The 56468-nt window shown below is 68.1% G+C and carries 52 protein-coding genes and 2 tRNA genes (2 of these 54 running past the window's edge); 9 read left to right on the top strand and 45 right to left on the bottom strand.

The genetic code is table 11. The features are described 5' to 3' along the window. Positions 1-1614, top strand: partial view of a DUF3488 and transglutaminase-like domain-containing protein gene (locus QMA07_RS01100; RefSeq protein WP_290159319.1) — the 3' portion only. The gene continues 645 nt to the left of window position 1, outside the view; the window shows 1614 of its 2259 coding nt (coding positions 646-2259); the start codon falls outside the window, past its left edge; it ends in the stop codon at positions 1612-1614. A 39-nt stretch (positions 1615-1653) separates the two neighbouring features. On the opposite strand, the gene QMA07_RS01095 is transcribed toward QMA07_RS01100, so the two are convergent. The 13 genes from QMA07_RS01095 to QMA07_RS01035 form a co-directional block, all read right to left on the bottom strand. Beyond that, a complete protein-coding gene (locus tag QMA07_RS01095; RefSeq protein ID WP_290159317.1) occupies positions 1654-2544 on the bottom strand; it encodes a rhodanese-related sulfurtransferase in 891 nt (296 codons plus the stop codon). 58 nt (positions 2545-2602) lie between these two features. After that, a complete protein-coding gene (locus QMA07_RS01090) occupies positions 2603-3337 on the bottom strand; it encodes a hypothetical protein (RefSeq protein ID WP_290159315.1) in 735 nt (244 codons plus the stop codon). Further along, positions 3334-4062: an ABC transporter permease gene (locus tag QMA07_RS01085; protein WP_290159314.1), complete on the bottom strand. Its 729-nt coding sequence runs from the start codon at positions 4060-4062 to the stop codon at positions 3334-3336. The genes QMA07_RS01090 and QMA07_RS01085 overlap by 4 nt, the downstream gene beginning before the upstream one ends. After that, the gene (locus QMA07_RS01080; protein WP_290159313.1) at positions 4059-4775 is read right to left on the bottom strand and encodes an ATP-binding cassette domain-containing protein; all 717 of its coding nucleotides are present in this window, start codon (positions 4773-4775) and stop codon (positions 4059-4061) included. The genes QMA07_RS01085 and QMA07_RS01080 overlap by 4 nt, the downstream gene beginning before the upstream one ends. Before the next feature lie 2 nt (positions 4776-4777). After that, positions 4778-6475 (bottom strand): daptide biosynthesis intramembrane metalloprotease, encoded by a 1698-nt coding sequence (gene mpaP, locus QMA07_RS01075; RefSeq protein WP_290159311.1) that lies wholly within the window; start codon positions 6473-6475, stop codon positions 4778-4780. Continuing rightward, positions 6462-7289 carry a daptide-type RiPP biosynthesis methyltransferase gene (gene mpaM / locus QMA07_RS01070; protein WP_290159310.1) on the bottom strand — a complete coding sequence of 276 codons (828 nt, stop codon included), beginning with the start codon at positions 7287-7289 and terminating at the stop codon, positions 6462-6464. The genes mpaP and mpaM overlap by 14 nt, the downstream gene beginning before the upstream one ends. Positions 7290-7354: 65 nt before the next feature. Next, positions 7355-7474: an MpaA3 family daptide-type RiPP gene (mpaA3, locus tag QMA07_RS01065; protein ID WP_290159308.1), complete on the bottom strand. Its 120-nt coding sequence runs from the start codon at positions 7472-7474 to the stop codon at positions 7355-7357. A gap of 36 nt (positions 7475-7510) precedes the next feature. Further along, on the bottom strand, positions 7511-7624 hold the full coding sequence (gene mpaA2 / locus QMA07_RS01060; protein WP_290159307.1) for an MpaA2 family daptide-type RiPP: 114 nt from the start codon (positions 7622-7624) through the stop codon (positions 7511-7513). A 52-nt stretch (positions 7625-7676) separates the two neighbouring features. After that, positions 7677-7811 carry an MpaA1 family daptide-type RiPP gene (gene mpaA1 / locus QMA07_RS01055; protein WP_290159305.1) on the bottom strand — a complete coding sequence of 45 codons (135 nt, stop codon included), beginning with the start codon at positions 7809-7811 and terminating at the stop codon, positions 7677-7679. A 1-nt stretch (position 7812) separates the two neighbouring features. Next, positions 7813-8958 (bottom strand): daptide-type RiPP biosynthesis dehydogenase, encoded by a 1146-nt coding sequence (mpaC, locus tag QMA07_RS01050; RefSeq protein WP_290159303.1) that lies wholly within the window; start codon positions 8956-8958, stop codon positions 7813-7815. Continuing rightward, entirely contained in the window at positions 8948-10213 is a 1266-nt protein-coding gene (mpaD, locus tag QMA07_RS01045; protein WP_290159301.1) for a daptide-type RiPP biosynthesis aminotransferase, read from the bottom strand. Before mpaD ends, mpaC begins: the two co-directional genes overlap by 11 nt. Continuing rightward, positions 10210-11277, bottom strand: coding sequence for a daptide biosynthesis RiPP recognition protein (gene mpaB, locus QMA07_RS01040; RefSeq protein WP_290159299.1), 1068 nt, complete (start codon positions 11275-11277; stop codon positions 10210-10212). Before mpaB ends, mpaD begins: the two co-directional genes overlap by 4 nt. A gap of 141 nt (positions 11278-11418) precedes the next feature. After that, positions 11419-12294 (bottom strand): hypothetical protein, encoded by an 876-nt coding sequence (locus tag QMA07_RS01035; RefSeq protein ID WP_290159297.1) that lies wholly within the window; start codon positions 12292-12294, stop codon positions 11419-11421. Between the two features lie 221 nt (positions 12295-12515). Between QMA07_RS01035 and QMA07_RS01030 the strand changes: the two genes are divergently transcribed. Continuing rightward, positions 12516-12603, top strand: a tRNA-Ser gene (locus tag QMA07_RS01030). A gap of 180 nt (positions 12604-12783) precedes the next feature. Here QMA07_RS01030 and QMA07_RS01025 read toward each other — a convergent pair. The 8 genes from QMA07_RS01025 to QMA07_RS00990 form a co-directional block, all read right to left on the bottom strand. Continuing rightward, positions 12784-13383: a GNAT family N-acetyltransferase gene (locus tag QMA07_RS01025; RefSeq protein WP_290159296.1), complete on the bottom strand. Its 600-nt coding sequence runs from the start codon at positions 13381-13383 to the stop codon at positions 12784-12786. A 30-nt stretch (positions 13384-13413) separates the two neighbouring features. Next, entirely contained in the window at positions 13414-14052 is a 639-nt protein-coding gene (locus tag QMA07_RS01020; protein WP_290159295.1) for a phosphatase PAP2 family protein, read from the bottom strand. Positions 14053-14082: 30 nt separating this feature from the next. Then, complete coding sequence (locus QMA07_RS01015) at positions 14083-15312, bottom strand: multidrug effflux MFS transporter (protein ID WP_290159472.1); 1230 nt, start codon at positions 15310-15312, stop codon at positions 14083-14085. 373 nt (positions 15313-15685) lie between these two features. After that, the gene (locus QMA07_RS01010; RefSeq protein ID WP_290159293.1) at positions 15686-16837 is read right to left on the bottom strand and encodes a cystathionine gamma-synthase; all 1152 of its coding nucleotides are present in this window, start codon (positions 16835-16837) and stop codon (positions 15686-15688) included. Between the two features lie 54 nt (positions 16838-16891). Further along, entirely contained in the window at positions 16892-18286 is a 1395-nt protein-coding gene (locus tag QMA07_RS01005; RefSeq protein WP_290159292.1) for a cystathionine beta-synthase, read from the bottom strand. An 89-nt stretch (positions 18287-18375) separates the two neighbouring features. Beyond that, positions 18376-19335, bottom strand: coding sequence for a carbohydrate ABC transporter permease (locus tag QMA07_RS01000; RefSeq protein ID WP_290159290.1), 960 nt, complete (start codon positions 19333-19335; stop codon positions 18376-18378). Beyond that, positions 19332-20471: a sugar ABC transporter permease gene (locus tag QMA07_RS00995; RefSeq protein WP_290159289.1), complete on the bottom strand. Its 1140-nt coding sequence runs from the start codon at positions 20469-20471 to the stop codon at positions 19332-19334. The genes QMA07_RS01000 and QMA07_RS00995 overlap by 4 nt, the downstream gene beginning before the upstream one ends. Positions 20472-20574: 103 nt before the next feature. After that, entirely contained in the window at positions 20575-21894 is a 1320-nt protein-coding gene (locus QMA07_RS00990) for an ABC transporter substrate-binding protein (protein WP_290159287.1), read from the bottom strand. A 277-nt stretch (positions 21895-22171) separates the two neighbouring features. Here QMA07_RS00990 and QMA07_RS00985 point away from each other — a divergent pair, with 277 nt between their 5' ends. Further along, positions 22172-23176, top strand: a complete 1005-nt coding sequence (locus QMA07_RS00985; protein ID WP_290159286.1) for a LacI family DNA-binding transcriptional regulator — start codon at positions 22172-22174, stop codon at positions 23174-23176. Positions 23177-23289: 113 nt separating this feature from the next. Here the strand turns inward: QMA07_RS00985 and rplL are convergent, their stop codons facing one another. From rplL to QMA07_RS00970, 3 genes are all read right to left on the bottom strand, one after another. Continuing rightward, complete coding sequence (gene rplL / locus QMA07_RS00980; RefSeq protein ID WP_042539579.1) at positions 23290-23667, bottom strand: 50S ribosomal protein L7/L12; 378 nt, start codon at positions 23665-23667, stop codon at positions 23290-23292. Between the two features lie 50 nt (positions 23668-23717). Next, positions 23718-24206, bottom strand: coding sequence for a 50S ribosomal protein L10 (rplJ, locus tag QMA07_RS00975; protein ID WP_053097428.1), 489 nt, complete (start codon positions 24204-24206; stop codon positions 23718-23720). Positions 24207-24441: 235 nt separating this feature from the next. Next, positions 24442-26235, bottom strand: coding sequence for a glycoside hydrolase family 15 protein (locus tag QMA07_RS00970; RefSeq protein ID WP_290159284.1), 1794 nt, complete (start codon positions 26233-26235; stop codon positions 24442-24444). Between the two features lie 49 nt (positions 26236-26284). On the opposite strand from QMA07_RS00970, the gene QMA07_RS00965 reads away from it, so the two are divergent. Next, on the top strand, positions 26285-27649 hold the full coding sequence (locus QMA07_RS00965) for a glucose-6-phosphate dehydrogenase (RefSeq protein ID WP_290159283.1): 1365 nt from the start codon (positions 26285-26287) through the stop codon (positions 27647-27649). Positions 27650-27737: 88 nt separating this feature from the next. Then, the gene (locus QMA07_RS00960) at positions 27738-28430 is read left to right on the top strand and encodes a YqaJ viral recombinase family protein (protein WP_042539571.1); all 693 of its coding nucleotides are present in this window, start codon (positions 27738-27740) and stop codon (positions 28428-28430) included. Between the two features lie 516 nt (positions 28431-28946). Here the strand turns inward: QMA07_RS00960 and QMA07_RS00955 are convergent. The 5 genes from QMA07_RS00955 to QMA07_RS00935 all read right to left on the bottom strand — a co-directional run bounded on the left by QMA07_RS00955 (position 28947) and on the right by QMA07_RS00935 (position 32581). Further along, a complete protein-coding gene (locus QMA07_RS00955) occupies positions 28947-29588 on the bottom strand; it encodes a hypothetical protein (RefSeq protein ID WP_290159282.1) in 642 nt (213 codons plus the stop codon). Further along, entirely contained in the window at positions 29585-30217 is a 633-nt protein-coding gene (locus tag QMA07_RS00950; protein ID WP_290159281.1) for a signal peptidase I, read from the bottom strand. Before QMA07_RS00950 ends, QMA07_RS00955 begins: the two co-directional genes overlap by 4 nt. 37 nt (positions 30218-30254) lie before the next feature. Next, on the bottom strand, positions 30255-30872 hold the full coding sequence (locus tag QMA07_RS00945) for a SipW-dependent-type signal peptide-containing protein (RefSeq protein WP_290159280.1): 618 nt from the start codon (positions 30870-30872) through the stop codon (positions 30255-30257). Between the two features lie 2 nt (positions 30873-30874). Further along, entirely contained in the window at positions 30875-31498 is a 624-nt protein-coding gene (locus QMA07_RS00940) for a SipW-dependent-type signal peptide-containing protein (RefSeq protein WP_290159278.1), read from the bottom strand. 207 nt (positions 31499-31705) lie between these two features. Then, positions 31706-32581 (bottom strand): LysR family transcriptional regulator ArgP, encoded by an 876-nt coding sequence (locus QMA07_RS00935; protein ID WP_290159277.1) that lies wholly within the window; start codon positions 32579-32581, stop codon positions 31706-31708. 70 nt (positions 32582-32651) lie between these two features. On the opposite strand from QMA07_RS00935, the gene QMA07_RS00930 reads away from it, so the two are divergent. Then, positions 32652-33314, top strand: a complete 663-nt coding sequence (locus QMA07_RS00930; RefSeq protein ID WP_290159275.1) for a LysE/ArgO family amino acid transporter — start codon at positions 32652-32654, stop codon at positions 33312-33314. A gap of 42 nt (positions 33315-33356) precedes the next feature. On the opposite strand, the gene QMA07_RS00925 is transcribed toward QMA07_RS00930, so the two are convergent. The 8 genes from QMA07_RS00925 to QMA07_RS00890 form a co-directional block, all read right to left on the bottom strand. Continuing rightward, on the bottom strand, positions 33357-34178 hold the full coding sequence (locus QMA07_RS00925; RefSeq protein ID WP_290159273.1) for an amino acid ABC transporter ATP-binding protein: 822 nt from the start codon (positions 34176-34178) through the stop codon (positions 33357-33359). Beyond that, positions 34165-34830: an amino acid ABC transporter permease gene (locus QMA07_RS00920; RefSeq protein WP_290159271.1), complete on the bottom strand. Its 666-nt coding sequence runs from the start codon at positions 34828-34830 to the stop codon at positions 34165-34167. Before QMA07_RS00920 ends, QMA07_RS00925 begins: the two co-directional genes overlap by 14 nt. 3 nt (positions 34831-34833) lie before the next feature. Then, positions 34834-35646, bottom strand: a complete 813-nt coding sequence (locus QMA07_RS00915) for an amino acid ABC transporter substrate-binding protein (RefSeq protein WP_290159269.1) — start codon at positions 35644-35646, stop codon at positions 34834-34836. A 158-nt stretch (positions 35647-35804) separates the two neighbouring features. After that, positions 35805-36494: a 50S ribosomal protein L1 gene (gene rplA, locus QMA07_RS00910; RefSeq protein WP_290159267.1), complete on the bottom strand. Its 690-nt coding sequence runs from the start codon at positions 36492-36494 to the stop codon at positions 35805-35807. Between the two features lie 11 nt (positions 36495-36505). Further along, positions 36506-36937, bottom strand: coding sequence for a 50S ribosomal protein L11 (rplK, locus tag QMA07_RS00905; protein ID WP_053097443.1), 432 nt, complete (start codon positions 36935-36937; stop codon positions 36506-36508). A 193-nt stretch (positions 36938-37130) separates the two neighbouring features. Then, positions 37131-38162 (bottom strand): transcription termination/antitermination protein NusG, encoded by a 1032-nt coding sequence (nusG, locus tag QMA07_RS00900; protein ID WP_290159263.1) that lies wholly within the window; start codon positions 38160-38162, stop codon positions 37131-37133. A gap of 41 nt (positions 38163-38203) precedes the next feature. After that, on the bottom strand, positions 38204-38476 hold the full coding sequence (gene secE / locus QMA07_RS00895; protein WP_042539545.1) for a preprotein translocase subunit SecE: 273 nt from the start codon (positions 38474-38476) through the stop codon (positions 38204-38206). A 39-nt stretch (positions 38477-38515) separates the two neighbouring features. Next, positions 38516-38588 (bottom strand) — tRNA-Trp (locus QMA07_RS00890). A 192-nt stretch (positions 38589-38780) separates the two neighbouring features. On the opposite strand from QMA07_RS00890, the gene QMA07_RS00885 reads away from it, so the two are divergent. Both QMA07_RS00885 and QMA07_RS00880 read left to right on the top strand, forming a co-directional pair. Then, entirely contained in the window at positions 38781-40604 is a 1824-nt protein-coding gene (locus QMA07_RS00885; RefSeq protein WP_290159258.1) for an HSP90 family protein, read from the top strand. 38 nt (positions 40605-40642) lie between these two features. Beyond that, positions 40643-43441: a hypothetical protein gene (locus QMA07_RS00880; RefSeq protein WP_290159256.1), complete on the top strand. Its 2799-nt coding sequence runs from the start codon at positions 40643-40645 to the stop codon at positions 43439-43441. A 132-nt stretch (positions 43442-43573) separates the two neighbouring features. Here the strand turns inward: QMA07_RS00880 and poxB are convergent, their stop codons facing one another. From poxB to gabT, 7 genes are all read right to left on the bottom strand, one after another. Next, positions 43574-45298 carry a ubiquinone-dependent pyruvate dehydrogenase gene (gene poxB / locus QMA07_RS00875; protein WP_290159254.1) on the bottom strand — a complete coding sequence of 575 codons (1725 nt, stop codon included), beginning with the start codon at positions 45296-45298 and terminating at the stop codon, positions 43574-43576. A 107-nt stretch (positions 45299-45405) separates the two neighbouring features. Then, entirely contained in the window at positions 45406-46773 is a 1368-nt protein-coding gene (locus QMA07_RS00870) for an NAD-dependent succinate-semialdehyde dehydrogenase (protein WP_290159252.1), read from the bottom strand. A gap of 69 nt (positions 46774-46842) precedes the next feature. After that, positions 46843-48309: an NAD-dependent succinate-semialdehyde dehydrogenase gene (locus tag QMA07_RS00865; protein WP_290159250.1), complete on the bottom strand. Its 1467-nt coding sequence runs from the start codon at positions 48307-48309 to the stop codon at positions 46843-46845. Positions 48310-48356: 47 nt separating this feature from the next. After that, positions 48357-49901 (bottom strand): APC family permease, encoded by a 1545-nt coding sequence (locus QMA07_RS00860; protein WP_290159248.1) that lies wholly within the window; start codon positions 49899-49901, stop codon positions 48357-48359. Further along, entirely contained in the window at positions 49901-50785 is an 885-nt protein-coding gene (locus tag QMA07_RS00855) for a universal stress protein (protein WP_290159246.1), read from the bottom strand. Before QMA07_RS00855 ends, QMA07_RS00860 begins: the two co-directional genes overlap by 1 nt. Next, positions 50785-52188, bottom strand: coding sequence for an NAD(P)/FAD-dependent oxidoreductase (locus QMA07_RS00850; protein ID WP_290159244.1), 1404 nt, complete (start codon positions 52186-52188; stop codon positions 50785-50787). Before QMA07_RS00850 ends, QMA07_RS00855 begins: the two co-directional genes overlap by 1 nt. 111 nt (positions 52189-52299) lie before the next feature. Further along, positions 52300-53667: a 4-aminobutyrate--2-oxoglutarate transaminase gene (gabT, locus tag QMA07_RS00845; protein ID WP_290159242.1), complete on the bottom strand. Its 1368-nt coding sequence runs from the start codon at positions 53665-53667 to the stop codon at positions 52300-52302. 116 nt (positions 53668-53783) lie between these two features. On the opposite strand from gabT, the gene QMA07_RS00840 reads away from it, so the two are divergent. Next, positions 53784-55292, top strand: coding sequence for a PucR family transcriptional regulator (locus QMA07_RS00840; RefSeq protein WP_290159240.1), 1509 nt, complete (start codon positions 53784-53786; stop codon positions 55290-55292). A 152-nt stretch (positions 55293-55444) separates the two neighbouring features. On the opposite strand, the gene QMA07_RS00835 is transcribed toward QMA07_RS00840, so the two are convergent. Beyond that, positions 55445-56468: the 3' portion of a helix-turn-helix domain-containing protein gene (locus QMA07_RS00835; RefSeq protein ID WP_290159238.1), read on the bottom strand. The gene runs 428 nt beyond the window's last position; the window shows 1024 of its 1452 coding nt (coding positions 429-1452); the start codon falls outside the window, past its right edge; its stop codon occupies positions 55445-55447.

Genomic DNA, 56468 nt, shown 5'->3' with positions numbered 1-56468 from the left:
CCCGACTCGCCCCGCCGCACGTCCGTGGCGGTCGCCGCGGGCGTCGGCGTCGCGGCGCTGGCGACGACCGTGATCATCGCACCCGTCCTGCCCGTCTCGGCGAGCCTCGCCGGCACAGGGACCGGGGTCACGGTCGATGCGTCGCTGCGGCTCGGCGATGACCTGCGGCAGCCGAACCCGGTCGAGGTTCTCACGGTGGCGACGACGGCGGACACCGCGCCCTATCTGCGGCTCACGACGCTGTCGGCGTTCGACGGCCGCGTGTGGGAGCCTGATCGCGGCGACCTGCAGGCGCAGAGCGAGGGATTCGGCCCCGCCGAATGGACAGCCGACATCGAGACCGCCGAACAGAACACCTCCATCAGGGTGATCCGGATGTCGAGCTCCTGGCTTCCGGTGCCCTATCCCGCCACGAGTGTGCAGGGACTCCCCTCGACCTGGCGCGTGAGCCCCGAGAACCGCACTCTCGCATCTCGCAGCGCGGATGCGGTCGGCAACGACTACACCGTACGGTCGCTCGAGGTGTCGCCGACTCTCGAGCAGATCCGCGGGCTTCCCGCCGCCGAACCGATCGCCGATCCCGGTGCGGAGCCCGTCGAGCTGCCCGAGGTGATCGGCGAGACGGCCGCCGACGTCACTGCTGACGCCACGAACGACTACGACCGGCTGATCGCCCTGCAGTCGTGGTTCCGGAGTCAGTTCGCCTACTCGCTGGAGACCCCGGTCGACGAGGGTTTCGACGGCACCGGCGCTGACGCGGTCGCGCGGTTCCTCGATGTGCGGTCGGGATACTGCATCCATTTCGCCGGCGCGTTCGCGCTCATGGCGGAGAGCCTCGACATGGAAGTGCGCATCGTCGTCGGCTATCTGCCGGGTGCGCTGACTGAGACCACCCGCGGCGACGATGAAGCGGTGTATTCGGTCTCCAGCGACCAGCTGCACTCGTGGCCCGAGGTGCTCTTCCCCGGTGTCGGATGGGTGCCCTTCGAACCGACTGCATCGCTCGGGGTTCCGACGGCCTTCAGCGCTGCGGCGACCGCAGGTGGCGGTGCGGGCGGCGCTGCGACGCCGGCTCCGACGGCCGCCCCCAGCACCGAGCAGACCTCGGGGCCGGAGCTCGAGCGTGAAGACGCGGGCGACAACGCAGGGGCGACCACAGAGCTCCGGCGATTGGACCCCACCCCGGTCGTGCTGACGACGCTCGGCGTGCTGGTGCTGCTGCTGCTGCCCGCACTCGCCCGTCTCGCCCTGCGCGTGGCCCGACGCGGGCGCGCACGACGCGGCGACGCGGGGGCGGCCTGGACCGAGCTGCGGGCGACCATGCAGGATCTCCGCGTGCCGCTGTCTGATGCCGAGACGCCGCGCATGCGCGGCGACGATCTCGTCAGGGACAGCCATGTGGATGCCGACGCGATGCGGGTGCTCGTCGCCGCAGTCGAGCAGGCCAGCTATGCGCGCCCCTCCGCTGACGGCGCGCGAGATCTCGACGCCGCCCTCGTCGAGGTGACGGCTCAACTGCGCCGCAGCGTCGACACGTGGACGAGGCTGCACGCGTTCCTGCTTCCCCGATCACTCTTCGCGAGCCGGCGCACCGACGTGCTGCTGCTCACCTGAGGTAGTCGCGCGTCTTCGGGGACGACTCAGGCGGAGGGATCAGGCCGCGTGCTGCTCGCAGCGCACCGCGTCGCAGGATTCGCAGACGACGAACTGGGTGCGGCACGACAGATCGGGGCAGTTCGCGGTCCGCTTCGTCGCGCTGCCGCACCCCGCGCACTCGCCGATGACGGCCGCATAGTCGGTGAAGTCGACGGATCCGCGCTTGTCGAACACGTAGAGCGAGCCCTCCCACAGGCCGTCATCGCCGTACTGCTCGCCGTAGCGGACGATGCCGCCTTCGAGCTGGTACACCTCGCCGAACCCGCGCGCGGTCATCAGGCTCGAGAGCACCTCGCAGCGGATGCCGCCTGTGCAGTAGGTGACGACCGGCTTGCCTTTGAGATCGTCGTACGCCCCGGAGTCGAGCAGCTGCACGAAGTCGCGCGTGGTCTCGGTGTCGGGAACGACGGCTCCGCGGAAGCGGCCGATCTGCGCTTCGAGCGCGTTGCGGCCGTCGAAGAAGACGACGTCGTCGCCGCGCTCCCCCATCAGCTCGTGCAGTTGTTCGGGTGTCAGCCGGGTGCCGCCTCCGACGACGCCCTGCTCATCGACGCGCAGCTCACCCGGCGCTCCGAACGACACGATCTCGTCGCGCACTTTGACGCTGAGCTTCGGAAAGTCGACGCTGCGACCATCGGCGTCGACGCCGGTGCCCTCGCTCCATTTGATGTCCGCGTGAGCGAAGGGAGCGTACGATCGGAACGACCGCGCCCACTTCTTGAGCGCCGGCAGATCACCGCCGAGCGTGCCGTTGACTCCGTCCTTCGAGATCAGCAGCCGGCCGCGCAGCCCGAGGGCGTCACCGAGGTCACGCTGCCACACCCGGATCGCGTCCGGATCGGCGAGCGGGGTGAAGACGTAGAAGAGGACGATTTTGGGTGTTGCCACCCAGCGATTTTACGTCGGCCACCTGACCGCCCGCCCTCGCGGAGGCGGCTGGAGGCTGCTACGTCACATCGCGGTTCATGAACGACAGTCCCGCAGCGACGAGCGCCCCCAGCACCCAGGCGGCCGTCACCAGCACAGCCGTAGAACTGCCGGTCCCCTCGTTCGGCGGGATTCCCAGCGCGGAGACGTCGGACCCCAGCGCTTCGAGCATCGCGAGGAGGGGAAGGTACACAGCGCCGGATTCCCAGAAGATCGCCACGAGGACCGCCACGCTCATCGACATCGGAGCCACGAACAGAGCGACGAGATGCGTCTGCACGACGACGCCCACCCCCATTCCCCAGAGTCCTGCCAGCGCGCCGAGACTCAAGGTCGACCCGACAGACGCCCATTCCAGAGGGAGACCACCCATCACCACAGTCAACGCCGTGTGGCCGCCGACGGCTCCGGCGAGAGCGACGATCGCGCCGCCGATGCCTGAGGAGACGACCCTGACGAGAAGAGTCGCCCACCGAGGCTGCAGCATCAGACGCTGAGCGACGACACCGTCTCGCCGGTCCACGGTGTAGCGGAAGGAGCCGTAGGCGGCCGCGAGAACTGCTGCATACGTCGCGAGCACCGCTTCGTACGGCGCCGCGAACGCGGCTCGGACATCGGTCGGTGCCTCTGCGAGTTCCGGTGGGATGTTCGTCGCCACCGAAAGCGACAGCACGAAACCTGCCATCGCCACCCAGAACAGCACGACATCGCCCGCGAAGCCGCGGGCATGAGCTCGGACGGCCCGGCCGATCACGCGGCCTTCCTTCTCTCGATGCCCCACGCGGCGACGACCAGTGCGACAGCCCACGCGAGCGCGAGGCAGAGGGCGGGGCCGAACTCGAGCAGTCGGTCCTGGTATCCGGGAACGCCCAGCGCGGCCAGCACCAGTCCGGGCGAGAACCTCGCCAGCTCCGGCGCAGTGCGCAGCAGGGCGAACTCCACGACCATTGGAAGGACGAGGACGATCGCGGCGGTCGTGTAGTAGTTCCTGGTGATCCACCCGATGGCCCCACCGATGAATGCACCGAGAATCACCCCGACGAGCGCGCCCGCGTAGATGCGCCACGCACCCCCGGTGAGCGACAGCGTCAGTGCGTTCTGAGCCAGGAAGACGGCGACGCCCACCGTCCAGACGACGAAGATGCCGACCGACAGCGCGACCGCGACGACCGCACCCGCGACGAGCTTCCCCGAGAAGGCGCGAGGGAAGCCGACCCCGGTGAGTGTTCTGTCCATCGAGCCGTAGTAGCACTCGCGGGTGACGCCGTACGCGCCGACGAACGCCGCGGAGATGGCCGACCAGGCCAGCGGCTCCAGGAGAAGTGCGGTGGCCGCGGCAGAATCGATGCCGTCGAGGTCGAATCGTGAACCGTCGGAGAACAGCACGAAGACGGGCATCAGGACGGCCACGAGGTAGACCGCCAGGATGGACGACCCGCTCACCGAGCGCAGGACTTCGCTTCGGACGGTTTCCTTCATGCGGAGGCTCCTTCAACGAGATCGAAGTACTTGCTCTCGAGCGAGTCTGCGTCGCTCGTCACCAGGTCAGCGAGCCGCCCGGCGAAGAGCGCGCGCCGCTTGATGACGACCACCTCGTCCACGACCTGTTCCAGCTCGGCGAGCTGGTGGCTGGCGATCAGGACGGTGCCGCCGCGTTCCGAATAGCCGCGCAGGAACCTGCGAAGCCAGCGGATGCCGTCGGGATCGAGCCCGTTGGCCGGCTCGTCCAGGATGAGTGTCCGGGGCGAGCCGATGAGGGCTGCGGCCAGCCCGAGTCGCTGGGTCATCCCCGTCGAGAAGGTCTTCACTCGGCGACGGGCATCCGCTGCGAGCCCGACCTCCTCGAGCACCTCGTCGACTCGTCCCCGAGGGGCCCCCGCCGCGAGCCGGCAGATCTCCAGGTGACGCCGGGCGGTGATACCGCCCTCGAAGCCGAAGCCGTCCATGTGGACGCCGACGTGAGATGCCGGATCGGCGAGCGCGGAGAACGGCATGCCGTCGATGAGGCTGTCACCGCTCGTCGGCTTCAGCAGGCCGACGATCGTTCGCAGAGTCGTCGATTTGCCCGCGCCGTTGGGCCCCAGAAGGCCGACGATCGATCCGTACGGCACAGCGAACGACAGCTCTTCGACCGCGGCCCGATCTCCGTACCTCTTCGTGAGTCCTCGGACCTCGATCGCGTGACCGTTCATCTTCATTCCTTTCCCACCTCTCCGCTCTGAAGAGATGACAGTGGCATCTCCACTCCGGCCACCCAGAGCGTCTGCCACAGACTTCTCACACCGAGTTCGACTCGCGCCTGCCCCGTCGCAGGCAGGGAGCCGGTCTCCTCTGACACGTTCACCCCGGCGATGATCACCGCGGGGACCGTCACGCCGTCCGCCACGATCGGGAAGAGCGCCTCGAGCGGCACCCTCGTCCGGTGCGGCCGCTGCGACCAGACCACCCCTTCACCAACCTGCTCGTCGGCGAGGATGCCGTTGCTCATCAGGACCACCCGGGCACCTTCGGGCACGTCTGCCTCGGACGCGTCGCCGGTCTCGCCGGCCTGCAGAAGGACCACGCGGTCACCGTGCGCGGTGAAACCGAAGGTGGCTGTCACAGGCACGGGGATCACGGCGCCGGCGATCACGATGCTCGCGACGAGTGCGATGACGACCGACCCGAATCGGAGCCGCGGGACGCCGGACCGAAGCACACGGCGCAGCGCCTTGACGAGGATCACGACACCGGCGATCACGACGACGGCCTCGAGCGCCATGACGAGCGATCCGAGGATCGGTCCGCCTCCGGCGAGTGCGCGAGCGATGCGGGCGACGGCGAACACCACCAGCACGACCGGGGTGACGAGGCACGCGAGCCCGAACGGCACGCTCCACCACGTGTCCAGACGCTTGGTGCTGCGCTGCCCGCCGAACAGCAGACCGGCCAGTCTGCCCGAGGCGTCGTGGATCGCCCGCGCCCTCAGGTTCGGCTCGTCCAGAGCGCTCATGAGCGCGATGTACCCGTCGAACCGCACGAAGGGGATCAGATTGATGAGGGCGATGGCGCCGCACGAGACGGCGAGGAGCAGCGCGCTCTGGCGGATCACTGGCTGCGACAGCGTGAGCGCGACGATGAGTGCGATCGCGCCGACGACGGCGTGCACCGCGGGCCCCGCCAGCGCGATGGCGACGCGCTGCCGGCGTTCAGGAAGCCGCCACCCGTCCGTCACATCCACGAAGAATGCCGGACTGAGGTAGAAGAGCATGAAGCCCGCCCGGCGGGGTCTTCCGCCGAACCTCGTGAGCGTGATCCCGTGAGCACTCTCGTGGAGCAGGGTCATCAGCGAGAGCGTCACGACGAGGTACGCGAGGACGATGAGCGGCACCGGCGTGGTGAGGGCGGCCCACAGCTCTTCCGTCTGAGCTGTCGCGGCGACGAGTCCCAGGCAGAGCAGAATCGCGATCGACATCACGACTGCTCGGTGTGGGAGCGGGACGATCAGTCGGTCCAGACGACCGAAGATGGCGGGTGCGCGTAGCGTCGCGATCTGCAGAGTGAAAGGGGGCCGGTAGACGACTCGGCCGGGCGGCAGCTTCTCGTCGCCCTCGAGGAGTCCACAGGCGCGGAATCTCCCTGCCAGGCGCAGAAAGTGCTCCCACGACTCGGAAGGGGCGAAGCGCCGATGCAGATCATGAAGTGCGGTTTCGCCGTTCATCGCTCGCAGAAGCTCGACGACGGTACGCGAGACCCTCGATGAAGGCACTCCGTGCAGCGTCGCGATCCATGTCCCGTCGTCATCGGCCTGCTCGAAGTCGACGCCGGATGCGAGGAGGGGGCACGAGTCGGCGGCGAGCGCATCTTCCCCCGAGCGAGGCCGATGCCGTCGAGGGAAGCTACCGGGAGGCATCCGCATCCCTCTCCTCCGAGTGTCCCGCGCAGGTCGTGGTGAGCAGAACGATGTCCTCTCCACCGAGCGTCCGAACGGGAGAGATGGCCGGGACGGAGAATCCCGCTTCGACGAGCTCTCGCGAGAGCTCCGCGCGATCGAGCACTCTCAGACGGCTCGTGAGCACTGTCACTTCGCCGCCCTCCGTCAGGTCGGCGGCGCGAACCCAGTTGACCACCCGCGCTGCGCCATCTTCTTCCACCTGCTGCGAGAACAGATAGGTCTCGGCACCGTCGGGACCGGGGACCTCGATCTCGCGATCCGTCGACACCGAGAAGGTCTGCGCAGAGGCGTCTCCGGCGAGTGTGAAGGCGAAGACGCCGTGAGGCGCGAGGTGGCGTCGCACATTCGCGTACAGGAGCGACCGCGCCACGCGGTCGAGCAACGTGATGGAAGTCGCCCCGATGATCACGAGCCCGAACTGCTGCGGCAGCGAGAAGTCGCGCATGTCTGCGACGACGCACTCCAACATCGCGTGTTCCGGCAGCGCTCGACGCAAGCGGGCGAGCATGTCGTCGGAGAGATCGATCGCGGTCACCCGCTTGCCCGATCTCACCAGAGGGACGGTCAACCTCCCGGTCCCCGCCGCGAGATCGAGGATCGGCCCCTCTGTGTCTCTCGCAAGCGCGAGCATCTCCCTGATCTCCGCACGGTCGGGCCCGACCAGCCGATCGTAGAAATCGGTGCCGGCACCCGAATACAGATCCTGCTCCTTCGGCACCGCTCCGACCGTGCAGAGCCTCGCCACGACGGCTTCAGTAAGAGAACTGGACATTCACGCATCACCTCTCAGCGGGAAAATGGGGTGCGGGTGCGTCGAACCCACCCGCACCCCTTCGGTCAGGTCGCGATCGCTGCCGCACCGCCGATGATGGCGATGATGTAGCTCGCGTGCTCCCACCATTCGAGTGGCGCATCGATGTGTTCGAGCTCTACGAACTCGAGCGACTTCGTCTGCATGTGCTACCTCCTCGGTACGCCTTACGAAGGCGGTTCCTATGTCAGGGCGATGATCCCGATGATCACGCCGACGGCGAATCCGCGGGTCCAATCAAGGGCGTCATCCGGCGCCTCCATGGCCTCGAGTTCGGTGAACTCGAGGGTCGGCATTGTTGCGTGCATACTCACCTCCCTCCCATTTCGTCTTGTCTGGTCGACAGGGTCACGTCGCGGCGGCAGCGCCGATCCCTATCAGCACCAGCGCACTGATCGCGCCCTGATAGAAGCTCTCCCAGCTGGGGGCATCCATCCCCTCCAGCTCTTGGAACTGGATTCGCTGTTGCACACTTTCGTTCATCTCATTCACCTCCTTCGCTCCAGTAGGAATCACGGAGCAGATCGCAGAAGTCGTCTGCGAAAAGGCCCGCGAGCATCGGGTAGCGATTCCCCCACGCAGCTTCCGTGGCGGTGGAGATGCGGCGCATCTCCACCGCTGTCGGTCGTGGCGGAGTCGGGATGCCCCAGCGGTCGATGAGCGCGGCGATGCCCGCGGGTGGGTCGAGCGGCAGCGCGATCCGACCGACGACGCTCATCCAGAATTCCTCGAGGCTCTCGCGATCTCCCCACCGAGGGTCTCCCGAGCACACTCGACGCCAGACCGCAGCGATGACCGCGGCCGTGGCGACCATCTTGCGCACCTCCAGCACGAAGGCGACTTCGTTAGCCAGGTACCAGTGACGGGCGCTGTAGGGATCCTGCCCTCTCAGCGCCGCAGAGCGCTGGGTCGCCGCGCTCAGACGGGCGAGACGCAGGCGTGAAGCGGCGGTGTTCACGTCGCCGGAGGCCGTTTCGAGAAGAGCGCCTCCGAGCGCGGCCGCGTCGCGTCGTCCTCTGGCGCTTCGCCGCGAGCTCGTCGATGCGCCTGCGAGACGGAGGAACGCCTCGAGTGCTCCCTCCCTGACCGTGGCCGGCGTGAGGGTCATCAGGTTGCAGGGATCGATGATGGCGTGGCGGGGTCTCAGGGAGCGCCCCACGATGAGCCGATACCCGCTGTCGTTCTTGAGGATGCTGACGCTGTTCGTCTCCGATGAGGTGCCGAGCGTCGTGGGCACTGCGACGATGCTCACGGCCGGCGGAGCATCCGGCAGGAAGGTCAACGCCGACCTCGACGCGCGTTCGATGGCGAACTCGAAAATGTGCCCCGGAGCGAGTGCGAGCGATGCGATCTTCGTGGCATCGAGAACGCTTCCTCCACCCACCGCCACGATCACGCTCGGGGCCCGACGAACGATCTCATCCGCGATCGTGCCGACCGCCGTCGCGGTCATCGAGCGAGCGTCCACTTCGAGCGCTCGTGCCGAGCAGTCAGAGGCGCCCCGCGTGGCGAGCGACGAATCCACGATCATGAGGGTCTCTCGATCGGCGGTGAGCCGAGTGATCACCTGCCCCGCGATGTCGTGCCCGTACCAGAGAGTCGGGACCCGTGCAGCGAACTCAGAGCGCATGTCGACGCTCCTGCACCTGCGCGATGCCAGCGCGCACAGCCGAATCGACCTCGAGAAGTTCACTCGTACCGAATCCGTACGCGGGAATCAGTTCGATGGCGCTCGGGCCGGGCTGCACGAGGACGCCGTTCTCAGCGATGGCGTCGACGACGTCGAGAACCTCCGCTCCAGAGAGCCGGCTCGCGTCCGGATTGCGAAGGGCGAGCCCCACGAAGCAGCCTCGTCCTGTCACCTCCGTGACCACCCCGTCGGACTTCAGCCGAGTCGCCAGACTCCACAGATCGGCCGCGAGCGCCCGCGTGGTCGACTCGACGTCGATGCGGTGCACCTCTTCGATCACCGCGACGATGGCCGCAGAGCATGCGGGCGTCCCCGCCTGCGTCTCACCGTGCACGAACGTCCAGCCCCCGCGCGTGAACTCGGACGCGACGCGCGCTCCCACAAGCAGAGCTGCAGCGCCCGTCGCGCCGTTCGTCAACGCCTTCGAGAGGACGAGGACGTCCGGTGGGGCACCCCACTCGTCTGTGGCGAACATCGTGCCGGTACGTCCGAAGCCCGTTGCGACCTCATCGGCGACGATCAGGAACCCGTATGCCTCGCGCAGGTCGAGGAGCCGGGAGATGAATGCATCCGACAGTGCGTGCGCGCCGCTGCCCAGGACGGGCTCCACCACCACCGACGCGACTCGGGAACCTTCCCGCTTCAGAAGCATCTCCAGCTCCTCTCCGTCATCGCTGTGCGACACATGCCGCACCGACCTGCGGTCGACGGAGTAGACGGACTGCAGGAGGTCGTCTCCGCTCAGTGCGTGGCTGCCGTACATCGTGCCGTGATAGCTGCCCTGCAGACCGACGACGAGAGAACGCGACGCGGCTCCCTGCTGTGCCCAGTACTGCCGTGCGAGCTTCATCGCTGCGTCGTTCGCCGCCCCGCCAGACGTGCAGAAGACGACCCGGCTGTACCTGATGGGGTCGGCGAGGCCGATGAGCGCTTCGGCCGCGACCTCGGCGTACCGATGCGGTGCGCGGAACAGCGTCAGGTACGAGGCATCGTGCGTCGCGCTGCTCACGGCGTCGGCGACCGCCTGATTTCCGAAGCCGAGGGGAACGTTCCAGAGTCCGCTCGTCGCGCTGAGGCGTGTGGATCCGTCCGCGAACTCGATCCGGTTTCCGGCGGCCCCGACCGCGACCCGGTCCTGCGTGAAGGTGGCGTCTGCCGGGAGCATCGATGTCCACAATGCGTGCGGAACGTTCATCGTCCGCTGCCCGACGCCGGCCGGCGTGACGCGTGAGCACGCGTGCCGAAGTGGATGCCGAGCGCGGCGGCAGCGTCGCGGCATAGGGCGTTCGCGTCGGACTCGGACAGGCCGCACTCCCGAGCCAGTCGATCGACCGCGACCTCTGGCGCGCTGGAGGTCTGAGTGGCGGCGACGACCTTCGCAGTCATGGGCGACAGCAGCTGGCGACGCCTCGTCGTGGTGTCGGCGAGCACGAAGCCGTCTGAGGTCTCGAGCAGGAACGGATCCGCAGGCAGCGGTTCGGCGTCCGCCCGGTCATCGTCGATGAGCGACCAGCCGAATCCCGAGATCTTCTCGACGCCGTTCGCCCAGCGGAGCATCTTGATGAGGTCCGTCGCGTTCAGGTACCGCTCGATCCATCCGCGGCAGGTCAGATCCTCCATGAGTGCCTGACTCGGCACCATGCCTCCCCACGCCGCAGCCTGAGGCCAGCGGGATTCGATCACGGTCTGCAGCTCGTCGATCTCGCCGATGACCTCACCCTGCAGACCGACGCTGACCCGCCCGTCCGCACCCACCCTGATCGCGCTCGGAGTCGCGAGCTCCCTCGGTGCCGCAAGAGCGCTGCGGTTCGCGAGCAGCACCCGCGGGTCGATCAATGACGACGGGAAGACTCCGGTGCGACGAGCGAGCTCGGCATCGTCGAGAAACGCCTGCCAGCCGGTCTCATCGAAGAAGCCCACCGTCGTGGGTCCGATGATCTGCACGAACGCCGCAGCGACGTAATCCTGGAGCTCGACGCCGCGTTCGCCGAAGAATAACTCGTCACCGATCTCGCTCAGAGCGCCCGTGTAGCGAACGGTGTCGGCGGGTCCGTCATAGTGGCCGCTCTGCGCGTGCAGCAGAACCGCGTCCTCTTCGCGGGCCACCTGGGCGACAGCCTCCGCGGCGACACCGTTCTCGACGAGGAACACCCGCGAGTACTGCTTCTGCTCACCGGTGATCCATTCCCGGAGCGCTCGTGCTCCGATGAGCTCCGGTTCGTGGCTCTTCCGCGATGCCTCCGTCGTGCTGATATGCATTTCTCCCCAGAAATATCGAGGTGCCTCTGTGGCACCGGTGCGTCCTCACATGAGGTTATATATCCACCGAATGTGCTGCAATATTCTCTGCTCGTGACGACGAGACGACGCGAGAACCCAGTCCCTGCCCGCTGAGCGACGTCAGGTCGCGGCTGAGGGCCGACGCGCTACGGGGACCCTGGTGCCGAGAAGGCGCCCGACATGGCGGTGAAGCGCGGGGACGAGATGCTCGTGCTCCCCCGCGTCAGCGCGGGTCAGCAGTTTCGTCATCACGTAGAGCTGCGACACGATGCCGCCTTCCGACTCCAGATCTCGCCGGAAGCGTCGCGCGATCGGGTCGGCGACATGAGGCACGGCGAGCGAGTGGCCGAGCAGGAACGCGGCGTCGTACCCTCGAGGGGCAAGACCCCACGCCTCCCAGTCGGCGATCGCGAACGGATCGCGGTGGATGTTGTTCCAGTGCAGGTCGCCGTGACTCGGCCGCCAGCCGTCTGAGTCGATGTCCATCTCGAGGCCGAAGAAGACGCTGATCCGCCGGCGCATGATCTCGGGATCGAGCACCATCCGATCCGTCGTCACGACCGACAGGGCTTCGAGGTTGCGCTCCAACTCCCCCCACCACGGCTCGTCGAGACCGGGCACCCCTGCGAGCACCGCGTCCGTCGCGCACACTCGCCCGGGCAGCAGCGTCATGAGTTCGGCGCGGTACACGAGGGGTCCGTCCTCCCACGCCCGCACATCGAGCAGGCGCGGCTTCGCGACCCCATCGATACGCGAGGCGTCCTGGTTGCCGGTCCACCAGGCACCGCGCGCCCGATCTCTCGCGGACCAGACGACGCGCAGCCAGTACCGACCACCGGCGCGCTCTACGACCGAGCCGATGGACCGGTCGCGCCACCCGAATCGGGCACGCCCCACCCCGTTGAGACCGAGGTCCGCGAGCGAACGGGAGTGAGCGGTACGCAGGGCGATGCGCAGAGCGGTGCTCGTGGTGGCTACGGCGTCGACAGTCGTCATCAAGATCCTTTCGAGGTGCAGCGCCCGAACGACGCAGGAGTGCGTTCGTATGACGGCATTGCGGCGTCTCATGAGGCTAAGAAGCACGGTGCCGCGAGCGCAAGATGGCGACGCATCACATATCGGATCAACGGAATCCCGCTCAGCGGGCTATCACCGGCATCCGAGACGCCTGGTCGGGGTCGTCCGCGCGATCGGATAGACTGTTCAGGTTGTTCCCTGGTGACGTGTCCGAGCGGCCGAAGGAGCACGCTTGGAAAGCGTGTGTTGTGCAAGCAACCGCGGGTTCGAATCCCGCCGTCACCGCCAAAAAGATCAAGGGTCTCCGCGCCAGCGGGGGCCCTTGATCTTTTTATCGAGCACCGTGGGATTCGGGGAGAACCGAGCGCCAGCGAGGATCGGAGTCCCGCCGTCACCGCCAAAAAGATCAAGGGTCTCCGCGCCAGCGGGGGCCTTGATCCTTTTATCGAGCTCCGAGGATTCCGCCGGTCAGGCGAACGTCACGCCGTAGCTCTGCCCGCCCGGTTCTGCGGGCAGGGGGGTCATACCGAGCCGTTCGTAGAAGGCGGCGGCTCCGATGTTGTTCGGGTCCATGCCCAGGTGCAGACCGCGCACTCCCCGGCGGGTGAGCTCGGCGAACAGCGTCTCGATCAGCTGCCGCCCGAGCCCCTGTCCCTGCGTCTCGGGCAGCAGGTCGATGTGCAGATGGGCCGGGTAGTCCGCCGAGTTTGCGTTGCGGCCGGGTGCCTGTGCGTAACCGTGCTCGATCATCCGCTCCTCGCGGGTCGTCGGCTCCGCCGCCTGCGGATACCGGTCCTGCAGCGTCGGCCACCATTCGTCGCGGAACCAGGTGGCGAAGGCGTCCGTGTCGTCGGTCGCCACGATGTAGCCGATCACGCGCTCGTCATCGGTCTCGACGACCCAGGCGAGGTCGGGATGCCGTTCGGCATAGGGCACCGCGAAGAGGTCGCCCCAGAGCGAGTCGTCGGAGAACAGGCCGGTCGCGTCTGCACCGGCATCCGCAGTCCTCACGCACACCTCGTAGAGGGCATCGCGGTCGGACGGACGATAAGGACGGATGCGCGACACTGCTGCTCCTCGACGGGTGGGGGTGAGCTGTCAGCCTATCGGCGTGACCGCCGGGTCGTCTCGCCGCGTCGCCGACTGCACCCACGGCAGCAGCCACGCCCCGAGCACCAGCACGACACCGGCTCCGACCAGGGCGCCGCCGAGCGTGTCGGTGGCCCAGTGCACCGACAGCAGGGTGCGCGAGATCGCCATCGCGACCACCCACGCGATGCCGAGGATCGCGGTCCACACCCGCGGGAAGACGAGCCACAGCACCATCGCGATCGTCGCAGCGTTGGCTGCATGCCCCGAGGGGAATGAACCGAAGTCGCTCGCCACGATCATGTCCTCCGGGCGCGCACGGCCGAAGAGGTGCTTGAGCAGCTGCACCGCCCCGGCGCTCACGAGGAACGCGACGGCGGCGAACACGGCTGCCTGCCATCGTCGCGCGATCAGGAGAGCGACGATCACGAGCACGGGCACGAGCAGGATCGCGATCCAGCCTCCGCCGATGTGATCGAGCAGCAGAGCGAACGACAGCATCCAGTCGGAGCGCGACGCGCTGACCGTCTCATTCCACCAGGTGTCGAATCCCGGTGGCTCGGTGTACCCGAACACGATCGCTGCTCCGAGGAGCGTCGCCGCGACGAGCATCCCTGTTCCCGTCCACAGCAGCGTTCGTCTTCTCATCGCTCTATTCTGCCGGTCGGACGCTGAGAATCAGGGAGCCAGCATGCCGACGCTCCGCGGACGCACGATCAACCACAGCGAGAGGATGCCGATCGCGGCGCAGCCGACCATGACCGAGGCCATGCTCGTGGCGGTGATTCCGGTGCCGTGCGAGATCCATCCGACGACCGGGGAGACGAGTCCCGCGACGCCGAAGTTCGTGGCGCCGATGACCGATGCCGCGGTGCCCGCAGCCTTGCCGTGGCGGTCGAGGGCGAGCACCTGCACGTTCGGGAACGTGAATCCGCAGGCGGTCATGAAGAAGAACAGAGGGATCACCGTGCCCCAGAGCCCGAGGCCGAGCTGGTCGGTCACGATGATCGCGACCCCGGCCAACAGCAGCACCGCGGTCGAGTACGCCATGACCCACTGCGGGCCGAACCGAGCGGCGAGGCGGGAGGCCGTCTGGACACCCGCGACCACCCCGAGGGAGTTGACGGCGAACAGCAGGCCGTACTGCTGCGCGTCGAGTCCGTGGGTCTGCTGGAACAGGAACGGCGACGCCGACAGGTACGAGAACAGGCCCGAGAAGGTCATGCCGCCGATGATCAGCACACCGATGAAGACACGGTCGGAGAACACCGAGCGATACCGCTGCATGACAGTGGCGCCGCCCTTCTCCTGGCGCCGCGCGATCGGCAGCGTCTCGGGTATGAACACCACGGTCGAGATCAGCATCAGCACGCCGTAGAGGGCGAGCACGACGAAGATGCCGCGCCACGGCATCAGCGTGAGCAGCCATGAGCCGATCAGCGGGGCGATCACCGGGGCCACGCCCGAGACCAGCGCGAGCCTCGACAGCATCACGACCAGACGGCGTCCGCCGAAGAGGTCGCGCACGATGGCCATCGCGACGACGCCACCGGCAGCGGCGCCGACGCCCATGAGCACGCGAGCGCCACTGAGCAGCGGAAGGGTCGGTGCGTAGGCGGCGGCGACGCTGGCCAGCACATGCAGGGCCGTGACGATGATCAGCGGAACCCGCCGGCCCACCTTGTCGCTGAGCGGCCCCACCACGAGCTGACCGAGTGCGAAGCCGATCATCGTGCCGGTCAGGGTCAGCTGGATCGCGGCTGCGGTGGTCTCGAAATCCTGCTCCAGCACCGGGAACGCGGGTAGATAGAGGTCGATGGTGAACGGTCCGAGCGCAGTGAGAGCCCCGAGCAGCACGATGTACAGCGCGCGGCGACCGTTCGAGATCGAGTCGCCGGGGTGCAGCATGATCGGCGCTGTGGCCGGGTTCGACCCCAGGGTGCGGATCGCTCCGGTCGCCGACGGGATGCGGATGCTGCCGGTGGCCGTTCGCTCGGGGGCGGAGGTCGAGATGGAGTCAGTGCGTGGAGCGTCGGGCACGACGGTCCTTCCGAAGTTCGAGGGCGTGCAGGAAGAGTGAGAGATCGAGTCGCGAGAACGGTCGGATCGGCGACGAAAGTCGAATCGATTCGATCCGGGCGAAGTCTCCATGCTACAGCCCGCTCGCACGCACCTGTATGTCGCATCGACGCTGAATGGTCAGAAACGCATCCGTCCGGCCTTCCGGGGATGCGTTTCTGACCACCCAGCAGTGGACCACCAGACGTCAGCCGACGTGGTGTCAGCGCAGGCGCGCGAGTCCCTGCTCGAGGTCGGCGATCAGGTCGTCGACGCCCTCGATGCCCACCGACAGACGCACGACGTTCTCGGGCACGGCGAGCGCGGTGCCGCGCACCGAGGCGTGCGTCATGTCCGGCGGGTAGCCGATCAACGACTCGACGCCTCCGAGCGACTCGGCGAGCTGGAAGATCTCGGTCGATTCGGCGAACGCCTTCGCCGCATCCGCACCCGCCGAGAGGCCGAGCGACAGCATCCCGCCGAAGCCGCTCATCTGCCGTGCGGCGATGTCGTGCCCGGGGTGCGAGGCGAGCCCCGGGTAGTAGACGGTCGCGAACTCAGGGCGAGCCGCGGCCCATTCGGCGATGGCCTGCGCGTTCTCGGAGTGCTGGCGCACCCGCACCGCGAGCGTCTTGATGCCGCGGGTCGTGAGCCAGGCGTCGAGCGGCGCCGAGACGGCCCCCACGGCGAACTGCTGGAACTTGATCTGCTCGAAGTAGCGGTCGTCGCCGAAGACCACCGCGCCGCCGAGGACGTCGGAGTGTCCGCCCAGGTACTTCGTGGTGGAGTGCACGACGAGGTCTGCGCCCAGCGAGAGCGGCTGCTGCAGCGCCGGAGAGGCGAAGGTGTTGTCGACGACAGCGATGGCACCGGCCGTGTGCGCGATCTCGGCGATGAGCGCGATGTCGACGATCTTCAGCAGCGGGTTGCTGGGAGTCTCGACCCAGACGATCTTCGTCTCGGGGCGGATCGCCGCGCGCACCGCGTCGAGGTCGGACAGTTCGACCGTCGAGAACTCGATCCCCCACGGAGAGAGCACGCGGGCGAACAGACGGTAGGTGCCGCCGTAGACGTCGTTGCCGAGCACGACATGGTCGCCGGGCTTCAGGATGCCGCGCAGCAGCGCGTCTTCCGCGGCGAGACCCGAGGAGAACGACAGGGCGTTCGCGCCACCCTCGAGCGCCGCGAGCTGCGTCTCGAGCGATGAGCGTGTCGGATTGCCGGCACGGTTGTACTCGTAGCCGTCACGGAACCCGCCGATGCCGTCCTGCACATGGGTGGACGCCTGATAGATCGGCGGGATGATCGACCCCGTGGTCGGGTCGGGCGCCTGACCTGCGTGGATGGCTCGGGTGGCGAAAGCATGCTCGGACATGCCCTCAGCCTACGTCCGCCCCGGGGGCGACAGCCGCCCCTGTTACGCCGGGCGTCAGCGCGAGAGGTACGACAGCAGATCCTGCCTGGTCAGCACCGTGTGCGGCTTGCCGTCGAGCGTGACGAGCAGCGCGTCGGCGTCGGCGAGAGCGGCCCGCGCCTGAGCGAGAGGAGCATGGATGCCGATCAGCGGCAGCCGCTCGCCGACGTGCTCCCCCACGGCGTCCGCAGGCTTGGCGTCTCCGCGGAACAGCAGGTCGAGCAGCCCCTTCTCGTCGACCGTGCCGACGACCTCGCCCATCATCACGGGAGGCTCAGCACTCAGCACCACCAACTGTGAGACGTCGTACTCGGTCATCATGCCGATGGCCTCGAGCACCGTGTCGGTCGGGTGCGCATGCACCAGGTCGGGGATGCTCGTCGCTCCTCTGGGGCCCTGAGCCTGTCGAACCGTGCGGGCGGCCAGCACGTCGGACACGGTCTCGCCCTCCTCGACCTCGCTGAACCCGTAGGAGCGCATCCAGCCGTCGTTGAAGATCTTGCCGAGGTAGCCGCGTCCTCCGTCGGGGAGCAGCACCACCATCACGGCATCCGCCGGCAGATCACGCGCGACCCGCAGCGCGCCGACCACGGCCATGCCGCTGGAGCCGCCGACGAGGATTCCCTCCTCTCGCGCGAGCCGCCGGGTCATCGCGAACGACTCGGCGTCGTCGACCGCGACGATCTCGTGTGGGACCGTCGGGTCGTAGGCGCCCGGCCAGATGTCCTCGCCGACGCCCTCGACCAGATACGGGCGACCCGTGCCGCCGCTGTAGACGCTTCCTTCGGGGTCGATCCCCACGATGCGCACGCGATCCTCCGACACCTCGCGCAGATAGCGCCCGGTGCCCGTGATCGTGCCGCCCGTGCCGACACCGGCGACGAAGTGCGTGATCAGTCCGTCCGTATCCCGCCAGATCTCGGGACCGGTGGTCTCGTAGTGGCTCCGCGGGCCGTTCGGGTTCTCGTACTGATTGGGCTTGAACGCTCCGGGGATCTCACGGGCGAGCCGATCGCTCACGCTGTAATACGACTCCGGGCTGTCAGCGGCCACCGAGGTCGGCGTGACGACGACCTCGGCGCCGTAGGCTCGGAGCACGTCGATCTTGTCTTCGCCGACCTTGTCCGGCAGCACGAAGACGCACTTGTACCCGCGCTGCTGGGCGACCAGAACGAGGCCGACGCCGGTGTTGCCGCTCGTGGGCTCGACGATGGTGCCACCCGGCTGCAGGTCGCCCGATGCCTCGGCCGCCTCGATGATCCGCGACGCGATGCGGTCCTTCGCCGAGCCGCCGGGATTGAGGTATTCCAGTTTCACCAGCACGGTGCACGCGACGCCCTCGGTGACGTGCTGGAGCTTCACGAGGGGCGTGTCGCCGACGAGATCGACGATGGAGTCTGCGTACTTCATGTTCACAGAGTACGTGCGACGATGCCGCGACCGGGGCTGTGTTGCGCCCGATCGCGGCATCGTATGGTCCGCATCTCAGTGAGAGCCGATCAACCCTTCGTGGAACCCGCCAGGAGCCCTCGCACGAAGTACCGCTGGAGCGAGAAGAACACGATCAACGGAACGATGATCGAGACGAACGCCCCTGCGGTGAGGAGGTACCAGCCCTCCCCGCGTCCGGTGATCTCGGCGAGCACCTTCGTGATCGGCGAGGCGGCGCCGTCGGCGAACACGAGGGCGACGAGCAGGTCGTTCCAGACCCACAGGAACTGGAAGATCGCCACCGACGCGATCGCCGGCATGGTCAGCGGCAGCACGATCCGGAAGAAGATCTGACCACGGGATGCACCGTCGACGCGTGCGGCCTCGATGATCTCGCCGGGGATCTCCGACATGAAGTTGTGCAGCAGGTAGATCGCCAGCGGCAGAGCGAACATCGTGTGGGCGATCCACACCTGCGCATAGCCGCCGGATGCGCCGAGACCCTGAGTCACCTGCACGCCGAACAGGTTGATTCCTCGCGAGAACGACGACAGGAGTGGAACGAGTGCCATCTGGATCGGCACGATCTGCAGTGCGAACACGAAGATGAAGAGCGCGTTGCGGCCCTTGAAGTCGATCCACGAGAACGCGTACGCCGCCATCGCCGCGATCATCAGAGGGATGAGCGTGGCAGGGATCGTGATCACGATCGAGTTGAAGAACGACTCCAGGATGGTCAGCTGCGTGGTGCCGGACTGCAGCACTGCCACGTAGTTGTCGAAGGTGAACTGCGGGTCGGTGAAGAACGTCCACCACCCGGTGGTCTCGATCGCATCCCTCTGGCGGAACGACGAGATGAACAGTCCGAGCGTCGGAATGGTCCACACCACGGCGATGACGATCGAGGCGACCGTCGCCCATGGACGGCTGAGACGCTTGCGTGCACGGCCCGCCGACGCTTCGAAGCGTCCGCCTGTCGTGATTGCCCTCGTGCTCTGGCCGGTGTCTGAGTTCACGGTGTCGGTCATCGGATCTCCCGCTGCTTCTTGATCTGGCGCGCGTTGTAGATGACGATCGGGAGCACCAGGATGAACAGGATGACGGAGAGCGCAGCACTGCGACCCGCCTCGAACTTGGAGAACTGCGTGTACATCTCGTTCGCGAGCACCGACGTCCCGTAATTGCCACCGGTCATCGTGCGCACGATGTCGAACACCTTCAGCGAGGCGATCGAGATCGTGGTCAGAACGACGATCAGCGCGGGGCGGATCGACGGGATCGTCACCGAACGGAAACGCTCCCAGGCGTTCGCGCCGTCGAGTTCGGCCGCCTCGAGAAGCTCGGTGGGAACTCCCTTGATCGATGCCGAGAGCACGACCATCGCGAAACCGGTCTGCACCCAGATCAACACGACGATGAGCGCCAGGTTGTTCCACGGACCGTTCAGCAGGAACTGCTGCGGCTCCCCGCCGAACCAGACCAGGATCTGGTTGAGCAGACCGATCTGCTCGAACTCGGGGCCACGGTAGGCGTAGACGAAGCGCCAGATGATGCTCGCGCCGACGAACGAGATCGCCATCGGCATGAAGACCAGCAGCTTGTAGATCTTCTCGCCGCGGGTCTTGTCGATGAAGACCGCGTAGGCCAGACCGACCATGGTCGAGAGCGTCGGAACCAGCAGCACCCAGACGATGGTGTTGACGACCGAGGTCACACCGTCCGATTGCGTGAAGATCCAGAGGTAGTTCGAGAAGCCGACGAAGTCGCTGCCGGTCGAGTTCCAGAACGACGCGTACACCGTCTGGATCGACGGCAGGATCAGGCCTGCCAGAAGCAGCAGCATCGCCGGAGCCATGAAGGCGACGAGCTGGATCAGGTATCCGGCTCCGTCACGCGAGCGGTAGTCGAGGAAGAAGAACAGCGCTCCCACGGCGACTGCGACTCCCATCGCCCAGTAGTACGAGTTGAAGAACCACATAACCGCGAGCGGGATGAGGAGGCACATCGCGAGGCGGATGCCGGTGTAGAGCGCGCCCTTTCGCGGCGCGATGTCGACGAGAAGCAGGATGACGACGACGACCACCGCGAATGCGATGACCACGGCGAGAGCCTGGGCGATCGGGGGCAGAGACCCGATCCATTGGAAGAACACAGTCGCGTTCATGGATTCCCCTTCATGAGACGGAGCTGATCAGCGGTCCGCGCGACGATGCGCGGACCGGGTGCGAGAAGGTGGGCCACCCCCTCGGGTGGCCCACCTGGTCAGATCAGCTGGAAGGCCAGCCGGTCTCGATCTGCTCGAGCACCTCATCGGTCGAGGTTCCGTTGATCCAGGCGACCATGCCCTTCCAGAAGGTGCCGGAGCCCACGGCCCCGGGCATCTGGTCGGAGCCGTCGAAGCGGAAGGTGACCGAGTCGTCCTGGAGGAGCTTGATCGACTCCTGCAGGATCGGGTTCTCGACGGCCTCGATGTCGACGCCCTTGTTGGCGGACGTCACGCCGCCGAGTGCGAGACGGCTGTCGGCCCATTCGGGGCTCGAGAGGTACTCCAGCACCTTCTGCGTGGCCTCGTCGTCGCTGAACGCGCCGACGATCTCGCCACCACCGGTGATGAACGTCTCGTCCTCGCTCTGGCTCGGAAGCAGGAAGGCCCAGACGTCGCCCTCCTCGGAGATGTCCGTGCCCTCCGGGAAGAAGCCCGAGAGGAACGATGCCTGGTGGGTCAGCGCGCACTCGCCGCTGGCGACTGCCGGCGCGACATCACCGAACGCGGTCGAGTTGATCGAGCGCACGTCGCCGAAGCCGCCGTTGACGTAGGCCGGGTTGAGCAGCAGCTCACCCGTGGCGTCGAACGCCTCCTTGATCTGCGGGTCGGTGAACGGGATCTCGTTCTTGACCCACTGGTCGTAGACGTCGGCACCGGCGTTGCGGAGCACGAGGTCTTCGATCCAGTCGGTGCCCGGCCATCCGGTCGCGACGCCCGACTCGAAGCCGGCGCACCACGGGGCCTTGCCGCTCGTCTCCTGGATGGTCTGAGTGAGCGTGAGCAGCTCTTCCCAGCTGGTCGGCTCCTCGACGCCCCACTCGGCGAACTTCTTGGGCGAATACCAGACCCAGCCCTTGACGCTCGCCATGAGCGGTGCGCCGTAGAACTCGTCCTCGTAGGTGCCGAAGTCGACCCACCCCTGCGTCCAGTACTCCTTCGCGTTCGCCTCGACCGCTTCGGGTGCGGGCTTCAGGAAGTCGCGGGCCGCGTAATCCGCGAAGAGTCCGGGCTGCGGGAAGATCGCGATGTCGGGCGGGTTGCCGCCCTGCGCGCGGGTGCCGAGCTGCGTCTCGAAGTCCTGGCTGCCCTCGTACTTGATCTCGATGTCGTTCTCTTCTTCGAAGTCCGCCCAGGACTCTGCGAGCAGCTCCGCTTCGCCCTCGACGATCGTGCCGTAGATGGTGACGGAGTTGTCTCCGCCGCCGCCGCCCTCCGTACCGCCGTCGGTGCCGCCAGGGGCACCACAGCCGGCGAGCGCGATGCCCGCGACTCCCAGCAGTGCGATTGGCGCGTAACGCCGGGAACGCTGTGACAGACCCATGTGAATTCTCCTCTTCGAGTTTCACGGCTCCCACGTCATCCTGCGCCGCCCCTCGGCACAGAATCGGGAACCGATTCCAGGACAACCTACCGGGGTCTGTGAGCCCGGCACAATAAGCCAGGATCACAAGCTCGCAACCATTCGAGCTGTACGAGACCGTCGGATGGGAGCGCTCTCTCGCGGGTCGTATGGAACCGGTTCCTTTCCCGCCGCCGAGCGGCTACGCTGACATCGGCGCGGGGGCAGCAACGCGCCGGATCATGGTCGAGGAGGACCCATGAGCACGATCGCGGACGTCGCGGCGCGTGCAGGCGTATCGAAGGCGACCGCGAGCCGCGCGCTCAGCGGACGCGGATACGTCGCGGAAGGCACCCGCCAGCGGGTGACGGATGCCGCCGAGGAGCTGGCCTACGTGGCACACTCCTCTGCGACGAGCCTCGCGACGGGACGCACGCAGACCGTCGGGGTGATCATGCCTCCGGTCGATCGCTGGTTCTTCGCCGAGCTGCTGGCCGGCATCCAGGAATCTCTGTTCGCCCTCGACTACGAACTCGCCCTGTACGGCATCCGCGAGGGCAGCGAGACCCGAGAGCGCCTCTTCGACACGGTGCTGCCGGGCCGCCGGTTCGACGGGATCATCGCCGTCGGCATCCAGCCGAGCGCGCACGAGCTCGAGCGTCTGCATCGCTCGGAGCGACCCCTGGTCAGCGTCGGCCCCTACAGCGAAGGGTCGAGTGCCGTGTCGATCGACGACGTCGCCGCCGCCCGCATCGCCACCGAGCACCTCATCGAACTCGGCCACACCGACATCGCCTTCATCGGCGGATCCGCGGATCCTGACGACCTCAGTTTCGGCGACGCCCAACGCGTCGACGGATATCTCGAGGCACTCGCCGCGGCCGGCCTGGAGGCCATCGCAAGGATCGCCTATGCGCGTCCGACGATGCCCGGCGGCTACGCCGCTGCCGTCGAGCTTCTCGGCGACCGCAGAGGGCGGCCCACCGCGATCGTCGGCGTGTGCGATGAGGCGGCGATCGGAGCGATGATCGCGGCCCGTCGTCTGGGGATCGCCGTGCCGACAGAACTCAGCATCGTCGGCGTCGACGACCACCAGCACGCGGAGATGTTCGCGCTCACCACCATCAAGCAGTCGCCGCGAGAGCAGGGGCACGAGGCCGTCCGCCTGCTGCGGCAGCAGATAGACCGTCCTGGCTCACCACGAGAGCACACCGTGACGGCATCCGCCCTGGTCGTTCGCAGTTCCACCGCGGGTCGTCGCTGACCCCGACGTCATCGCCCGGCTCCGGACGCACGAAAGCCCCGGGCGAACCCGGGGCTTTCGTGAAGCGTTCAGACGCTTCCGGGTCGAGGCGTCACGCCGCGACCCGGAACGGATTACTTGAGGGTAACCGTGGCGCCTGCCTCTTCGAGAGCAGCCTTGGCCTTCTCGGCGGCTTCCTTGTTCGCGCCCTCGAGCACGGCCTTGGGAGCGCCGTCGACGACGGCCTTGGCCTCGCCGAGACCGAGCGAGGTGAGCTCGCGGACGGTCTTGATGACCTGGATCTTCTTGTCGCCCGCAGCCTCGAGGATGACGTCGAAGGAGTCCTTCTCCTCAACCTCTTCAGCAGCGCCGCCGCCTGCGCCGGCAACGGCGACGGGGGCAGCAGCGGTGACCTCGAACTTCTCCTCGAACGCCTTGACGAAGTCGTTGAGCTCGACGAGGGTCAGGCCGGCGAACTGCTCGAGCAGCTCCTCAGTGGTGAGCTTAGCCATGATGTATCTCCTAGATAGATGGGGTTTGTTGAACGAGAACGTCAGGTCGCTTACGCGGCCTCAGCGGTCTCCAGCTTTTCGCGAAGAGCATCGATGGTGGCGGCAGCCTTGCCCATCGTGGCCTTCATCATGCCCGCAGCCTTCGCCAGCAGAACCTCACGGCTCTCCAGCGCGGCGTACTTGTTGACCTCGTCGGCAGAGAGGGCGTTGCCCTCGAAGATGCCCGACTTGATCACGAGAAGCGGGTTGGCCTTGGCGAAGTCACGAAGAGCCTTGGCAGTGGCGACGAAGTCACCGTGCACGAACGCGACGGCCGACGGACCCTTGAGGTCGTCGTCCAGCGCGGTGATGCCAGCCTTGTTGGCGGCGATCTTGGTCAGCGTGTTCTTCACCACGGCGTACTCAGCGTCCTGACGGATGCTGTTGCGCAGCTCCTTGAGCTGGGCAACCGTCAGACCGCGGTACTCGGTCAGCAGAACGGCAGTCGAGTTCTCGAATGACTTCGTGAGCTCGGCGACCGATGCGTCCTTCTGCGCCATGGTCACTCCTTGGTGTGTACGAGGCGCCTCACGGCGGTGAGGCACCGACCCTTGACCGCATGCAACAGAAAAGCTCCGGCGCAAGCGCACGGAGCTTTGGAAGTTCGTGTCCTGCGCGGGCCCCTGCTGAGCAGAGCTTCGATCGTCTCGCGTTCGCACGCATGACGATGACCAGCGGTCTTCGGTTGCTATGACTCTACCTCACCGCATCCCGCGTTCCCAAATCGGCCAAGACTCACCGCCGGTGCGCTGCGCGCCCTCCGTGGCCGGCGAGCGCGTCTGCAGCGCGGATGAGGCTCAGGTGCGAGAGAGCCTGCGGGGTGTTGCCCGCCTGTCGCGCGTTCGCGACGTCGTACTCCTCCGACAGCAGGCCGAGGTCGTTCGCCATGTCGACCACGCGTGTCATCAGGTCGCGGGCCTCGTCGATGCGCCCGCTCGTCGCGTACTGCTCGACCAGCCAGAAGCTGCACGCGATGAAGGGATGCTCTCCCCCATCGAGTCCGTCGACACCCGACTCCGTCCGGTAGCGTCGGACGAATCCGTCCGTGAGCAGCGCGCGCTCGATCTGCTCCACGGTGCGGATCATCCGAGGGTCGTCGGGCGCGCAGTATCCGACCTGCGGAAGCACGAGCAACGAGGCGTCGACCTCGGTCGAGCCGTAATGCTGAGTGAAATACCCCTGTTCTGCCTCGATTCCACGACCGTCGATCTCGCGGCGCAGCCCGTCGCGGACCGCCGCCCATCGATCGGCGTCACCCGGGAGGCCGTGCTCCCGCACGGCGCGGACACCGCGGTCGAGCGCCGCCCACATCATGACCCGGGAGTGGGTGAACCACTGCGGCTCCCCCCGGATCTCCCAGATGCCGTTGTCGGGGCGCTCGATCGAGGCGATCACCTGTTCGATGAGCGCGCGCTGCAGCGGCCACGAGAAGTCGCCCTCCTCGAGGCCGGCGATCCGGGCGCACTCGAGCGCGACCAGCACCTCGCCGATCACGTCGCCCTGGTATTGGTCGACCGCGCCGTTGCCGATCCGCACCGGTGCGGCGCCTCCGTAGCCGGGCAGGCTCGTGAGCTCGCGTTCGATGAGATCGCGCTCTCCGGCGATCCCGTACATGATCTGCACCTCCTTCGGCTCACCGGCGACGGCCCGCAGCAGCCAGCGTCGCCAGTGGTGCGCCTCGGTGAGGAACCCGTGCGCGATGAGGGCCTCGAGCGTCAGCGCGGCATCCCGCAGCCAGACGAAGCGGTAGTCCCAGTTGCGCGAGCCGCCGAACTCCTCCGGCAGCGATGTCGTCGCCGCAGCCACGATTCCGCCCGTGTCCTTGTTCGTGAGTGCCCGCAGCACGAGCAACGAGCGCACGACCACATCGCGGTGATCTCCGTCGTGCCTGATCCCGCTCGCCCACCCCTGCCACCAGGATCGCGTCCCGGCGATCGCAGCGTCGACATCGAGCGGCGACGGCGCATGCTCGTGCGAGGGGAACCAGCTGAGCGTCAGGTCGCGGACCTCGTCTGCCGACACGGTGAAGGTCGCCCGGTGCCGATGATCCTCCGCGATGAGCCGCACTCCCCGCACGATCACGGCCTCGGGTCCGGCCGTCGCGCGCAGTGCCGGCTCCTCGCTCGTGCCCACCTGCCGCACCCAGGGGAGCCTGCGTGAGTAGTCGAAGTGCAGCCGCAGCTCGGTGACGAACTCGACCTGACCTTCGATGCCGACGATCCGGCGCACCACATCGCTGCGCGAAGGATGCAGGGGCATGAACTCCTGCACTTCGGCGACGCCGTCGGCCGTCTCCCAGCGTGTGACGAGGATGAACGTGTCCGACACGTAGTGCCGCTGCGAGGTCGCCGTCGCGTCGAGCGGGCGCAGACTCCAGCATCCGTTGCTCGCCTCGCCCAGCAGCGCCCCGAACAGCGAGGGAGCATCGAAGCGAGGGAGACAGAGCCAGTCGATGCTGCCCTCCTTCGAGACGAGCGCGCCGGTGCGGCAGTCGCTGAGCAGGGCGTAGTCCTCGATCGGTGCGGGCATCGATCGAGTCTGACATGTTCGCCCGGGGTCGGAGCGATACGGTGAGAACATGACCGACGCGACGACGCTGGTGATCCTCGGAGCGGGTGGCGACCTCACCTCTCGCCTCCTCCTGCCCGCTCTGGGCCAGCTGCTGACGAGGGAGCCCACGCGCTCGGTGCGGATCATCGGCACCGACCGTGAGGAATGGACGGATGCCGAGCTGCAGACGGTCGTCGAGACGGCCTTCGCCTCGATGGGCGCCGAGGCCGCGGCAGCTCGCGTCGATGCCACGTATCTGCGCACCGACATCACGCGCGCCGATGACCTGCGCTCGCTGCTGGGTGGGCTCACCGGTCAGGTCGCCGTCTACTTCGCAGTGCCTCCCTCGGTCGCGGCAGCGTGCATCGCGACGCTCACTCCCGACATGCTGCCCTCGGGCGCGATGCTCGTCATGGAGAAGCCCTTCGGCACGGACGAGGCGGGGGCTCGAGAGCTGAACCGCGCGCTGACCGCGCTCGTGCCGGAGAGCCAGGTCTTCCGCGTCGACCACTTCCTGGGCCGCTCGACCACACTGAATCTGCTCGGGGCGCGGTTCGCGAACCGCATCCTCGAACCGCTCTGGTCGGCCGAGAGCATCGAATCCGTCGACATCGTCTACGACGAGTCACTGGCGCTGGAGGGACGAGCGGGCTACTACGACAAGGCGGGCGCGCTGGTCGACATGATCCAGAGCCACTTGCTCCAAGTGCTCGCCGTGCTCGCGATGGAAGAGCCCGCCACTCTCGACGAGATCGAGTTCCGTGCCGCGACCGGCGCGGTGCTGCGCGCGACCACCGTGTGGGGCGACGATCCTGTGGCGTCGTCTCGCCGCGCCCGATACACCGCCGGAGAGGTCGACGGCACAGCGAAGCCGTCGTACGTCGACGAGCCCGGGGTCGATCCGGACCGCCAGACCGAGACTCTCGCCGAGGCGACGTTCGAGGTGCGCAACGCCCGGTGGGCGGGGATCCCGTTCCGACTGCGCTCCGGCAAAGCCCTCGGCACGCCCGCCAGAGAGATCGTCGTGCGCTTCCGCCCGGTCCGCCACCTGCCTCGGGGACTCACCGGCACGTCGGACGGCGCCGTCCTGCGGTTCTCGCTCGGCCCGGACCGGATGTCGCTCGAGCTGAACCTCAACGCGTCGGAAGACCCGTTCGAGCTGGAGCGGGCGACCCTGTCGGCCGAGCTCGGCGAAGGCGCGCTCAAGGCCTACGCCGAGGTGCTGTCCGGAGTCCTGGACGGCGATCCGATGCTGGCGGTGCGCGGCGACGCCGCCGAACAGTCCTGGCGCATCGTGGCCCCGGTCCTCGAGGCGTGGCGGCGGGGCGATGTGCCGCTCGACGACTACGTCGCCGGTTCCTCCGGCCCGCAGGGGTGGCCGACGCTCGACTGACCAGTCGCCGACGCGGAGAGTGTGCGATGGATGCCGCAGGGCGGCGTGTGCGGGAGTGAGAGTCGGCGACCGGGGTTACCCTCGATAGGTGACCCCCGAACTCCAAGCTCGCATCGTCGCGGACTCCCGTGACCGCGTGGCCTGGATGAGGGCACGTTCGCGCGGGATCACCGCCACGGACGTCGCCGGACTCACGAGCGAGAGGTCGATCGCGCGCGCGGCCGACTCGAAGCTCGGCGGTGGCCCCCGCTTCGGGGGCAACGCGTACACCGATCACGGACGGCGCCGCGAGCCCGAGATCGCCGCCTGGGTGGCGGCGACCCACGGCATCCTGCCCTCGTCCGCCCTGTTCCGCGCCGAGGTCGAGCATCGCCACCTCGCGACCCCCGACGGCATCGCCGTCGACGCAGACGGCCGCGTCAAGCTCGCCGAGATCAAGACCACGAACAAGGCTTTCCGCGGCATCCCCCGCACCTACCTCCGCCAGATCTGGTGGCAGCAGCACGTGCTCGGGGCCGAGCGCACCCTGTTCGTCTGGGAGGAGCACGTCGACTTCGCTCCGATCCACGATGAGCCCCGCTGCGTCTGGATCGACCGCGACGACCGCGAGATCGCGAAGCTCGTCGGCCTGGCCACCGACCTCATCGACGAGCTGTACCGACGGACCACCGGCATGCAGGTGCCGACACGGATCGCGGATGCCGCGGCCGCCGCCGCGGCCAGCCGCCGCGAGCACCTTCGCGAGCGCGACGCCTTCCGCGCGCTCGCGCTCGCAGACTAGGCACCGTTCGCCGGAGTGCAGGTCGGCGCGCCCGCGAGCAGTGGAGCGTTGTACGTCGCCGTCGTGACTCCGGGCGAGGTCCACCCCGAATAGGTCGTCCGCATCTCGAGGACGACGTCGGCGCCCAGCAACGACCCGAGCACCCCGAGAGCAATCCCGTCGTGATGTCCGCCGTGTACCTGCCCTGCGCATCCGGCCCGGTGACTGTGGGGACGATCACCGTCGTGCCGACGCGCCACTGCACGTTCGACGATGTCATGGTGGAGTACGGCGCCGAGGCGTTGGGCCACTGGAAGACGATCTTCATGAACGAACCACCGATCAGCGGAGGGCGGATGCACGAGGAGAAGCCGGTGACCTGGGGCGGTGCGAGACGCAGCGCGGTGATGGTCGTCCTCGCGTGGTCGGTGTCACCGAACGCCGCCTCGGTCATGCGAACCGTCGGTGCCATGCCGACTCCCAGGAGGAGCGCCGCCCCCGCGACGCCGGCGAGGATCCGCCGGCCGCGTCGGCCGGTCACGACTCGCCCTCCCTCGGACGGGCCGCGCCACGACGCCGGGCCGCGCTCAGCCCGGCCCCGCTCGCGATCAGGGCCAGCGCCCCGCCGATCAGCCAGGGCTCGAACGGTGCCGCGCCCGTCGTCGCCAGCCCTCCGTCCGGCCCGATCCTCGCCGACTCACCGGCCCCCCGCGCGTGGACGCGCACCTGCGTCGTGCCGTCATCTTCTCCGTCGAGAGCGATCACGAGCCTGAGGTGCGCGACCTCTGTGTCCGCCATCTCGACGAGCGGCACTTCGACGCCGTCCCGCGGCATCGACCAGCCGGACTCGAGAGCGGCCTCTCCCTCGGAGCAGCCGCCCTCGCCCCACTCCTGCGCGCAGCGGAGCACGTCGATCACGAGCGCCGCACCCCCTCTCGCGCTGATCCCGACCACCACGGTCCCCGGGTCCGGCGCCTCGGCGCTCACCGTCACGTCCCACTGCACCGACTGTCCTGGCGACAGCCTCGACGCAGCGTCCCAATCGGCGACCGAGACCAGCCGCAGGACCTCCCCCTGCACGACCTGGGTCGACGGGGCCGCCGACGCGGGCCCCGCCCCGACCAGCGCTCCGGCGAGGATCGCCGAGACGCCCACCCCGCACGCCGCCCGCCGGTTCATCGGCCGGCCTCGCGCGGTTCGCGCCGCGCCCGCGGGCTCGCCGTCGAGCGCGGCCAGAACGCCCAGGCGACCAGAGCGGTCGCGACGACCGTGAGACCGCCGAGCACAGAGGGGTTGCCCATCGCGACGACCACGGTCGCGATGCCCGGAACCGAGAGCAGCACGACGCGCACCGTCTGCACGGTGTAGGGGTGCGGATCGTCGGCCGCGTTGGCGTCTCCTCTCATCGTGATGATCCGCTCGTCCTCGCTCGCACCGGGGGCGATCGAGGTGACGCGGTGAGTGACCGGCAGATCGCCCTCTCGATCGACGGTGACCACATCACCGACCTGCACCTGTGAGGCTGCGACGCTCTGCACGACCGCGACGGACCCCGCCGGAATCGTCGGCGCCATGGATCCGGTGCGGAACATGATGAGAGTGATGTTCGCCGTGAGTGCGACGATCACCAGCACCATGCAGGCGAGTCCGGCGAGGGCCGCGACCCAGAGGAGGGCATCGGCGAGGGCGCTGCCGAGGCCTCGCCGCGCCGAACGGGGCGGCACGGATGCCGAACCCGGGGGCGCCGACGGCGACTCGCCGATCGTGGCCGCCTGCTCACGCAGACTCCGCCTCGTCGGTGCGCTCATCATCTCCTCCGAGTTCATCCGCGGCTCTGCGCGCGCATCAGCTCGACACTCCGGCGACCTGCCACGTCTGGATCGCCGTCAGGCCCTGGGCGGCGTTGTCGGTCGCAGCCGGCAGCGTCACCGCGAAGCAGTAGTTCACGGCTGCCCCGCCGTTCGCCGCGGCAGCCTGGGTCCCGGTGCCTCCGACCGACATCTGCGAATTGTCGGGAACGACCGCGGTGCCGGCCGCATACGTCGTGCTGTTGCAGGACGTGCCCGCGATCGCCCGCACCCCGTATCGCAGGTACGTCCCGAGCCCGGTTCCCGCCGTCGAGGTCACGCTGAGTTGCAGAGTTCCCGCCACCGACGGATTCGCGGTGCGCACGCTGAACAGCGCGTAGGTCGTGTTCCCGGGGGCCATCGCCGAGAACGGTGCGCTGAACGACAGCGCCGCCGGAGTGCCCGCGGGGTGGCTCGAGAACGTGGCGCCGTCGGTCGCACCCACGATGTCGAACCTCCCGGCGGTGAAGGTCGCATTGCCGTATTCGGAATCGTTCCAGGCGGCAAGGGTCATCGTCGCGCCGACGCCGAACACCAGTCCGCCCGCGAGCACGGCGCGTATCCGACGGGAGAGCAATCGCTTCCCCTCCCGCATGCCTCTGCGGGTGTCGGCCATGATCAGTCCGCAGTCGAGGTGGCCGTGAACTCCCAGGTCGCGGTCGCGGTGGCGCCCTGAGTGAGACCGGCACCCGCGGTCACCGCGAAGCACAGCTGCATCGGCACCCCCGCCGTTCCGGCCGGAGTGCCCGCGGCCAGCGGGAGCGACGTCGCCCCGGTCTGATCGCTCAGGGTCGCGCCTGTCGCCACGACTGTTCCCGTGGCCGCCTCATCGCAGGTGTCGGCGGCTTCGATCGCGGTCACGGTGTACGACAGGTTGGCCTCGTTGCCCCCGGTTCCCGCCGTGATTCCGGACGGCAGCAGCGTGGCGCCGTTCGTGGTCGTGCTGTCGAGGCGCACCCAGAAGGGCGCGTGGACGACATCGCCCGGTGACATCGACGACGCGACAGCGGGCAGCTCGAAGACGAGCGACGCCGCGAAGTCTCCCAGATCGACGTTGTGGTCGTCGTACCCGTCGCTCGCGCTGGTCGTCGAGCCCTCCAGGTTGAACGCCCCTGCGGTGAAGGTGCCGGTCGCGAACTCCGAATCGTTCCAGGCTGCGAGCGTCACCCCGATTCCTACGCCGAGCACCAGCCCACCGGCCAGCACTGCCAGAACCTTGCGTTGCGTGTTCTTCTCAGCCATGACATTCCCCCTCAGGAATCACGAACCGCAGATGCCTGGGGATGGTCGCCCTTCTGCGGCCCGCATCCGAGTGTTCATGTCGTTGTCGACAGTTTTGTCCAAGTACTCTGCGATTAAAAGGGGAGGAACGTCACGAACAGCTATCCTGGGGCCTCCTAAGCGACACAATGTCTGGCCCGAGAGGTGACCGATCGGCTGGTCGACGGTTCAGCGAGACAGCACTCGCCGCGCTTCGGACGCGATGTCGGCGGCGATCGTGTCGAGCAGCCCTGACCGCAGATTCCACTGCTGCCAGTAGAGACTCACCCGCAACGGGGGCCCCCCGAGCGGCACCAGCTCGTGATCGGTCTGCAGAAGCGGCACCATCCCCCAACCGAGTCCCAGCCGGACGGCGAGGGCATAATCATGCGACGCCGGAACGTAGTGTCTGGGAACCCCCTGCTGCGCGACACCCATGGCACCCAGCCACTCGTGCTGCAGCGTGTCCCGACGGTCGAAGTCCACGAACGGCGCGACCGCGAGGGCTTCGGCCGTGATGCCGTCGCCGAACCACCGTCGGGCGAACGCCGGTGCAGCCATCGCGTGGTACTCCAACACGCCGAGCGGCGAGACGGAGCATCCGGCCACGGGCTCCGCCTCGCTGGTGACCGCAGCCATGACAGTGCCCGACTCGAGCAGACGGGCCGTGAAGTTCTGGTCGTCCCGGTGCAGGTCGAAGTCGAGCTCGTGTGCTGCGGAGAGCCTCGCGAGCGGGCCGAGGAACCACGTCGCCATCGAGTCCGCATTGACGGCGAGAGGGATGCGGGTGCGGGGTGCGTCGACATCGTCGAGACCGAGCCCGGCCAGCGCGTCGTGTTCGAGCAACGCGATCTGGCGCGCCAGGCGCACCACCGACTCACCGGCTTCCGTGAGGCGCGCCGGCTTGGTTCGCACCACGAGCACGCGTCCCAGCTGCTCTTCGAGGCTCTTCAGCCGCTGACTCACGGCAGACGGCGTCACCCTCAACACGCGGGACGCCGCGTCGAAGGTTCCCTCATCAGCGACGGCGGCGAGAGTGGCGGCAAGTTCGGGGTCGATCTTCACATTAGTGATGCTAATGGTTCACAACTTCTGCGAACTGGTGCTCATGTTTCAGGACACCTAGCGTGGAAGGATGCTCCCCGTGCTCTCCGGTCTCGGCCTCGGCCTCTCGCTGATCATCGCCATCGGTGCCCAGAACGTCTTCGTCCTTCGGCAGGGCATCCGCAGCGAGCATGTACTGCCCGTGGTCATCATCTGCGCCGTGTCGGACGCTCTGCTGATCGCTGCAGGCGTCGCTGGACTCGGTTTCGTGATCTCCGCGGCTCCCTGGCTCGTCGTCGTCGCTCGCTGGGCGGGCGCATTGTTCCTGCTGGCCTACGGGATCCTCGCCGCGCGCCGTGCGTGGCGAGGTGGCGAGCAGCTGCGCGTCGATCAGACCGACGGCGAGAGCCCGATCGCGCGTTCGAGCGGGAGCGGCACGTCCACGGCGACTCGCACGGCGCTCGCCCCGGTGATCGCGACAGCACTGGCGCTGACCTGGCTGAACCCCCATGTCTATCTCGACACGGTGCTGATGCTCGGGTCGATCGCGGCCACCCACGGCGAGGACCGGTGGCTGTTCGCGGCCGGAGCGATCACCGCCAGCATCCTGTGGTTCACCGCGCTGGGGTTCGGCGCCCGCTACCTCGGCCGCTGGCTGCGCACCGAACGTTCCTGGCGCATCCTCGACGCGCTCATCGCCCTCGTCATGATCACGCTGGCCGTCAGCCTGGTGCTTCCGGTGCTGCACGTGTGAGGCGGTTCGGTGGATTCGACCGGGGCTGCTCGGGATGCTCTGTCAGTCGCCGTCGAGCGGCCGCAGGATGCGGGTGAGGAACTTCTTCGTGCGCTCGTGCTGGGGGGCGCCGAAGAGCTCGGCCGGGGCACCCTCCTCGACCACGACGCCCGCATCCATGAACAGCACATGGTCTGCCGCCTCGCGCGCGAAGCTCAGCTCATGCGTGACGACCACCATGCTCCACCCCTCGTCGGCGAGCTCCTTGATGACCAGCAGCACCTCACCCACGAGTTCGGGGTCGAGCGCGCTGGTCGGCTCATCGAACAGCAGGAGGTCAGGGCGCAACGCGAGTGCGCGAACGATGCCGACCCGCTGCTGCTGACCGCCGGAGAGCTCATGCGGACGAGCGTCCTCCTTGTCGGCGAGCCCGACTCGGGCGAGCAGCACCCGCGCCTCGGCGACCACCTCGGCCTTCGGCCTGCCCTGCACCCGCCACGGGCCCTCGATGACGTTCTCGAGCACGGAGAGATGCGGGAAGAGGTTGTGATGCTGGAACACCATCGCCGAGCGGTCGCGCAACGCGAGCCGCTTCTGCGCGCGAGTGCGTTTCGGCAGCGCAGCCTCCGGAGCGAAGTCGATGTCGGGCCCGCCCGCGACGACGATCGTGCCGGCGTCCGGCGTCTCGAGGCCGTTGAGCGCGCGGAGCACCGTCGTCTTGCCCGATCCGCTCGGACCGATCAGCACGACGACTTCCCCGCGATGCAGCGTCAGGTCGATGCCTCGGAGCACCTCGTTGTCGCCGAAGCGCTTGTGCAGGCCGCGCGCGGTGAGCAGCGCGTCTGCGGTGGACTGGGGCGCGCGCGCCGGATCAGTGAGCGACATTGCGATCGAGTCTCCTCTCGAGAGCGCTCTGGCCGAACGACAGCACGAGGCAGATCACCCAGTACACGAGCGCGGCAGCCAGATAGACGACCATGAACTCCAAAGTCGCCGCCGCGATCTGCTGCGCGACCTTGAAGAGCTCCGTCACGAGGATCAGCGAGGCGAGCGAGGTGTCCTTCACCAGCGAGATGAACGTGTTCGACAGCGGCGGCACCGAGACCCGCGCGGCCTGCGGCAGGATCACGCGCGTGAGTGTGCGCGTGCGATTCATGCCGACCGTGTATGCCGCCTCCCACTGCCCCTTCGGAACGGAGAGGATGGCGGCGCGCACCACCTCGGCTCCGTAGCCGCCGACGTTCAGCGACAGCGCGATGATCGCGCTGGTCCACGGATCCAGCTTGAGCCCGATCGACCCGAGGCCGTAGAAGATCACGAACAGCTGAACGATCATCGGCGTGCCACGGATGACCGAGATGTAGAACCTGGCGATGCCCGCCAACACAGGATTGACCGAGATCCGCATGAGTGCCGCGCCGACGGCGAGCACGAGACCCAGCGCGAACGAGATCAGCGCGAGTGGAACCGTCACCGTCACGCCCGCGAGGGCGATCGGGCCGAGCGAATCGAAGAACAGCTGCCAGGGATTCTCCATGGGCTACTGCGTCACGTCGTCGCCGAAGTACTTGTCACTGATCTCGGCCAGGGTACCGTCCGCACGCAGCTCCTCGAGTGCGCCGTCGATCGCCTCGACCAGGTCGGTCTTGTCCTTGGTGAACACGAACGCCTGCTCACCGGCCTCATCGGTCTCGGCGGCGATCTTCAGACCGGACGGGCTGTTCGTCTTCTCGTAGTCGAGGAAGGTCAGCTTGTCGTTGACCGTCGCGTCGACGCGACCCTGACGCAGCAGCTCGACGGCCTGCGCCCAGCCTTCGACACCCTCGACCGTGGCACCGGACTCGGTGGCGAGCTCGTACCAGTTGCTGGTGAGCGACTGCGCCGTCGTCTTGCCCTCGAGGTCGTCGAACGATGAGATCGAGTCGTCGTCCTCGGCGACCACGATGACTCCCGGCGAGACAGTGTACGGAGCGCTGAACAGGTACTTCTCCTGGCGCTGCTCGTTGATGCTGACCTGGTTCGCGATCACGTCGAAGCGGCCCGCGTCGAGCCCGGCGAAGATCGCGTCCCACTGGGTCTCCTGGAACTCGACCTCGAGGTCGAGCTTCTCGGCGACCGCCTCGATGATCTCGACGTCGAAGCCGGTCAGGTCGCCGGTTCCGCCGTCATCGTGGAAGCTGAACGGGCGGTACGTACCCTCGGTGGCGACCGTCAGAACGCCGTCCGTGACGAGGCCGAAGTCGGATCCGCCCTCGCTCGAGCTGCTCTCGGCAGGTGCGGTGCTCCCGCTGCAGGCGGTGAGCGCTCCTGCGGCGACGACCAATGCGGTGACGGCGATGAGGCGACGAGACATGTGACCCTCCTGGGGTGCGGTGAGGCGCGAGTGCTGTGGCGCGGAACTCATTCACAGTACGCGGCATCCGACCTGCATCCCAACATCCGATGACGCTCGATGTCGCGCGGGACGCAGAAAGGCCCCCGCAGAATGCGGGGGCCTCTCTGGAATCACACTCAGATGGAGTTGACGTCCAGCGGGATGCCGGGGCCGAACGTGGTCGACACGGCGCCCTTCTGGATGTAACGGCCCTTCGAGCTCGACGGCTTGAGGCGAACGATCTCCTCGAGCGCTGCGCCGATGTTCTCGTTGAGCTGGTCAGCCGAGAACGACGACTTGCCCACGACGAAGTGCACGTTGGCGTGCTTGTCGACGCGGAACTCGATCTTTCCGCCCTTGATCTCCTCGACGGCCTTGGCCGTGTTGGGGGTCACGGTGCCGGTCTTCGGGTTCGGCATGAGTCCACGCGGACCCAGGACCTTTCCGAGACGACCGACCTGGCCCATGAGCTCCGGGGTCGAGACGGCCGCGTCGAACGCGGTCCAGCCTGCGGCGACCTTCTCGATGAGCTCGGCGCCGCCGACCTCATCCGCGCCTGCGGCGATCGCTGCCTCGGCCGCGGGGCCGGTGGCGAAGACGATGACGCGGGCGGTCTTGCCGGTGCCGTGGGGCAGGATGACGGTGCCGCGCACCATCTGGTCTGCCTTGCGGGGGTCGACTGCGAGCTTCAGCGCGACCTCGACGGTCGAGTCGAACTTCGTCGAGCCGGTCTCCTTGGCGAGGGCGACTGCCTCGCTGGGAGTGTAGAAACGGTCTGCCTCGATCTTCTCGGCGGCAGCCTTGTAAGCCTTGGACTTCGTAGCCATGATTATTCTCCTCAGCCCTCGACCGTGATGCCCATGGAACGGGCGGTGCCGGCGATGATCTTCGAGGCAGCCTCGATGTCGTTCGCGTTCAGGTCGGCCTGCTTGGTCTCGGCGATCTGACGGACCTGGTCCTTGGTGATCTTCGCGACCTTGACCGTGTGAGGCGTCGACGAGCCCTTGGGCACGCCAGCGGCCTTCTTGATGAGCTCCGCAGCCGGCGGGGTCTTCAGGATGAACGTGAAGCTGCGGTCCTCGTAGACGGTGATCTCGACGGGGATGACGTTGCCGCGCTGCGACTCGGTCGCGGCGTTGTACGCCTTGCAGAACTCCATGATGTTGACGCCATGCTGACCGAGCGCGGGGCCGATCGGCGGCGCCGGGTTGGCTGCACCGGCGTTGATCTGAAGCTTGATCAGGCCGGTCACCTTCTTCTTCGGTGCCATATCCTCTTCCTTTCATCGAACGGGTGCGGGTGCATCCGCTCTCCCGCGAACCCGGCATCTCCGGGCTGCGGTCGTCTGCGCGCACGACGAAGCGGCACGCAAACCACACAAGTCTACCTGATGCGAGAGCACCCCGGGAACGCGAGAACGGCCGCCCCGATCGGGGCGGCCGTTCTCGCTGAGCGTGTGTGGGTCAGACCATCTTCGTGACCTGGTCGAACGACAGCTCGACCGGGGTCTCGCGTTCGAAGAGCGACACGAGCACCGTGAGCTTGCCACTCTCGGGCTTGATCTCGCTGATCGAACCGGGAAGACCCGCGAACGAGCCCTCCTTGATGGTGATGGTCTCGCCGACCTCGAAGTCGACCTCGGCCGGGAGCGGACGAGCGACGGCGAGGCCGCCCTTCGACGCGATGTTCTTGGCGGTCGGGACGTCCTTGACCTCGACGAGCGACTTCAGCATGTTGAAGGCCTCTTCGAAGCGCAGTGGCGTCGGGTTGTGGGCGTTGCCCACGAAGCCGGTGACGCCCGGAGTGTGGCGCACGACCGACCAGGTGTCTTCCGTCAGCTCCATGCGCACGAGCACGTAGCCCGGGATGCGCACGCGGGTGACCATCTTGCGCTGGCCGTTCTTGATCTCGACCACGTCTTCCATCGGGACCTCGATCTGGTAGATCTCGTCCTCGACCTCGAGCGTCGACTTGCGCTGCTCGATGTTGGCCTTGACCTTGCGCTCGAACCCGGCGTAGGAGTGGATGACGTACCACTTGCCCGGAAGCATCCGAAGGTCCATGCGGAACGCCTCGTACGGGTCTTCCTCGGCGTCCTCGTCCTCGTCGGACTCGGCGTCTTCGTCGCCGTTGACGTCCGGACCGTCGTACGGGGCGACCTCGTCGGCCTCGGCGGCCTCGAGCTCAGCGGTCTCTTCCGCCACGGATTCGTTGAGGACCTCAGCGGCAGCTTCAGTCTCAGCCGCTTCGTCCAGGTTGAGAGCGTCGTTCACGATCGCGTCCGCCTCCGGGTCGTTGATGTCGATGTCGGTGTCGTCCTGCACATCTGCGTCGTCGTCTCCGTCGACGTCCTCGATGTGGATGGCGACATGTTCGGCCGAGGTGACCGACTGCTCTTCCGCAGCGAGCACGTTGCCCTCCTGGGCTTCGTCCTCTTCGCTGGACTGCTCGGCAGCCGTCGCCCAGTCGGCGTCGTCGGAATATCGTTCAGACACGTTGTTTCTTTCCAATCACTGCGGCCAGGGCCGCGAGGGCGTCAGGCGCCCGGGACCCCGAAGACGATGTGCGTCACCCAGGCGAACAGGGTGTCCAGTCCGTAGACGATGCCCATGACGATGAGAACGAAGACGAGCACTACTGCGGTGAACTTGACCAGCTCTTTGCGAGTCGGCGTGACGACCTTGCGCAGCTCTGCGATGACCTGACGGAAGAACAGGGCGATGCCTGCGAAGAAGCCCGCGATGCCACGCTTCTTCTCGCGGGTGGCGCCGGCCGCGACGACCTCGCCGCGCGGTTCGTCCTGATCCATCCTGAATGTACCTTTCGTGTGTCAGCGTGTGCTGACGCGCAGGGCGGACAGGAATCGAACCTGCAACCTGCGGTTTTGGAGACCGCTGCTCTGCCAATTGAGCTACCGCCCTAGAGACCGGGAGGTCTCGGGGTGTCGTCTTCATCCTGCCACCGCTGTCGGACCGGAAGGACCGGGGCACGGCGAAAGAATGCAGACAACAACTGCTCGACAAGCATACGGCATCCGTCGGTCGGTGCAGAACCGGGCCCGCTCTCGTCGTTGTTGTTAGGCTCGGCGAGCGGACGAAACGGGAGGGGGCGCAGTGAGCGCTGACGTGCAGCAGTTCCAGGTGGACCTGCGCGGTGTCGTCGACCTTCTGAGCCGCCACATCTACTCGAGTCCACGCGTGTATCTGCGTGAGCTGCTGCAGAACGCACGCGACGCCATCACGGCTCGACGCGAGGTCGACGGCAAGGGTGGGAGCATCCGCATCACGGCGCTGACGGACACCTCCGGCGAGTTCGTGCTGCGAGACGACGGGGTCGGCCTGAGCGCCGCCGAGGTGGGTGACCTGCTCGCGACGGTCGGACGCAGCTCGAAGCGCGACATCTTCGACCTTCCTCGCAGCGACTACCTGGGGCAGTTCGGCATCGGTCTGCTCAGCTGCTTCATGGTCGCCGATTCGATCGTGATCCGCTCGCGCAGCGCACGAGGCGGTTCGGCCGTCGAGTGGACGGGCAGCGCCGACGGCACCTTCCGCGTCGTCGAGATCGACGACGATCTGCCCATCGGCACGAGCGTGCACCTGACGCCCCGATTCGACGCCGACGAGCTGCTGCGCCCCGCGGCCGTGCGCGAGCTGGCCACCGTGTTCGCCGAGTTCCTCCCCGTGCAGGTGACGCTCGTGTCCGCGAGCGGCGACATCGACATCACCAGGCGCGCACCCTTCCTCGATGCCGTCGACGACATCGACGGCGCTGTGCAGTACGGGCGCGATCTCGTCGGCGCCACGCCGTTCGACGCGATCGAGCTCAGCGAACCCGCCACGGGCACCAGAGGCCTGGCCTACGTGCTTCCTTACGCTCCCCCACCCGGTGCTCGTCAGGCGACCCGCATGTATCTCGGCAGGATGCTCCTGGGCGAGCGGGTCGACGATGTACTGCCCGAGTGGGCGTTCTTCGTGCGGGCGGTCGTCGATTCGACGGGCCTCGCCCCGACGGCGAGTCGCGAGTCGCTCGTCGACGACGCGGCGCTCGAGCACGTGCGAGAGCAGCTGGGCGCGAGCATCCGTCGCTGGGTGCTCGAGCTGGGCCTGCGTGAGCCGCACAGACTGGCCCAGTTCGTGGCGGTCCACGAGGTCGGACTGAAGTCGCTGGTGCGCCACGACGACGAGCTGGCGATGTTCATCACACGATGGCTGACTCTCGAGACGACGCACGGCACGATGCGCATCGGCGATCTCGTGGAGCGGTATCCGCACGTGCGCTTCGCGCAGTCGGTCGACGAGTTCCGCCAGGTCGCCGGGATCTCGCCCGCCTCAGAGGTGCTGGTCAACGGCGGGTACCTGTATGACGCGGACCTCGTGCGGATGCTGCCGGAGCTCTACCCCCACGTCACGATCGAGCTCGTCGACGTCGCCGGTGAGCTCGACCGCCTCGATCCCCCGCCCCTCGACGACCGGGACGCCGCGATGGCACTGGAGGACAGAGCAGGCGGCGTGCTCACGGCATCCGGATGCTCCGTCACGGTGCGCTCGATCGACCAGCCGGGGCTCGCAGCGCTCTACGTCGCCGACCCCGATGTGCTGCGCAGGATCGATCGCAGTCGCACGAAGGGCATCACCGGATCGCTGTGGGGCGGCGTGCTCGACCGCATCGACTCGACCGTGTCGGCCCGCCGCGACGACGATCTGAGCGCGCGCCTGTGCCTGAACTGGTCGAACCGCGTCGTGCGGGCGCTGGTGCGCGTGCACGACGACTCGGTGTTCGCACGCACCGTGCAGCTGCTCTACATCCAGGCTCTGCTGGCGGGTCACCACCCGCTCTCCGACTCCGATCGTGCGCTCATGACGACCGCGCTCTCAGACCTCGTCTCGCTCTCGGCCGGCATCGAAGAGGACTCGATCCCCTTCGACGACGCCGTCTGACCGCGCTGTCCGACACTCGCTCCGTTCGAAGGATCCCCATGACACGTCCGCAGAAGCGCTTCAGACAGCTCATCGAGGAGATCGACCGCACCCCGTGGGGCCCGGCGGAGCAGGCGCTGGTGGCGGATGCCGTCTCACTCGCGGTCGAGCTCGGTGACGAGCGACTCGAGTATGAGGCGCGCATGCGACAGACCGCATCCGCGAACATGAACGGCGCGACCGACGTGATGCTGAACTCCTTCGCGTGGTGCCTCGCCCGACACGACGCCGACCCGCAGCGGTTCCCCGCCGACCTCGAATACGGCGGCGCCGACCTGATGTGGCAGTTCAAATGGATGGCGTCGTCTCTGCGTTCGTCTCCCGCGTTCTCGACCGAGCAGATCTCGGCGGTGCTCGACGACATGGAGACGCACTACCGCGCTGGCGGGCTCGGCATGAGCGGAGTGCTCACGGCGCGATTCGAGGATGCGTGGGATGCCGGGCGCATCGACGACGCTGAGGCGCTGCGCGTGCAGCTGGAGGCCACGCCCCGCGACGACCACAGCCACTGCGACGCGTGCGGGCGCAGCCAGTTCGCCGGATTCTTCGCAGAGACCTATCGAGACGCCGAAGCCATCCGACTCGTCGAGGAGATGCTCGAGGGCGGATTCTCGTGCGGCGAGGAGCCGGAGCACGCACTGTCGCGCGTTCTCGTGCCGTACCTCCGCGCCGGGCGCCTCGACGAGGCGAAGAGCGCGCATCTTCGCAGTTACCGTCTCGCCAAGGACAACCCCGACAACCTGCGGATCGTGGCCAACAACATCGTGTTCGCCGCTCTCACGGGCAACGAGGCCAGGGCGCTCGCGCAGGTCGAGCGCCACATCCCGTGGCTTTCGCACGACGGGCTCAACGTCGACGCGCATTTCGCGGCGCTGGCCGCATTCGCATTCGCCCTCGACCGCGTCGCCGCGGCGGGCCACGGCGACGCCCCGGTGCGCGGCGCCGACTCCCCCGCACTCACCGCGTTCTTCGGCGAGCACGATGGCGCCTGGGGCGCCGCCGAGCTCGCCGCCACCGCGTGGGCTGCCGCCGAACGCATCGGCTCGGAGTTCGATCACCGCGACGGCACTGACGGCCACGCACGCAGCCTCACCCGCCTGCGCGCCCTCGCCGACGAGCACTACGACGTGCCCATCAGGTCGGACGCGTTCGCCACCGTTCCGGACTCGGCCACGCCCGCCGACCCCGAGGCGTGGTTCGACAGGGTCATGGATCTCGCCCAGTTCGGGGCAGAGCACGAGACGCTGCAGGCTCTGCCGCACGCCCTGGGGGTCGAGGATCCCTCGAAGCTCGCTCAGCTCATGTCGATGCGCCTCGGCATCCTCATCGCCCTCGACCGCGCCGATGAGGCCGCCGACCTGCTGCCCGCGCGGATCGATGCCCTGCGCGCCGCCGGGCTCGACACACAGGCCGACCTCGAGCAGCGTCTGGGTCTCGCGACCTTCGGGCTGAACACCGCCGATGCCGCAGCGGCGCTCGAGGACGAGCTCGCGACGGCGGCTTCCCTCCCGGCCTGGTCCCGAGGAGATGTGGCGATCAGCCGGGCATCGCTGCACATGCAGGCCGACGAACCGGATGCGGCGCTCGACATGGCGGAGATCGCGGCCCGAGCGTTCGCCGACGCAGACGATGTGCGCCTGTCGAACACCACGACGCTCGTCGCCATCGCGGCGGTGCTGCAGAAGGGCGATATCGAGGCGGCATCCGCTCTGCTCGACCGCTTCCTGGCTCAGGACGATCTCAGCGTCGGCCACCGCGCACAGGCGCTGCAGACCCGTGCCAGGGTTCGTGGCGGCAGTGAGCACTACGCGGAGGGCGCGGCGGATGCCGATGAGGCGTCGCGTCTCCTGGCCGGGCTCGGCGCCACGACCGCCCTGGCGACCGCGCATCTGCTCGCCGGCGCACTCTGGGAGGACGCCGGCGACCCCGAGAAGGCCGTCGCGCGCTACCGCGTCACCTCGCGTCTCGTCGCCCAGGAGGGTGGCGATCAGGCGGGGGCTGACTTCCGCCTGGCGCGGGCGATGCTCGCTGCGGGTGATGCCGAGGTGGCCGCCGAGCTGTTCGGTCAGGTCCTCGAGAGCGAGGAGAAGGCCGGAGTTCCTGCCGCCTCTCGCGGGATGACGGCATCGCTGCTCGCCCGCGCCCTCGGCTCGGCCGGTGAGTTCGGTCAGGCGGTCGGTGCGTTCGGCTATGCGGCCGATCTCTTCGGCGAGGCGGAGGAGCACGCCGATCAGGCCATGGCGCTGACCGAGCGTGCGAAGATCCTCGCGCGTTTCGACGAGCACGACGAGGCGATCGACGCGCTCGAAACCGCATCCGAGATCGTGCGAAAGGCCCCCGAGGCGGTCGGCGCCCTCGCCGACGTGCTGCACAGCCTCGGACAGGCCTACAGCGCGAAGCAGGATGACCGCGCCTTCGCGCTGTTCGACGAGGTCGCCGCACTGGCGCGGGAGCACGAGGCCGGGTGGCTGCTGGCCGATGTCACCGACTCGCGAGGTCGAGCGCTCGCTCAGTTCGGCCGCATCGATGAGGCCGTGGCCGCGGCACTGACCGCAGCCGACGGATTCGCGGGGATCGGCGATGCCGGTTCGGCCGGAGGCTCAGAGCTCTTCGCCGCCCGCCTGCTCGCCGGCGACGACCGCGCCGCCGACGCTGTGCCGATCTACCGCAGCGCACTCGAGCACGCTGTGGACCACGCGCCACTGCGCCAGGTGTCGGCGCTCGAGCTCGGCACCGTGCTCGAGTCGCTCGGACGTCAGGTCGAGGCTGCCGAGGTGCGAGGGCTCATCGAGAGCTAGGCGCGAGTTCGGGGGCGGGTCCGGGTCCGGGTCCCGGGCAGCACCTCGTCGGGAGGAGATCTCCCGTGGGGAGGAGCGATCGGGCGGATTGCTCCTCCCCAAGAGGTGTTCTCCTCCCCAGGGGTGCGCGGCTCAGAGGAACTGACGCCAGTTCGCGCGCGCGAGGTCGAGCAGTTCGTCGCCCTTGCCAGACATGACCGTGCGGATCGCGTACAGCGCGAAGCCCTTGACCTGTGCGGCCTCGATCGCGGGCGGCATCGACAGCTCCTGCCTTTCGGTGACGACGTCGAGCAGCGCGGGACCGTCGTGCGCGAGCACCTCGCGGACGGCATCCGGCAGATCCTCGCTGTTCTCGACGCGGCGGGCGAAGATGCCCATGGCCTCGGCGATCGCCGCGAAGCTCGGGTTGTCGAGCGCGGTGCCGTAGGTCACGAAGCCGGCCGCCTTCATCTCGAGTTCGACGAAGTTCAGAGACGAGTTGTTCACGACGATCGTCTTCACCGGAAGCCTGTTCTGCGTGAGAGTGAGCAGCTCGCCCAGCATCATCGCGAGCCCGCCGTCGCCGGCGAGGGCGATCACCTGCCGATCGGGATGCGAGACCTGCGCCCCGATGCCGTGCAGCAGGGCGTTGGCCATCGACCCGTGCGTGAAGGAGCCGATCAGTCGTCTGTTCTCGGTCATCGACAGATAGCGGGCGGCCCAGACGGTGGGCGAGCCGACATCGGCGGTGAACACCGCGTCATCCGCCGCGTGCTCGTCGAGCAGTCGCGCGAGATACTGCGGATGGATCGGCCGCCCGGCCTTCGTGGGCGTCGCGAGGTCGTCGAGCTTCGCCCTGGTCTTGCGGTAGTGCGCGGTCGAGTCGTCGAGGTGATCGCGATCGCTCTTCTCGGCGAGGCGCGGCAGCAGTGCCTCGGCGGTCGCACGGACATCGCCGACCAGACCGAGATCGAGCGGATGCCGCTTGCCGAGCTGCGAGCCGCGGATGTCGACCTGGATCGTCGTGGCGTGCTCGGGATAGAACTGTTCGTAAGGGAAGTCGCTGCCCAGAACCAGCAGCGTATCGGCCGCCTCCATCGCCCGATACCCGGAGGCGAAGCCGAGAAGCCCCGTCATGCCGACGTCGAACGGATTGTCGTACTCGATGAACTCCTTGCCTCGCAGAGCGTGCACGATCGGCGCGCCGAGTCGGTCGGCGAGCGCGATGACCTCGTCGTGCGCCCCCTCGACGCCTGCGCCGGCGAGGATCGTGGTCTTCTTCGAGGCGTTGAGCAGCGTCGCCGCCCTGGCGAGCTCGTCACCGCTCGGCACGATCACCGGGTGCGAGCGCTCTATGACCACGGCGCGGTCGTCGGCGATCTCCGCCAGGGCGACGTCGCCGGGGATCACGAGCACCGCGACCCCGCGCTGCTCGATCGCGGCGCGCATCGCGATCTCGAGCAGGCGGGGCATCTGCTTCGGGTCTGCGACGTACTCGACGTAGACGCTGCACTCGCGGAAGAGCTCCTGCGGGTGGGTCTCCTGGAAGTACCCCGTGCCGATCTCGGTCGTGGGGATGTGCGCCGCGATCGCGAGCACCGGGACTCGCGATCGGTTGGCGTCGTAGAGGCCGTTGATCAGGTGCAGGTTGCCCGGCCCGCACGAGCCGGCGACGACGGCGAGGTCGCCCGTGAGCGCAGCATCCGCCGCCGCCGCGAAGGCCGCGGACTCCTCGTGCCGCACGTGCACCCATCGGATGCCGCCGTCCTTCCGGAGGGCGTCGGTGAACCCGTTGAGGGAGTCACCCGGAAGGCCGTAGACACGGTCGATCCCGTTGGCGCGGAGGGTCTTGACGATGTTCGCTGCGACGGTTCCCATGCGTCCAACCTACGCCCGCGGGCGGGTCCGGGGGTCGGTCCGGAGACCTGCCGCGGAGACGACGGAGGGGCGGATGTCGCAGCATCCGCCCCTCCGGTTCCGCACGCTCAGCCGATGCGGATGAGCTTCTTGTTGACGAACTCGTCGGCGGCGAGGTGCCCCAGCTCACGCGAGGTGCCGCTGCGCTTGATGCCGCCGAACGGCAGCTCGGGGCTGTCGGCCAGCACGAGGTTGACGTAGACCATCCCCGCCTCGATGTTGTCGGCGACCCGTTCGGCCTGCTCGGCGTCGGTGGTGAAGACGTACGAGCCGAGACCGAAGGGCGTGTCGTTCGCGAGGGCGACCGCGGCGTCCTCGTCGGCGACCCGGTAGACGACCGCAGCGGGGCCGAAGAGCTCCTCGCGGTAGACGTTCATCTCGGGGGTCACGTCAGCGAGCACGGTCGGCGCGAAGAATGCTCCGTCGCGCGTGCCGCCGGTCAGCAGCGTGGCACCCTGCTCGACGGCCTGGTCGATCTGCTTCTGCAGGTTCTCGGCCGCCGTCTCGGACGACACCGGGCCGAGCACGGTGTCGTCGAGCGTCGGGTCGGTCGCCGTCACCGCGGCCATCGCCGCGGTGAACTTCTCGACGAACTGGTCGTACAGGCCGTCGACGATGATGAAGCGCTTCGCGCCGTTGCACGCCTGACCGTTGTTGTCGAGACGCGCGTCGACGCCGGCCTGCACCGTGGCGTCGAGGTCATCGGTGGAGAGCACGATGAACGGGTCGGACCCGCCGAGTTCGAGTGCGACCTTCTTGAGGTTGCGTCCGGCGATCTCGGCGACCGCGGCACCGGCCCGCTCGGATCCCGTGAGCGAGACGCCCTGCACGCGCGGGTCGGCGATCATGTCGGCGATCTGGTCGTTCGTCGCGAGGACGTTCTGATACGCGCCCTTCGGGAATCCGGCGTCGTGATAGATCGCCTCGATCGCGGTCGACGACTCGGGGCACTGCGGCGCGGGCTTGAGCAGGATGGTGTTTCCCACGATCAGGTTCGGAGCTGCGAAGCGCACGATCTGGTAGGCCGGGAAGTTCCACGGCATGATGCCGACGAGCGGTCCGAGCGACGAACGACGAACGATCGCCGAGCCGTCTCCGAGGATGGCGATCGGCTGGTCGGCCATGATCGCCTCGGCCTGGTCGGCGTAGTACTCGGCGATGTCGGCGGCGAAATCCACCTCACCGAGGGCGGCCTCGCGGGGCTTGCCCATCTCGCGCACGAACACGTCGGCGAGCTCCTCGCGGCGCTCGCGGTGCAGCTCGGCCGCACGGCGCAGCAGCGCTGCGCGCTCGGCGACGGTCGAGGAACGCGACCAGTCGCGGTGCGCCTCGTCGGCGGCCGCGACGGCCTCCTCGATCTGCGCATCCGTGAACGTGTCGAAGGACGCCAGCGTCTCTCCGGTGGCGGGGTTGATGACGGCGTAATCGGTGGTCATGTCGAGTCCTCTCATGTTGGTGGTCCGGGCCCCTTCGACAGGATCAGGGACCCGGACCGGAGGTGGTGGTCAGGAGATCGGGATCAGCGTGTACTTGGTGGACAGGTACTCGTGGATGCCCTCGAGGCCGCCCTCTCGGCCGACGCCGGACTGCTTGACGCCACCGAAGGGTGCCGCCGCGTTCGACACGACGCCCACGTTGAGACCCATCATGCCGGTCTCGAGCCTGTCGATCATGCGCTGCCCGCGCTGCAGGTTCTCGGTGAACACGTACGAGACGAGTCCGTACTCGGTGTCGTTCGCGAGACGAACCGCGTCGTCCTCGGTCTCGAACGTCGCGATCGCGAGCACCGGGCCGAAGATCTCCTCGCGGAGGATCGCCGAGCCCGCGACCACATCGGTGAGCACGGTCGGCTCGTAGAACGTTCCGGTGCCCTCTAGCGCCTTGCCGCCGGCGAGCAGCGTGGCACCACGTTCGACGGCGTCGTCGACGAGCTCGCCCGCCTTCGCGACCGCGCCCTCGTCGATGAGCGGTCCGATCGAGACGCCGTCTTCGGTGCCGCGGCCGATCTTCATCGACTTCACACGCTCGGTGACCTTGCGGGCGAACTCGTCCGCGACGTCCTTGTGCACGATGAAGCGGTTGGCCGCGGTGCACGCCTGGCCGATGTTGCGGAACTTCGCCGCCAGAGCGCCGTCGACCGCCTTGTCGAGGTCGGCATCGTCGAACACGACGAACGGGGCGTTGCCGCCGAGCTCCATCGAGACCCGCAGCACGCCCTCGGCGGCCTGCGCGATGAGTTTGCGGCCCACCTCGGTCGAGCCGGTGAACGACAGCTTGCGCAGACGGGGGTCGGCGATGATCGGCGCCGAGAGCGCCGACGACTTCGAGGTCTGCACGACGTTGACGACGCCGGCGGGAAGGCCCGCCTTCTCGAGCAGCGACGTGAAGAACATCGTGGTCAGCGGCGTGAGTGCCGGGGGCTTGATGACGACGGTGCATCCGGCCGCGAGAGCCGGAGCGATCTTGCGCGTCGCCATCGCGAACGGGAAGTTCCACGGGGTGACGAAGAACGAGGGGCCGACGGGCCGCTGTGAGACGACCATGTGGCCGGTGCCCTCGGGATTGATGCCGTAGCGTCCGCTGATGCGCACCGCCTCCTCGCTGAACCAGCGCAGGAACTCACCGCCGTAGGCGACCTCGCCGCGGGCCTCGGCGAGAGGCTTGCCCATCTCGAGGGTCATCAGCAGCGCGAGGTCCTCCTTGTGCTCCTGCACGAGGTCGAAGGCGCGCCGGAGGATCTCACTCCGGGTGCGCGGCGCCGTGGCCGCCCATTCGTCCTGCGCGGCGACGGCAGCATCCAGTGCTCGGATGCCGTCGCCCGGCGTCGCGTCGGCGATCGTGCGGATGACCGCGCCTGTCGCCGGGTCCTGCACGTCGAACGTGCCGCCGGTCTCGCCGTCGATCCACTCTCCCCCGATGAAGAGGCCGGTGGGGATGCTGTCGAGCAGCGCCTGCTCAGTCTGAGTGCTCATGAATCTCTTTCTGTGGGGAGGAGGAAAGCCGGATGCGGCGGACGCGGTCAGCGTCTGCGGATGCTCGCAGGAGCATCCATCCCGAGCGTCTCGCCGCGGAAGAACGCCGGGCGCTTGATCCGCTGCCAGATCATCACCGCGATGCCGACCACGATGATGAGCATCCCGAGGATGAAGACGATGCCGACGCCGCCGATCTGCGACCCGGAGCCGTAGGCCGGGTCCATGGAGTCGATCAGCGTCGTGAAGAACAGGATCCCGAGGATGATCCCGCCGATGAGCGGGAACAGGAACGTGAAGAACAGATTCCTCGTCGAGTCGAACCACTGCTTGCGGAAGTACCAGACGCAGGCGAAGGCCGTGATGCCGTAATAGAAGCAGATCATCATGCCGAGCGTCAGGATGGTGTCCCAGAGCGTGTCCTCGCTGACCACGCGCATCACCGCGTAGAACGCCGACGCGACGATGGCCGACACGATGGTCGCGAACCCGGGGGTGAAGAACCGCGGGCTGACCTTGGCGAAGGGCTTGGGCAGTGCGCCGTAGTGTCCCATCGCGAGCAGGGTCCGCGCGGGCCCCACGAACGTCGACTGGAGAGACGACGCGGAACTCGTGAGCACCGCGAGCGAGACGAGGAACGCCAGCGGGCCGAGAATCGGACCGGAGAGGTGGAAGAACACGTTCTCCTGGATGTCGCCGTTGCCGAGGCCGAGCTCGCCGTCGCCGACGCCCGCGAACATGATCATCGCGACGGCGAGCAGCAGGTACAGCGAGACGATGGTGAGAACCGTGGCGGTCGCGGCGCGACCCGGTGTCTTCTCGGGATCCTTGGTCTCCTCGTTCATCGTGAGAGTGACGTCCCACCCCCAGAAGATGAAGATCGACAGCGAGAGACCGGCGGCGACGGCGCTGAACGACGAGATCGCGAACGGGTTGAACCAGTTGAGGTCGAACGGCTGGTAGTCGAAGCCGTTGCCGTTCACCGCCTGCACGATCGCGGCGCCGGCGAAGAAGACCAACACGAGGATCTGGAAGCTGACGAGCCAGTACTGCAGTTTCTGCGTGGTCTGCATGTCGCGGTACGAGATCCATGTGGCACCGAGCATGAAGAGCAGGCACACGCCGATGTTGACCCAGGTGTTCGACGCGATCGCCGCGATGTCCGCGTTGCCGGTGATCTGCGAGAGCAGCAGGAAGAGGAAGTCCACCGCCACGCCCGCGAGGTTGGACAGCACCAGGATGGTCGCCACGATCAGGCCCCATCCGGCCATCCACCCGATCCACGGGCCGAACGCCCGCGTCGCCCAGGTGAAGGAGGTTCCCGAATCCGGCATCCGGTTGTTGAGCTCCCGGTATCCGAAGGCCACGAGGAGCATCGGGATGAACCCGAGGAGGATGACGGCCGGGATCTGCGCGCCGACCTCGGAGGCCGTGGGCCCCACGGCTGCGGTGAACGTGTAGGCCGGAGCGATGCAGGAGATGCCGATCACCACGGCCCCGATGAGACCGACGGTGCCCGCACTCAGCCCTTTGGTGGAGATTCCTGTCGTGACTCCTGATTCGGGCTCCGTCGCCCGGTTCGAGCTGCTCATCAGCGGACTCCTGCTTCGGCGCGGGTGCGCGGGACGACGATCATGGGCACGGGCAGTTCGTGCAGCATCTTCGCTGCGGTCGAGCCCAGGAACAGGCGGCGCGGCTGCGCCAGACGGCTGGAACCGACGAGGACGACCTCACCGGGCAGCCAGGTGAGATTCGCGACGGCGTCTTCGACCGTGTCGCCGGGGGCCTCTTCGACCTCGGCCTTCAGCTCTTCGGGCAGCAGCCCCTTGGCCACCTCGAGCACTTCGTTCGCGTGCTCGTCGCCGACCAGGCGGATCGCGCCGGTGTCGAGGCCGGGCGGCACGTCGAACGGCACGAGCGAGACCAGTCGGAGACCGACGCGGGACTCGCTCGCGATCGCGGCGGCCTCGTCGAGGAGATTGTCGGCGCCGGCGCGGTTGCCGACCGCCGCCGTCACCCTCGGGAGCACATGGTCGTCCTGCTCCGCCGTACCGGCCGGGGCCAGCGCGACGGGGATGGTCGACGAGTGCAGCAGCTCGGAGGCGACGCTGCCGAGGCGATGACGGCCGAAGAGGCTGCCGCCTGCGGTGCCGATGACGATCAGGCGAGCGTCGAACTCCTCACCGGCGGCGATGAGCCCCTCGGCGAACGACTCGGCGAAGCGCACGTGCCCCGTGCGGGTGAGCTCCTGGGGCAGCCGCACGACGGCATCCTCGAGCCACTGCTTCGCCTGTCGCCGGATGTGTTCTTCGTAGGCGCGCTCCGGGGGGACGGCCGCGCTGCGGGTGCCCTCCGCGGGCAGCACGATCACGAGGTGCAGGACCGCACCGAGGCTGCGGGCGAGCCGCGCGCCGAGCGCCGCGGCATCCGCTCCCGCATCCGTCGCCGTGTAGCCGACGACGACCGCGCCGGTCATCAGCCGACCTCGGCGGTGTCGCCCGCGCCGCGCGTGGCTTCGACGATGTTCGAAGCGACGAGGTGTCCCATGCGGATCGCGCCGTCGACGTGCTGGTAGCCGGCTCCTGCCATGTCGCTGCAGGCGAAGTGGATGGGTCCGACGGCCGACCGCAGGTCCGCGCCGTAGCGGTGCAGTCCGCCCATGTCGAAGCTCGCCGCGTACGCGCCGCGAGTCCACTCCTCGGTGCCCCAGTCGCTCTCGTAGTACACGACGGGGTTCTTCGCCTCGTCGCCGTAATAGTGCGACAGCGATTCGAGGATGCGCTCCTTGCGCTCCTCTGCCGACAGCGTGAACAGATCGTCGGCGTTCTGGTCGCTGACGAAGCCGACCAGGGTGCCGCGCTCGTCGCCGTGATTGGTGTTGTCGTACGCCTCGTGCGAGAGCTCGTAGGGGCTGAACGCGGTGCCGCTGAGACCCTGCTCGCGCCAGAACGGACGGTCGTAGACGGCGTGCACCTTGATCACGAAGCCCATCGAGATGTGCTGGTGCATCTGGTGCTGACGACGCGGCAGCGGCGGCGCGAATGCGATGCGGCTGTAGAGCACCGGAGCGTGCGCGAGGATCGCGAAGCGGGCGCGCACGGTCGTGTCGTCCGTCGTCGCGACGACCGACGACGGGGCTCCCGCGCCTGCCGAGGGGGTCCACTCGAGCGAGCGCACCGGCTGGTTCAGCAGCACGTCGTCTCCGAGGCGCTCGGCGAGCAGCAGCGGCACCTTCTGCAGGCCGCCGACGACGCGCTCGTCGAGGATGAAGTCGGCGTCGACGAGGTTCGAGTACGAACCGGCGGATGCCGCCATCAACAACGACTGCAGCAACGAGAACGAGTGCGTGGGCTTGGTGAGCATCGCGGAGCCGGTGGCGAAGGCCAGGTTGCGCACGGCCTCGTCGTCATCGGTCTGCGCCCGCAGCCAGGCGTCCCACGTGACCGAGTCCCACTCTTCGGCCTTGGCGTGCGCCCAGGGGCGATCGGGGTCGATCTCGGCGACCATGGCGTCGAGGCGCTCGGTGATCTCGGCGATGACGGCCTCGGTCTCGGCGGACACCGGAAACATCTCGCCCGTGAAGCGGTGAGTCTGTCCGTCGGGGCCGACGTACACGCTGTCGCCTTCGCGATAGCGGCTGTAGGTCTCGAGCCCCAGCTCCTCGATCGTGTCCTTCAGCGCATCCTGATCCGGCGAGACCCACTGGCCGCCGATCTCGAGCATGGCGCCGTCGATGACGTCGGTCCACAGGCGGCCGCCGACGCGGTCACGTGCTTCGAGGACGGCGACCGACAGTCCGGCCTTGCGCAGGTCGTTCGCGGCCGTGAGCCCTGCGGCTCCGGCTCCGACGATCAGCACGTCGCGAGTGATCTCAGCCATCTGCTTCTCCTTCGTTGGAAATGTATGTGCCGGCCGCGACTCGAAATCCCCCGATCCTCGTCGCGGCCGGACGTGTGGTGGCGGACGCGGCGAGCCGCGACCGCAGGCCTGTCAGCCCGCGTTCGCCGCGAGTGCGCCCGCGACGACGTCGAGGCCCTCGTTCAGCAGATCGTCGCCGATCGAGAGCGGGGGCAGGAAGCGGATGACGTTGCCGTAGGTGCCGCAGGTGAGCACGATGACGCCCTGCGCGACGCACGCCTTGGCGACGGCAGCGGTGAGTGCGGCATCCGGCGCGTTCGTCTCGGGGTCCACGAACTCGGCGGCGATCATCGCGCCGTGACCGCGGATGTCGCCGATGCGGGCATCCTTCTGCTGCATGGCCGCGAGGCGCGTCGTGAGGATCTCACCGATCTCACGGGCACGCTCGATCACGCCGTCGTTCTCGAAGACGTCGATCGCGGCGAGCGCGGCCGCACAGGCGATCGGGTTGCCCCCGTAGGTGCCCCCGAGGCCGCCCGCGTGCGAGGCGTCCATGATCTCGGAGCGCCCGGTGACGGCGGCGAGAGGAAGCCCGCCCGCGATGCCCTTGGCCGTCGTGATGAGGTCGGGCTCGATGCCGAAGATCTCGCTGGCGAACATGTGGCCGGTGCGGGCGAAGCCGGTCTGCACCTCGTCGGCGATGAAGACGACGCCATTGGCTCGGCACCAGTCGGCGATCGCCGGGAGGAATCCGTCGGCCGGGACGATGAACCCGCCCTCGCCCTGGATGGGCTCGATGATGACGGCGGCGAGGTTGTCGGCGCCGATCTGCTTCTCGAGCTGCAGGATGACGCGGGCCGCGGCCTCGCCACCCTCGAGTCCGTCGCGGAACGGGTACGACATCGGTGCGCGGTAGACCTCGGGGGCGAACGGCCCGAAGCCGCTCTTGTAGGGCATCGACTTGGCGGTCAGCGCCATCGTCAGGTTGGTGCGGCCGTGGTAGCCGTGGTCGAAGGCGACGACCGCCTGGCGGCCGGTGTGCTTGCGGGCGATCTTGATCGCGTTCTCGACGGCCTCTGCGCCGGAGTTGAACAGGGCGCTCTTCTTGGCGAAGGCGCCGGGGGTGAGACGGTTCAGCGCCTCTGCCACCTCGATGTACGACTCGTACGGCGAGATCATGAAGCAGGTGTGGGTGAACTGCGCGGCCTGAGCGGCCACTGCTGCGGCGATCTTGGGGTGCGCGTTGCCGACGGTCGTCACGGCGATGCCCGAGCCGAGGTCGATCAGCGAGTTCCCGTCGGCATCGACGACCACTCCTCCGCCGGCGGCGACGGCCGCGACCGGAACAGTGTGCCCGACGCCGGCGGCGACGGCGCCCGCCTTGCGTGCGAGGATCTCGGCCGAGCGGGGGCCGGGGAGGTCGGTCACGAGGCGACGCTCTTGGGGGAGGTCGGGTCCACCGAGGGGGATTGCAACAGCTGCGGTGTCGAGGAGAGCCATGTCCGTGAGCGTACGACCGGATCCACCACAGCCGCATTCGCCCGGCTGTACAATCTCGTAGAGATCATCGCCCGACCGTACACCTCCGGCCCCGATGACGGGAGAGGAGCATCGGCATGGATGACGCAGAGCAGCCCACCCTGCGCGCTCTGTTCCGGCGTCGCGACCTCGGACTCGGGCTGATCTCGAACGAGAGCGACCTTCCGGCGGGCGCGCTCGATCGCCCCCTGCGCTGGGTGCACAGCTCCGACCTCGCCGATCCGACGCCGTTCCTCGCCCAGGACCTTGCTCTGCTGACCACCGGCACCCAGTTCGACGCCGGAACCGACTTCGACGTGTACGTGGGGCGGCTCGCGGACCGCGGGGTGCTCGGCCTCGGCTTCGGCACGGACGTGCATCGCGCCGGAATCCCCGAGGAGCTGATCCTCGAGTGCGCACGCCGCGGGACCCCCCTGTTCGAGGTGCCCTATCGCACACCGTTCATCGCGATCGCCCGCGCGCACTCCGAGGCCATCGCCGCTCAGGCCTACGCCCGCAGATCCTGGGCGCTCGACACCCAGCGTGCGCTGGCACTGGCCGCACTCCGTCCCCGCGGGCTCGACGCGACCGTCGCCGAACTCGGGAGGCGCCTGGGAGTCTGGGTCGGCATGTACGACGCGGCCGGCTCGCTTCAGCTCTCACACCCCCGGTCAGCCGTATCAGCGGGTCGGCTGACCCGGCTCGGCGAGCGTGCGACCGAGATCCTCACCCGCGGACTCGAAGCCGGGCAGTCGCTCACGATCGACGATCAGACGTTCACGCTCTTCACGGTCGGACGCCGCGGACACCTGCGGGGAGTGATCGCGTTGGCGGTCGACACACTCGACGCGGAGGCCCGCACGGTCGTGACGTCGGTGATCGCGATGGCCGGGCTCGCGCTGGAGCAGAGCGACCAGCTCGCCCGCAGCAAGCGCCGGCTGAACTCGCAGCTGCTGAGCTCCCTGCTCGACGACGACCCGGCACTCGCCCGCAAAGTGCTCGGCGGCATGCCGTCGGCGCCCGTGGTGGTGGCGATCGCCGCGGACGCTCCGACCGGACCGTTCGCGGACTGGTGGGACCGCCGCCGCGCCGAGCACGGCACCGCGAGCTTCCTCGCCGAGTCCCCCGAGGGCGTCGTGCTCTGCCTGTCGATGGACGACGACGCACTGCTCGACGAGGTGGCCGCACGCTTCGGCATCCGCATCGGCGCATCGGGATCGGAGTCGTACGACGCGTTCTCGCGCGCCCACGCTCAGGCGCTCGCGGCACTGCGACAGCAGTCCGGCGCAGGGGTGTTCCATTTCGCCGATGCGGCGGGATCCAGCATCCTCAGCGCGCTCGCGACCGACGAGGCCCGCCTGGTCGCCGAGTCGCGGCTCGCGCCTCTCCGCGATCATGACGCGCGATCAGGCGGCGACCTCGAACACTCGCTGCGCACCTGGCTCGAGCACGATGCGAAGTCCGAGCCGGCGGCTGCGGCCCTCGGCGTGCACCGCCATACGCTGCGGTCGCGGATCACCCAGGCGGGTTCGCTGCTCGGCAGCGATCTGTCGTCGTTCCCCGCCCGCGCAGAGCTGTGGGCGCTGCTGCAGACGGCCCGCGACTAGCTGCCCTGCCCTACTCCCCCTACTCCCCGTCCGGCACGAAACCCACCTTCCGGCACGAAACCCACCGACCGCACACGGGTCTCACCCCGAAACCTCGGTCTCGCCGACCGGCGCCGACCGGCGTGCAGCCGCCTCCCGAGGGCCGAGGTCGGTCAGCGCGGTGCGTGCGCCTCGAGGAATTCGTACACATCGGTGGTGTCGACACCGGGGAACGCCCCGGTCGGCAGCGTGGCGAGCAGGGTGCGAGGGGTCCTGACGTTCGGCCAGGAGTTCTCACGCCATCGCCCCTCGAGGTCGGCCGGTGCTCGGCGGCAGCAGACCTCGACGGAGTGCTTCGAGACTCCGCGGTGCGGGGTGTCGCGCCCGACGAACCACTTCGTGTCGTCGAAGCGCACGCCCACGCTGACCGAGTGCAGCCCCTCGCTCGACGCCTCGACTCGGGCCGTGCACCAGTAGGTGCCGTTACCCGTGTCGGTGTACTGGTAGTACGGGTTGAAGCGGTCGTCCTCATCGAACACGACGCGGCTCGTCCACCGCCGGCAGCACATCTGCCCTTCGATCGACCCGAGTCGGTCGGTCGGGAAGTTCACGTCGTCGTTCTCGTAGGCCTTCGTGATCGTCCCCGACTCGTGCACCTTGAGGAAGTGCACGGGGATGTCGAGGTGACGGGTCGCGAGATTCGTGAACCGGTGCGCCGCCGTCTCGTACGAGACCGAATAGGCGTCGCGAAGGTCCTCGATGGAGATCGCCCGGCGTGATTTCGCATCCTTCAGCGCGGGCACCACATGTGCCTCGGGAACCAGCAGCGCACCCGTGAGGTAGTTCGTCTCGACGCGCTGACGTAGGAACTCGGCGTAGCTGCGCGGTTCGGCATGCCCGAGGATGCGACTGGACAGCGCCTGCAGCACGGCCGTTCTCGCATCGCCCTTGGCCGGCACGCTGCTCGACAGATACAGGCGCCCGTTCGCGAGGTCGGCGACGCTGCGTGTGGTCTGCGGCAGGTCGGGCGCGTAGTGCAGCGTGAACCCCAGATAGGCGGCGATCTCGGATGCGGTGCGCTGCGTGAGCGGACCGCCGGGGTGGCCGACAGCCGCGAGGATCTCCGCAGCCTTCGCCTCGAGATCGGCGAAGTGATTGTCCTGCCGCCGCATCAGGTGACGGAGTTCGACGTTCGCG

This window comes from Microbacterium sp. APC 3901 (assembly GCF_030407765.1).
Taxonomy (GTDB): domain Bacteria; phylum Actinomycetota; class Actinomycetes; order Actinomycetales; family Microbacteriaceae; genus Microbacterium.
Note: the sequence above shows the minus strand (reverse complement) of the source record. Positions and strands in the feature narration are given on the sequence as shown.

Excerpts from the sequence above, each read along its gene's own strand:
- QMA07_RS01085 (WP_290159314.1), bottom strand. The coding sequence starts at position 4,062 with ATGAAGGAAACCGTCCGAAGCGAAGTCCTGCGCTCGGTGAGCGGGTCG.
- QMA07_RS01080 (WP_290159313.1), bottom strand. The coding sequence starts at position 4,775 with ATGAACGGTCACGCGATCGAGGTCCGAGGACTCACGAAGAGGTACGGA.
- mpaP (WP_290159311.1), bottom strand. The coding sequence starts at position 6,475 with ATGCCTCCCGGTAGCTTCCCTCGACGGCATCGGCCTCGCTCGGGGGAA.
- mpaM (WP_290159310.1), bottom strand. The coding sequence starts at position 7,289 with ATGTCCAGTTCTCTTACTGAAGCCGTCGTGGCGAGGCTCTGCACGGTC.
- mpaA3 (WP_290159308.1), bottom strand. The coding sequence starts at position 7,474 with ATGCAGACGAAGTCGCTCGAGTTCGTAGAGCTCGAACACATCGATGCG.
- mpaA2 (WP_290159307.1), bottom strand. The coding sequence starts at position 7,624 with ATGCCGACCCTCGAGTTCACCGAACTCGAGGCCATGGAGGCGCCGGAT.
- mpaA1 (WP_290159305.1), bottom strand. The coding sequence starts at position 7,811 with ATGAACGAAAGTGTGCAACAGCGAATCCAGTTCCAAGAGCTGGAGGGG.
- mpaC (WP_290159303.1), bottom strand. The coding sequence starts at position 8,958 with ATGCGCTCTGAGTTCGCTGCACGGGTCCCGACTCTCTGGTACGGGCAC.
- mpaD (WP_290159301.1), bottom strand. The coding sequence starts at position 10,213 with ATGAACGTTCCGCACGCATTGTGGACATCGATGCTCCCGGCAGACGCC.
- mpaB (WP_290159299.1), bottom strand. The coding sequence starts at position 11,277 with ATGCATATCAGCACGACGGAGGCATCGCGGAAGAGCCACGAACCGGAG.
- QMA07_RS01035 (WP_290159297.1), bottom strand. The coding sequence starts at position 12,294 with ATGACGACTGTCGACGCCGTAGCCACCACGAGCACCGCTCTGCGCATC.
- QMA07_RS01020 (WP_290159295.1), bottom strand. The coding sequence starts at position 14,052 with ATGAGAAGACGAACGCTGCTGTGGACGGGAACAGGGATGCTCGTCGCG.
- QMA07_RS01015 (WP_290159472.1), bottom strand. The coding sequence starts at position 15,312 with ATGCTGCACCCCGGCGACTCGATCTCGAACGGTCGCCGCGCGCTGTAC.
- QMA07_RS01010 (WP_290159293.1), bottom strand. The coding sequence starts at position 16,837 with ATGTCCGAGCATGCTTTCGCCACCCGAGCCATCCACGCAGGTCAGGCG.
- QMA07_RS01005 (WP_290159292.1), bottom strand. The coding sequence starts at position 18,286 with ATGAAGTACGCAGACTCCATCGTCGATCTCGTCGGCGACACGCCCCTC.
- QMA07_RS01000 (WP_290159290.1), bottom strand. The coding sequence starts at position 19,335 with ATGACCGACACCGTGAACTCAGACACCGGCCAGAGCACGAGGGCAATC.
- QMA07_RS00995 (WP_290159289.1), bottom strand. The coding sequence starts at position 20,471 with ATGAACGCGACTGTGTTCTTCCAATGGATCGGGTCTCTGCCCCCGATC.
- QMA07_RS00990 (WP_290159287.1), bottom strand. The coding sequence starts at position 21,894 with ATGGGTCTGTCACAGCGTTCCCGGCGTTACGCGCCAATCGCACTGCTG.
- QMA07_RS00985 (WP_290159286.1), top strand. The coding sequence starts at position 22,172 with ATGAGCACGATCGCGGACGTCGCGGCGCGTGCAGGCGTATCGAAGGCG.
- rplL (WP_042539579.1), bottom strand. The coding sequence starts at position 23,667 with ATGGCTAAGCTCACCACTGAGGAGCTGCTCGAGCAGTTCGCCGGCCTG.
- rplJ (WP_053097428.1), bottom strand. The coding sequence starts at position 24,206 with ATGGCGCAGAAGGACGCATCGGTCGCCGAGCTCACGAAGTCATTCGAG.
- QMA07_RS00970 (WP_290159284.1), bottom strand. The coding sequence starts at position 26,235 with ATGCCCGCACCGATCGAGGACTACGCCCTGCTCAGCGACTGCCGCACC.
- QMA07_RS00965 (WP_290159283.1), top strand. The coding sequence starts at position 26,285 with ATGACCGACGCGACGACGCTGGTGATCCTCGGAGCGGGTGGCGACCTC.
- QMA07_RS00955 (WP_290159282.1), bottom strand. The coding sequence starts at position 29,588 with ATGAACCGGCGGGCGGCGTGCGGGGTGGGCGTCTCGGCGATCCTCGCC.
- QMA07_RS00950 (WP_290159281.1), bottom strand. The coding sequence starts at position 30,217 with ATGAGCGCACCGACGAGGCGGAGTCTGCGTGAGCAGGCGGCCACGATC.
- QMA07_RS00945 (WP_290159280.1), bottom strand. The coding sequence starts at position 30,872 with ATGGCCGACACCCGCAGAGGCATGCGGGAGGGGAAGCGATTGCTCTCC.
- QMA07_RS00940 (WP_290159278.1), bottom strand. The coding sequence starts at position 31,498 with ATGGCTGAGAAGAACACGCAACGCAAGGTTCTGGCAGTGCTGGCCGGT.
- QMA07_RS00930 (WP_290159275.1), top strand. The coding sequence starts at position 32,652 with ATGCTCCCCGTGCTCTCCGGTCTCGGCCTCGGCCTCTCGCTGATCATC.
- QMA07_RS00925 (WP_290159273.1), bottom strand. The coding sequence starts at position 34,178 with ATGTCGCTCACTGATCCGGCGCGCGCGCCCCAGTCCACCGCAGACGCG.
- QMA07_RS00920 (WP_290159271.1), bottom strand. The coding sequence starts at position 34,830 with ATGGAGAATCCCTGGCAGCTGTTCTTCGATTCGCTCGGCCCGATCGCC.
- QMA07_RS00915 (WP_290159269.1), bottom strand. The coding sequence starts at position 35,646 with ATGTCTCGTCGCCTCATCGCCGTCACCGCATTGGTCGTCGCCGCAGGA.
- rplA (WP_290159267.1), bottom strand. The coding sequence starts at position 36,494 with ATGGCTACGAAGTCCAAGGCTTACAAGGCTGCCGCCGAGAAGATCGAG.
- rplK (WP_053097443.1), bottom strand. The coding sequence starts at position 36,937 with ATGGCACCGAAGAAGAAGGTGACCGGCCTGATCAAGCTTCAGATCAAC.
- secE (WP_042539545.1), bottom strand. The coding sequence starts at position 38,476 with ATGGATCAGGACGAACCGCGCGGCGAGGTCGTCGCGGCCGGCGCCACC.
- QMA07_RS00880 (WP_290159256.1), top strand. The coding sequence starts at position 40,643 with ATGACACGTCCGCAGAAGCGCTTCAGACAGCTCATCGAGGAGATCGAC.
- poxB (WP_290159254.1), bottom strand. The coding sequence starts at position 45,298 with ATGGGAACCGTCGCAGCGAACATCGTCAAGACCCTCCGCGCCAACGGG.
- QMA07_RS00870 (WP_290159252.1), bottom strand. The coding sequence starts at position 46,773 with ATGACCACCGATTACGCCGTCATCAACCCCGCCACCGGAGAGACGCTG.
- QMA07_RS00865 (WP_290159250.1), bottom strand. The coding sequence starts at position 48,309 with ATGAGCACTCAGACTGAGCAGGCGCTGCTCGACAGCATCCCCACCGGC.
- QMA07_RS00860 (WP_290159248.1), bottom strand. The coding sequence starts at position 49,901 with ATGAGCAGCTCGAACCGGGCGACGGAGCCCGAATCAGGAGTCACGACA.
- QMA07_RS00855 (WP_290159246.1), bottom strand. The coding sequence starts at position 50,785 with ATGACCGGCGCGGTCGTCGTCGGCTACACGGCGACGGATGCGGGAGCG.
- QMA07_RS00850 (WP_290159244.1), bottom strand. The coding sequence starts at position 52,188 with ATGGCTGAGATCACTCGCGACGTGCTGATCGTCGGAGCCGGAGCCGCA.
- gabT (WP_290159242.1), bottom strand. The coding sequence starts at position 53,667 with ATGGCTCTCCTCGACACCGCAGCTGTTGCAATCCCCCTCGGTGGACCC.
- QMA07_RS00840 (WP_290159240.1), top strand. The coding sequence starts at position 53,784 with ATGGATGACGCAGAGCAGCCCACCCTGCGCGCTCTGTTCCGGCGTCGC.